The sequence below is a fragment of the Pseudoalteromonas peptidolytica genome, from assembly GCF_012641745.1.
GTDB classification, from domain to species: domain Bacteria; phylum Pseudomonadota; class Gammaproteobacteria; order Enterobacterales; family Alteromonadaceae; genus Pseudoalteromonas; species Pseudoalteromonas peptidolytica.
Map to the genome: position 1 here is coordinate 1 of NZ_WEHZ01000007.1, position 57,671 is coordinate 57,671.

46 protein-coding genes (1 of these 46 running past the window's edge) are annotated in these 57,671 nt (G+C 42.1%); 19 read left to right on the plus strand and 27 right to left on the minus strand.

Going from position 1 to position 57,671, the window contains the following annotated elements; genetic code table 11:
* The first annotated feature begins 112 nt into the window (after positions 1-112).
* Positions 113-547 carry a hypothetical protein gene (locus F9Y84_RS06085; protein ID WP_168756747.1) on the plus strand — a complete coding sequence of 145 codons (435 nt, stop codon included), beginning with the start codon at positions 113-115 and terminating at the stop codon, positions 545-547.
* A 377-nt stretch (positions 548-924) separates the two neighbouring features.
* On the opposite strand, the gene F9Y84_RS06090 is transcribed toward F9Y84_RS06085, so the two are convergent.
* A complete protein-coding gene (locus F9Y84_RS06090) occupies positions 925-2,442 on the minus strand; it encodes a winged helix-turn-helix domain-containing protein (RefSeq protein ID WP_147389969.1) in 1,518 nt (505 codons plus the stop codon).
* A gap of 138 nt (positions 2,443-2,580) precedes the next feature.
* Here F9Y84_RS06090 and F9Y84_RS06095 point away from each other — a divergent pair, with 138 nt between their 5' ends.
* Positions 2,581-4,023 carry a serine hydrolase domain-containing protein gene (locus F9Y84_RS06095; RefSeq protein ID WP_147389970.1) on the plus strand — a complete coding sequence of 481 codons (1,443 nt, stop codon included), beginning with the start codon at positions 2,581-2,583 and terminating at the stop codon, positions 4,021-4,023.
* Between the two features lie 38 nt (positions 4,024-4,061).
* Here F9Y84_RS06095 and F9Y84_RS06100 read toward each other — a convergent pair whose 3' ends face one another.
* Complete coding sequence (locus F9Y84_RS06100) at positions 4,062-5,690, minus strand: methyl-accepting chemotaxis protein (RefSeq protein WP_147389971.1); 1,629 nt, start codon at positions 5,688-5,690, stop codon at positions 4,062-4,064.
* A gap of 617 nt (positions 5,691-6,307) precedes the next feature.
* On the opposite strand from F9Y84_RS06100, the gene F9Y84_RS06105 reads away from it, so the two are divergent.
* The 3 genes from F9Y84_RS06105 to map all read left to right on the plus strand — a co-directional run bounded on the left by F9Y84_RS06105 (position 6,308) and on the right by map (position 7,810).
* The gene (locus F9Y84_RS06105) at positions 6,308-6,682 is read left to right on the plus strand and encodes a rhodanese-like domain-containing protein (protein ID WP_147389972.1); all 375 of its coding nucleotides are present in this window, start codon (positions 6,308-6,310) and stop codon (positions 6,680-6,682) included.
* Positions 6,683-6,837: 155 nt separating this feature from the next.
* The gene (locus F9Y84_RS06110) at positions 6,838-7,038 is read left to right on the plus strand and encodes a ParD-like family protein (protein WP_128732699.1); all 201 of its coding nucleotides are present in this window, start codon (positions 6,838-6,840) and stop codon (positions 7,036-7,038) included.
* Between the two features lies 1 nt (position 7,039).
* Positions 7,040-7,810 (plus strand): type I methionyl aminopeptidase, encoded by a 771-nt coding sequence (map, locus tag F9Y84_RS06115; protein WP_147389973.1) that lies wholly within the window; start codon positions 7,040-7,042, stop codon positions 7,808-7,810.
* Positions 7,811-7,973: 163 nt separating this feature from the next.
* On the opposite strand, the gene F9Y84_RS06120 is transcribed toward map, so the two are convergent.
* The 4 genes from F9Y84_RS06120 to F9Y84_RS06135 form a co-directional block, all read right to left on the minus strand.
* Complete coding sequence (locus tag F9Y84_RS06120) at positions 7,974-8,780, minus strand: methyltransferase domain-containing protein (protein ID WP_147389974.1); 807 nt, start codon at positions 8,778-8,780, stop codon at positions 7,974-7,976.
* A 20-nt stretch (positions 8,781-8,800) separates the two neighbouring features.
* A complete protein-coding gene (locus F9Y84_RS06125; protein WP_147389975.1) occupies positions 8,801-9,556 on the minus strand; it encodes a Nif3-like dinuclear metal center hexameric protein in 756 nt (251 codons plus the stop codon).
* A 127-nt stretch (positions 9,557-9,683) separates the two neighbouring features.
* The gene (locus tag F9Y84_RS06130) at positions 9,684-10,757 is read right to left on the minus strand and encodes an efflux RND transporter periplasmic adaptor subunit (RefSeq protein WP_147389976.1); all 1,074 of its coding nucleotides are present in this window, start codon (positions 10,755-10,757) and stop codon (positions 9,684-9,686) included.
* Positions 10,758-10,785: 28 nt separating this feature from the next.
* Complete coding sequence (locus F9Y84_RS06135) at positions 10,786-13,881, minus strand: efflux RND transporter permease subunit (protein ID WP_147389977.1); 3,096 nt, start codon at positions 13,879-13,881, stop codon at positions 10,786-10,788.
* A 291-nt stretch (positions 13,882-14,172) separates the two neighbouring features.
* On the opposite strand from F9Y84_RS06135, the gene F9Y84_RS06140 reads away from it, so the two are divergent.
* Positions 14,173-14,637 (plus strand): hypothetical protein, encoded by a 465-nt coding sequence (locus F9Y84_RS06140; protein ID WP_147389978.1) that lies wholly within the window; start codon positions 14,173-14,175, stop codon positions 14,635-14,637.
* A gap of 66 nt (positions 14,638-14,703) precedes the next feature.
* Here the strand turns inward: F9Y84_RS06140 and F9Y84_RS06145 are convergent, their stop codons facing one another.
* The 7 genes from F9Y84_RS06145 to dinG form a co-directional block, all read right to left on the minus strand.
* Complete coding sequence (locus F9Y84_RS06145) at positions 14,704-15,498, minus strand: NPP1 family protein (RefSeq protein ID WP_147389979.1); 795 nt, start codon at positions 15,496-15,498, stop codon at positions 14,704-14,706.
* A 100-nt stretch (positions 15,499-15,598) separates the two neighbouring features.
* Positions 15,599-15,760, minus strand: coding sequence for a pleiotropic regulatory protein RsmS (gene rsmS, locus F9Y84_RS06150; protein WP_128730799.1), 162 nt, complete (start codon positions 15,758-15,760; stop codon positions 15,599-15,601).
* A complete protein-coding gene (locus F9Y84_RS06155) occupies positions 15,757-16,029 on the minus strand; it encodes a late competence development ComFB family protein (RefSeq protein WP_125252383.1) in 273 nt (90 codons plus the stop codon). Before F9Y84_RS06155 ends, rsmS begins: the two co-directional genes overlap by 4 nt.
* Positions 16,030-16,057: 28 nt before the next feature.
* Positions 16,058-16,960, minus strand: a complete 903-nt coding sequence (locus F9Y84_RS06160) for a histone deacetylase family protein (RefSeq protein ID WP_147389980.1) — start codon at positions 16,958-16,960, stop codon at positions 16,058-16,060.
* Complete coding sequence (locus F9Y84_RS06165; protein WP_125252381.1) at positions 16,960-17,559, minus strand: primosomal replication protein; 600 nt, start codon at positions 17,557-17,559, stop codon at positions 16,960-16,962. The genes F9Y84_RS06160 and F9Y84_RS06165 overlap by 1 nt, the downstream gene beginning before the upstream one ends.
* Positions 17,556-18,335: a TSUP family transporter gene (locus F9Y84_RS06170; RefSeq protein ID WP_125252380.1), complete on the minus strand. Its 780-nt coding sequence runs from the start codon at positions 18,333-18,335 to the stop codon at positions 17,556-17,558. Before F9Y84_RS06170 ends, F9Y84_RS06165 begins: the two co-directional genes overlap by 4 nt.
* Before the next feature lie 2 nt (positions 18,336-18,337).
* Positions 18,338-20,407, minus strand: a complete 2,070-nt coding sequence (gene dinG, locus F9Y84_RS06175) for an ATP-dependent DNA helicase DinG (RefSeq protein ID WP_147389981.1) — start codon at positions 20,405-20,407, stop codon at positions 18,338-18,340.
* Between the two features lie 165 nt (positions 20,408-20,572).
* On the opposite strand from dinG, the gene F9Y84_RS06180 reads away from it, so the two are divergent.
* The 4 genes from F9Y84_RS06180 to F9Y84_RS06195 all read left to right on the plus strand — a co-directional run bounded on the left by F9Y84_RS06180 (position 20,573) and on the right by F9Y84_RS06195 (position 30,192).
* The gene (locus F9Y84_RS06180) at positions 20,573-22,909 is read left to right on the plus strand and encodes a DNA polymerase II (RefSeq protein ID WP_147389982.1); all 2,337 of its coding nucleotides are present in this window, start codon (positions 20,573-20,575) and stop codon (positions 22,907-22,909) included.
* Positions 22,910-23,408: 499 nt separating this feature from the next.
* On the plus strand, positions 23,409-26,174 hold the full coding sequence (locus F9Y84_RS06185) for a TonB-dependent receptor plug domain-containing protein (RefSeq protein ID WP_167508265.1): 2,766 nt from the start codon (positions 23,409-23,411) through the stop codon (positions 26,172-26,174).
* Between the two features lie 204 nt (positions 26,175-26,378).
* Positions 26,379-26,630 carry a hypothetical protein gene (locus F9Y84_RS06190; RefSeq protein ID WP_128730805.1) on the plus strand — a complete coding sequence of 84 codons (252 nt, stop codon included), beginning with the start codon at positions 26,379-26,381 and terminating at the stop codon, positions 26,628-26,630.
* 679 nt (positions 26,631-27,309) lie between these two features.
* Positions 27,310-30,192 carry a TonB-dependent receptor plug domain-containing protein gene (locus F9Y84_RS06195; RefSeq protein WP_147389984.1) on the plus strand — a complete coding sequence of 961 codons (2,883 nt, stop codon included), beginning with the start codon at positions 27,310-27,312 and terminating at the stop codon, positions 30,190-30,192.
* A 131-nt stretch (positions 30,193-30,323) separates the two neighbouring features.
* Here F9Y84_RS06195 and F9Y84_RS06200 read toward each other — a convergent pair whose 3' ends face one another.
* Positions 30,324-32,660: a DEAD/DEAH box helicase gene (locus F9Y84_RS06200; RefSeq protein WP_147389985.1), complete on the minus strand. Its 2,337-nt coding sequence runs from the start codon at positions 32,658-32,660 to the stop codon at positions 30,324-30,326.
* Between the two features lie 111 nt (positions 32,661-32,771).
* Here F9Y84_RS06200 and F9Y84_RS06205 point away from each other — a divergent pair, with 111 nt between their 5' ends.
* Positions 32,772-33,602 (plus strand): M90 family metallopeptidase, encoded by an 831-nt coding sequence (locus tag F9Y84_RS06205; RefSeq protein WP_147389986.1) that lies wholly within the window; start codon positions 32,772-32,774, stop codon positions 33,600-33,602.
* A 216-nt stretch (positions 33,603-33,818) separates the two neighbouring features.
* Here the strand turns inward: F9Y84_RS06205 and F9Y84_RS06210 are convergent, their stop codons facing one another.
* From F9Y84_RS06210 to olsF, 6 genes are all read right to left on the minus strand, one after another.
* Positions 33,819-35,633 (minus strand): DEAD/DEAH box helicase, encoded by a 1,815-nt coding sequence (locus F9Y84_RS06210; RefSeq protein WP_147389647.1) that lies wholly within the window; start codon positions 35,631-35,633, stop codon positions 33,819-33,821.
* Positions 35,634-35,763: 130 nt separating this feature from the next.
* Positions 35,764-36,027 (minus strand): GrxA family glutaredoxin, encoded by a 264-nt coding sequence (locus tag F9Y84_RS06215; RefSeq protein ID WP_010378880.1) that lies wholly within the window; start codon positions 36,025-36,027, stop codon positions 35,764-35,766.
* 92 nt (positions 36,028-36,119) lie between these two features.
* Complete coding sequence (locus F9Y84_RS06220) at positions 36,120-36,398, minus strand: peptidylprolyl isomerase (RefSeq protein WP_128730060.1); 279 nt, start codon at positions 36,396-36,398, stop codon at positions 36,120-36,122.
* 60 nt (positions 36,399-36,458) lie between these two features.
* Entirely contained in the window at positions 36,459-38,522 is a 2,064-nt protein-coding gene (locus F9Y84_RS06225) for a TonB-dependent receptor plug domain-containing protein (RefSeq protein ID WP_147389648.1), read from the minus strand.
* Between the two features lie 109 nt (positions 38,523-38,631).
* On the minus strand, positions 38,632-39,114 hold the full coding sequence (locus F9Y84_RS06230; RefSeq protein WP_147389649.1) for a TlpA family protein disulfide reductase: 483 nt from the start codon (positions 39,112-39,114) through the stop codon (positions 38,632-38,634).
* Between the two features lie 83 nt (positions 39,115-39,197).
* On the minus strand, positions 39,198-40,919 hold the full coding sequence (olsF, locus tag F9Y84_RS06235; protein ID WP_147389650.1) for a bifunctional ornithine lipid synthase OlsF: 1,722 nt from the start codon (positions 40,917-40,919) through the stop codon (positions 39,198-39,200).
* Positions 40,920-41,034: 115 nt separating this feature from the next.
* Here olsF and F9Y84_RS06240 point away from each other — a divergent pair, with 115 nt between their 5' ends.
* Together F9Y84_RS06240 and F9Y84_RS22390 are read left to right on the plus strand one after the other, a co-directional pair.
* Entirely contained in the window at positions 41,035-41,961 is a 927-nt protein-coding gene (locus F9Y84_RS06240) for a 2-hydroxyacid dehydrogenase (protein WP_128730067.1), read from the plus strand.
* A gap of 101 nt (positions 41,962-42,062) precedes the next feature.
* Entirely contained in the window at positions 42,063-42,194 is a 132-nt protein-coding gene (locus tag F9Y84_RS22390; RefSeq protein WP_263972618.1) for a hypothetical protein, read from the plus strand.
* A gap of 63 nt (positions 42,195-42,257) precedes the next feature.
* On the opposite strand, the gene smrA is transcribed toward F9Y84_RS22390, so the two are convergent.
* Together smrA and F9Y84_RS22095 are read right to left on the minus strand one after the other, a co-directional pair.
* Positions 42,258-42,839 carry a DNA endonuclease SmrA gene (gene smrA, locus F9Y84_RS06245; RefSeq protein ID WP_147389652.1) on the minus strand — a complete coding sequence of 194 codons (582 nt, stop codon included), beginning with the start codon at positions 42,837-42,839 and terminating at the stop codon, positions 42,258-42,260.
* A 105-nt stretch (positions 42,840-42,944) separates the two neighbouring features.
* A complete protein-coding gene (locus F9Y84_RS22095; RefSeq protein ID WP_088530084.1) occupies positions 42,945-43,184 on the minus strand; it encodes a hypothetical protein in 240 nt (79 codons plus the stop codon).
* A gap of 361 nt (positions 43,185-43,545) precedes the next feature.
* On the opposite strand from F9Y84_RS22095, the gene F9Y84_RS06255 reads away from it, so the two are divergent.
* Both F9Y84_RS06255 and F9Y84_RS06260 read left to right on the plus strand, forming a co-directional pair.
* Complete coding sequence (locus tag F9Y84_RS06255) at positions 43,546-45,153, plus strand: diacylglycerol kinase family protein (RefSeq protein WP_147389654.1); 1,608 nt, start codon at positions 43,546-43,548, stop codon at positions 45,151-45,153.
* A 268-nt stretch (positions 45,154-45,421) separates the two neighbouring features.
* Positions 45,422-47,047: a methyl-accepting chemotaxis protein gene (locus tag F9Y84_RS06260; RefSeq protein WP_147389656.1), complete on the plus strand. Its 1,626-nt coding sequence runs from the start codon at positions 45,422-45,424 to the stop codon at positions 47,045-47,047.
* Between the two features lie 137 nt (positions 47,048-47,184).
* Here F9Y84_RS06260 and F9Y84_RS06265 read toward each other — a convergent pair whose 3' ends face one another.
* The 4 genes from F9Y84_RS06265 to F9Y84_RS06280 form a co-directional block, all read right to left on the minus strand.
* Positions 47,185-47,553, minus strand: coding sequence for a hypothetical protein (locus F9Y84_RS06265; protein WP_125252348.1), 369 nt, complete (start codon positions 47,551-47,553; stop codon positions 47,185-47,187).
* Positions 47,554-47,698: 145 nt separating this feature from the next.
* Complete coding sequence (locus F9Y84_RS06270) at positions 47,699-48,463, minus strand: YdcF family protein (protein WP_147389658.1); 765 nt, start codon at positions 48,461-48,463, stop codon at positions 47,699-47,701.
* 181 nt (positions 48,464-48,644) lie between these two features.
* A complete protein-coding gene (locus F9Y84_RS06275; RefSeq protein WP_125252346.1) occupies positions 48,645-49,532 on the minus strand; it encodes a LysR substrate-binding domain-containing protein in 888 nt (295 codons plus the stop codon).
* Between the two features lie 284 nt (positions 49,533-49,816).
* Complete coding sequence (locus tag F9Y84_RS06280) at positions 49,817-52,195, minus strand: EAL domain-containing protein (protein ID WP_147389660.1); 2,379 nt, start codon at positions 52,193-52,195, stop codon at positions 49,817-49,819.
* A gap of 191 nt (positions 52,196-52,386) precedes the next feature.
* Here F9Y84_RS06280 and pyrC point away from each other — a divergent pair, with 191 nt between their 5' ends.
* The 3 genes from pyrC to radD all read left to right on the plus strand — a co-directional run bounded on the left by pyrC (position 52,387) and on the right by radD (position 55,745).
* Complete coding sequence (gene pyrC / locus F9Y84_RS06285; protein ID WP_147389662.1) at positions 52,387-53,424, plus strand: dihydroorotase; 1,038 nt, start codon at positions 52,387-52,389, stop codon at positions 53,422-53,424.
* 167 nt (positions 53,425-53,591) lie between these two features.
* Positions 53,592-53,900 (plus strand): H-NS histone family protein, encoded by a 309-nt coding sequence (locus tag F9Y84_RS06290; protein WP_125252343.1) that lies wholly within the window; start codon positions 53,592-53,594, stop codon positions 53,898-53,900.
* A gap of 78 nt (positions 53,901-53,978) precedes the next feature.
* The gene (radD, locus tag F9Y84_RS06295) at positions 53,979-55,745 is read left to right on the plus strand and encodes a DNA repair helicase RadD (protein ID WP_211091562.1); all 1,767 of its coding nucleotides are present in this window, start codon (positions 53,979-53,981) and stop codon (positions 55,743-55,745) included.
* Between the two features lie 156 nt (positions 55,746-55,901).
* Here radD and F9Y84_RS06300 read toward each other — a convergent pair whose 3' ends face one another.
* Entirely contained in the window at positions 55,902-56,231 is a 330-nt protein-coding gene (locus F9Y84_RS06300; RefSeq protein ID WP_125252342.1) for a ribonuclease E inhibitor RraB, read from the minus strand.
* A 239-nt stretch (positions 56,232-56,470) separates the two neighbouring features.
* Between F9Y84_RS06300 and F9Y84_RS06305 the strand changes: the two genes are divergently transcribed.
* A protein-coding gene (locus F9Y84_RS06305; RefSeq protein ID WP_147389664.1) for an autotransporter assembly complex protein TamA crosses the window boundary here: on the plus strand, positions 56,471-57,671 show its 5' portion. Its footprint extends 536 nt past the window's final position; the window shows 1,201 of its 1,737 coding nt (coding positions 1-1,201); its start codon is at positions 56,471-56,473; its stop codon lies off the right edge, out of view.

A 57,671-nucleotide genomic window follows, 5' to 3' on the forward strand; every position in this document is an offset into this window, starting at 1 on the left:
TGCTCAAGCAGTGTGAATGCGGCTTACCGAGTCAACGCAGCAAATTGAAAACCGCTGGCTGGAACGACAAATTTAGGGCACAGGTATTCTTTGGTTTATAAGTAATCAAAGTATGCTCCGCCCCTGGCATGTTGTAAAAGCCTCCCAGTCAGATATTAATAATTATTTTGAAAAACAAGTGTTAAAACCTCAGAGCGGGCACGTGGAACATAGTCAATATGGAAAAATCGCTGTAACTGAAGAGCCTTATAAAACAGAATACAATGAATGTTTAAAACAATCGTTTTCGGGTGAGTCTTTTATGTTTGGTGAATTGGAAGTGTCAGACCCTGAAAGATTAAAGCAATATTCTAGCGACTATTTAATGCATCGTCTTGCTTTTATCGTGCTTAAAAATAGTAGAAGAGACGTGTCTATTAAACCAATATTCGACGACCAATCATTCAAGCCAATACTTAATGGTATTCAAAATTTAACAAGTAGAACGTTGGATTGTGTAAAAAGTAAAGGCTGGGTTTATTTACCCAATAAGAAAAGTGAAAAATAAATATAACAAGAAAATCAACGAATGGACTTAACAAGCTTGGCTGCTCTCGTACCTCGCTTTTTTAGCCAAACTTTTATCAGTTCCTTATTGGGGCACTAGCCCATAGAAACTGTTATACGAAATTCATCTAATACAGCTGACGACCTAGCTCGTTTTTGTCCAAATACGAGTTGAGTGAGTGTCTAATATCGCAATTAGATTTCAGATATTAACTTGCTGTTGAGCGGCTGAGTTTGGCACGATGCAACAGTAAGATATACTCCTTAAAATTGAGTAAGTATTAATACGATTGGTATAAACTCGTTCGTTTTTTGCCAGCCTTAAGCAGGGTTATCTTTATCATTCGTCCCCACTTATCGTTAGATCATGTATCGTGGCTACTTTGGCGTGCGCTTAACCCTTCTCTTTAAGTTTGAGACATTGAGTTGCTGGATAATGATATCTATAAAGTGAGTTTGCTCTGCTGTGAGGTTGAAGGGTAATGCTTTAAACCTAAATTCATCACTAAACCCCAGTAATATAGCCTGTTTGAAATAGCGCTTGGCCTTAACATTGTGTTGATGGTAAAGGCTAATAAGACCAAGGCTAAATACTAACTCAGGATCTTGGTTACCAGCTTCAATGAGAGTGAGGATGTCATTTTGGTATCTGTTTATCAATTTAGGCTGAGCGGTGAGTAATGATAAATATAATCGGCTAAATAAAGCATATTTCCCTTGTTTTTCAACAGTCAGCGATAAAGTGTCAACGGCTTGTTTATGATGGTATTCACTAAGATAAGAAAGGGCGGTGAACCAATTTAGCGCTTGAGAATGTGAAGCGGTGCTGGCTAATACATTAAGTTGTTGAGTCGCTGTTTTATGTTTTCCTTGTTGCTGCAAAAGCTTTATGTATTCCAGTTGCACCCAAGGAGATGCTTTTACTGTGGGACTTGCATTGTTATAAACGTTTTCAAACCACTGAGTCATATACATTTTGCGTAGGCAGTTAAGATAGGTAGCAACGATCTTTGGTTCGCTAGAGGAGCTTTCGTAGGCTTGGCGTGCTAACGGGTAGGCATTAATGGTATTGCCTTGTGACAAGTAGGACTCGGCTAAGTTTGCTTTAAGTAAAGGCCAGTCAGGCGTATCAGCGACCATTTCTGTGAGTTGCTGTTGTGCCAGACTATAGCGACCTTGTAGCGCATGGGCTTGAGCTTGAAGTCGCTGCGCTGATGGGCTGGTAGGGGTTAAATCAAGCGCTTTTTTTGCATTTATTAAACTTTGTTCGAGGGCATCTTCAGTTTGATTATATAATTTATGTTCATCTAGTAATGCTTGGCTTAAGCCTTTATAACTTTCATTTACAGCTGGCGAGGTATTAATGCTTTGCTGATACAGCGTGATGGCACGTAAATTATCTTCTGCGGTTTCCTGCGCAACATGTTGCTGCGCCACACTCAGCACCGTAACAGTGTTTTCTGCATGCTTTAATGTTGTGAGGAAGTATTGATAAATTCCTAACGCGAAGAGTAGAGCAAAACTAATTGCTGACACCGTGATAATCGAAAACCGTTTTGTGGTCGGCACCAGTGGCTGGTGATTCACTTTCTCTACAGTTGCACTAAGGCGGTATCCAAAGCTGCGTTCAGACACAATATACTCTGGCTGGATGGCATCATCATTAAGCTGTTTTCTTAATCTCGCTATTTGTTTTTTTATTGCATCATGGGTCACTATTCGCCCAAGCCATACCTGCTGTTCTAGTTGCTGATAAGTCACAAGGTCGGGTGCATGTTCAATTAGGGTGAGCAATAATCTATGGCTCAGAGGTGTCAGTGTGTGACAGGTTTCATTATGGCTGATGGTGCGTGAACTGACATCAAAATGCCATTTTTGATTCAATTGATACTGCAATTTATAAATCCTATTTTTATTATTTTATTGATTTAAAAGCTTTTAATTTTTATGTCACTTAAAGTCACTCAAGCACACTAGCAAGCCAACAACAGATCCGTAGAGTAAGGTGTGTCATCATAATAAACAAGGATTTACATGAAAGTACTCGTTAATTTACTGTTGTTTTTGTATTTATTTTCCCTGTCTGCTGATGCAGCAGAGCCGTTACAACAGAAGCTAGATAGTTATATCGCGCAGTATCATCAGATTAAAGAGTTCGATGGTGCGGTTTTGATTGCGCAAGGGTCAGACATTTTATTACAGCAGGGTTATGGATTTGCCAATATTGAGTGGCAAATAGCAAACCAGCCCAGTACTAAATTTAAGCTTGCATCGGTGACAAAACAGTTTACGGCTGTTTTGGTTTTACAACAGGTGGAGCAAGGTCGTATTAACCTCGATGCCAATATTGTTAGCTATCTGCCGGAATATAGAAACGATACAGGAAGGCAAATTACCATACGGCAATTACTTAATCATACGTCGGGTCTTCCTGATGTATTTAGACATCCAGAATTTCGTCGTGTACAAAGCCATAACCCTTACCACAGAGATGAATTTATCAAGATATTCTGCTCAGGTGACTTACGGTTTAAGCCAGGCTCGGCATTTCGTTACAGCAATGCCGGTTACACCATACTTGGGCGGATCCTTGAACGTGTGACAGGAAAAAGTTACTGGCAACTACTTGAAACGCACATATTGTTGCCACTTGATATGAAAGATACAGGATTTGCCGACCATAAGAAATTGATTAAAGGCCTAGCTAGTGGTTACGATACGACGCTAGCGGGCGTAAAACACGCGGACTTTATAGATATGAGCGTGCCTTTTTCAGCAGGTGCAATGTACTCAACAGTACAAGATATGTATAAATGGGATCGTGCGCTTTATCACGACAAGTTATTATCTCCGGAGTTAAAGTCATTGTTGTTTATCCCCTCCAAGCATAGAAATTATGGCTTTGGTTGGGAAATAAACAAACAAAAAGTCGCGAACCAAACGAAAACACTGGTTCATCACAGTGGCGGAATTCCCGGGTTTGGCGCAAAGATCACAAGAGTGCTGGAAGACCAAACCGTAATCATTTTGTTGGACAATACAGGTGGTGCACCGCTTACAGATATGGTGAACGGCTTACTTGATATACTCGCGGGTAAAGCAGTGCAAGTTCCAAGGTTAAGTGCAGAGCGAACGCTGTTTGCAACCATTACTGCACAAGACGTTGCTGCAGCAATAAAAAGTTATCAGCAACAAGTGCATGAAGGGCAGGGGTTTAGCGAGCGCCGACTAAACCGTTTCGGCTATCAATTACTTGAAGTTGGTGCTTACCATGCGGCTATCGAGTTTTTTAAGGTAAATGTTGCTGCACATCCAAAAAGTGTGAACACCTATGACAGCCTTGCAGAAGCGCATCTCAAGCAGGGAGATAAGAAAAGCGCACAAGCTATTTATCAACAATTATTGCAATTAGACAGCCAACATGAAACGGCGAGGGCATTTGTGGAATCCAATCGTCGCGCTCAGCAATTACCTTAGCTAATAAGCGCGACGATGGTTTGAGCAGATGAGTGACCTTAGAGCGTGAATCTATCTACTTGTGCTTTAAGGTCATGAGCCAGTTTACTCATTTCATTACATGCAGTGGCCGTTTGGTTTGCACCTTCGGTCATTTCAACCGCTGAATAGTTGATTGTCTCAATATTTTTGTTCAGCTCTTCTGAAACAACGGATTGTTGATGGCAGGCAGAAGCGATTTGTGTGCTCATGGCAGCAATACTGTCTATTTGGCTTTCAATTTGTTGGATCATGTTACCTGCGACTTCTGACTGCTCTACACAAAGTGCTATTCCTTGTTCACAGCTTTTGGTCGCGATACCCGTTTCTTTTGACTTGGTTTGTAGATCATTAACAATCTCTACAATTTGTGTGGTGGAATCCTGTGTTCTTTGTGCAAGAGAACGCACCTCATCGGCGACAACGGCAAAGCCTCGACCTTGCGCCCCAGCACGGGCGGCCTCAATTGCAGCATTTAAAGCCAATAAATTGGTTTGCTCTGCAATTTCTCGGATCACATCAACGACTACATTGATATTGTGAGAGTTCTTTTCAAGGTTATTGGCAAGCTCACCAGCTGAGGAAACGGTTTCTGCAACGTCTGAAATATGACTAATATTGGATTTAAGGGCACTGCTACCTTCTTTGGCTTTATCACTCGCTTGAGTTGCTGACTCAGCCCCCATTTCTGTACTTTTAGCCACTTCACTGATCGCAGCTTGCATTTGAGTCATTGCTGAGGCGACCGATTGTAATTCATTTTGCTGCGTATTCATGCCTTGTGCGTTTTGATAGGAAATAGCATTTACTTCTTCGACCGCAGCGGTTAGTTGAATTGCAGAGTCATTAATCATGGTGATTAAGGCATGTAGTTGCGCACGCATTTTTTCCAAAGACTGAGTCAGCAAGCCCAGTTCGTTGTTACCGAGATCTTCAAGTACAATCGCGTGGTTTAGCTCGCCTCGAGCAATCTTACTTGCAAGTGAAACTGATACCGCTAACGGTGTTTTAATAGCCTTACTCAGCGCTAAACAAATCAGAACAATAGTTATTGCGATTAATAGGCCTGAGATAGCGAGTGTAAATAAAGAACTTTTTACAGCGGCAATAGCCTTGCGCTCAGACTGCTCTACGCTCTTATTATTCAGTGCTTCAAGCTCGGTTAGCTCTGACATGGCTTTAGCAAAAAGTGGGTAGCTATCTAAAATTATACGGTTTGCTTCGGTAGCGTTCCCACTTAAAATTAAACTTTCATAATGATATGTAGCGTCAGCATATCGTTGCCAAGCATAGATAAACTCATTAAAGAGTGCTTTTTCTTCCGCACTAACAGGCAATGATTTATATAAATTAACCTTATCATTTAATGACCTTTTAAGGTCTCTTAGGATCTCTAGCCATTCACTAACCAATTCATTTTCTGGGTTTAAAGCCGTACTAAACTCATCCTTTCTTATTGTAGACAAATCAATCTTTATATTCTTGACTGTCTCTACAGAAGGAATACTCGTTCTGACAATGTAGTTCAGGTTAGCGTTTATTTCATTCATGCCCTTGTAGCTCAAAAGGCCCACGGTAACGAAAATGATAAAGACAGAGGTGAAACTTAAAACTATTTGATTTGCGATAGAGAGTTTTTTTACATTCATTAGTACAGCTCAATAAACCCATTTGCTTATGTTGAAATTTGATTTTGGATTATATTTTAATCTTTATAAAAATATGAAATTAAATCTTTTTTGCGAATGTTTTAAGTTTGTTCCTTTTGTTGATAAAAGCCTAAATTAAGCGTGGGTTTTTATGCGCAGTTTTGAACTAATTCTTCGAGTAATAAAAAGTAAACTGCTTTTATTTTGAGGTTTTTCTACATTTTTTATTGTTTTACTTTAATGCTAAGCAATCTTTTAAGTGAAAAATTGAATGAAAATTCATGAGGTGATAAATGTTAAAAAACATATGTAAAGGCTAAATTGGTAAACAAAAAAGTGTCAACTTAGTTGGATTCTGAGCTGACCGCTGATTTAACTCATCTGGATGTTAGTGAGGAGGCAAGTTAACGCATTGATTTTTTTATTTATCTTAAATTACATTTTTGATCTTTGGTATTTCAGTGAGTTAACGGCTGATCTTGAGCTAAAATTCTCAAGTATTGATAATGTGTTTTACAGCATTACCTGAAAATCTTTAGAAACATTAGTAAATTTTGTGACATTACATTTTGTTACGGTATGTCATGGTAGAAATGATAGCGATAAAGAGGGTTGCGATGAAAAAATTGATTATTGGCCTACTCATTTTTGTAAGTAGTGCATGTTTGGCTCAGTCAACAGACAAAATCACACAGCATCAGCTGTTAGTGAATCAGATGTCTGTTTCACCATTTACCATTATTGATGTGAGAAGCGCAGCCGAGTTTAGCGACGGACATATCAAAGGTGCGATTAATATACCGTTTGATGAAATAGACCAACACCAAGAGGCTCTCTCAAAGCTGCGTGGTGACACTTTGGTGGTGTATTGTCGCTCAGGACGCCGTGCAGGTATTTTTATCAAGGAGCTGCTGCCAAAAGGGTATAAATTGAAGCATTTAGAGGGAGATATGCAAAAATGGCAGGCATCGTCTATGCCGATTGTGAACTAACACCTTTTCAGCGCTAGGGCTTATCTCAACTGCAATAATTATGAAGGCCAATCCTTATGGCTCCCTGTGGTAGCCATAAAACAAGGTTGCGTTTGGTACAGCTGTTAGTTTAAAGTACCATACGATTTATATATGGTTCATAGTTGGTTTATATTGTGGGTATAGTCAAAATCTCAGATGAATTACATGATGAAGTACGTGAGGCAAGCACGGTTATGTCTCGTTCAATCAATGCACAAGCAGAGTTTTGGATAAAAGTAGGGCGTCTGGCTGAGGAAAACCCCACCATGACATTTATTGAAATCATTGCAGCAGAAAGGCAACGCGTTAAGGCGCGAGAATACCAAGGGAAGTAGTGTGCAGCAGGTAACAATCAAAACAGCCGATGAAATTGAGCTGATGCGTGAAAGTAGCAGTTTACTTACGCGAGTGTTTGACTATATCGATAGCTGGATTGAGCCCAGTATTTCTACGCTGGAGATTAATGACAGAGTACACAACTTTATTGTGGATAAGCTAAATGCACGTCCGGCAAGTTTAGGTCAATATGGTTATCAATTTGTGCTCAATAGTTCAGTGAACGAGGTTGTGTGCCATGGCGTACCGAGTAAATCGCAACTGCTGAAATCATCAGATATCGTGAACATCGATATTACTTTAGAGAAAAATGGCTTTATCAGTGACTCCAGCAAAATGTATGTGATGCCTGAAGCGCTGTTACCGGCTAGAAGACTCGTTGAAACAACCTACCAAGCAATGTGGGCTGGGATCCGCATAGTAAAACCTGGCGCTAAGCTTGGCGATATTGGCTCGGCGATCCAGCGCGTTGCAGAGCAAGCAGGGTATAGTGTGGTGCGAGAATACTGCGGCCACGGCATTGGTAAAGAAATGCACGAAGGCCCCAATGTTTTACACTACGGTAAGCCAAATACAGGCATGGTGCTAAAACCGGGGATGACCTTTACCATAGAGCCGATGATCAACCAAGGCAATGCTAAAATTAAAACCAAGAAAGACGGTTGGACGGTAGTGACACGAGATAAAAAACTCTCAGCACAATGGGAGCATACCGTATTGGTAACCGAGCAAGGCTATGAAGTATTGACACTTAGAGCAGAGGAAGTGTAAGCCTCGGGCGTGCTTACACTTGTATCAATTAATCTTAATACTTGCTCAATTTGAAGTAACAAAGCTGACGCTAACATTTTGCCATGCCTATCGCGTAGATATCTTGGCGATAGTGGGGGGCGGCAGCAGTGTTATCGACAAGGTTTTCTCGTCTCAAAATAGATTACTTAATTGGTATTAACATCAGGTGAGTATACCGGCCAATAGAGGCGTATGGCTCTTGGCGGTTGTATTTAAGCTCTAACTCAAGCAAAGCATCAAAATCATCATCAGCCTTGTTAAGCTCTCTTAAGTAGTCATGAAAACAGCGTACACCGGTTTTTTGCGCGATAGTTAGCTTAGCTGCTTCTAGCCAAGCCGCCATGTCAGCTTGTTTGATTGGATTATTTGGGCTAAGTCCTACCTTTTGTTTAACCTTGAGCCCCTTTTGCACATAATCAAAGTTACCGTAGACCATGTTTGCCATTAAATGTGCCTCGTGATTGAAATACATCAAAGAAAGGGCGCCACTTGGTGACACTTGCGCTTTGAGTAAATCAATCGCACTTCGTTGGTCCACTAGCCATTCTAGTACTGCGTGACACATGACCAAGTCGAATTGCCCTAAGCTCAGTTGTGCTATTTCTTGTAATGGCGCACGGATAAAGCGCATCCGCTCACACAGTCCCGCTTCATTTGCCCGAGTTCTGGCAAGTTCAAGCATCTCGTCAGAGATATCGATAACGGTAACATGGTGCCCAAGCGCGGCTAAGTAAAGTGCTAACTGTCCTTGACCTCCTCCCACATCGAGCACCCGTTTATCAGTTGCGTGACCAAGCCAGTCAAGTTGCGCATGCAGGTCTCGCTGTAACACCGCCTCTCTGATCTTCCCTTTGTTGGTTCCATAGATGTTATTTTTAAACTTATGTGTAAGTTCACCAAAATTTCTATCTGATGGAGCAGGCTTGCCTTGATGTTTTCTTTTCGCCATATTGCAATATTTACTTGTACTTAAACCGGATTGTCGATATCGATGAACTCAACATCGAGGTTGTATTGCGCTGCTAAGTATTCGCCGAGCGCTTTGGCACCGTAGCGTTCGGTGGCATGATGTCCGGCGGCGATAAAGTGTATCTGCTGCTCGTTCGAAGAATGGATCGTTTGTTCTGACGCCTCGCCCGTGAGGTAGGCATCTATACCTTGACTTGCTGCAAGGTCAATAAAGCTTTGTCCACCACCAGTACACCAAGCAATGGTGTGAATAAGATGCTCGCCAGCGATGTTTAACAGTGGTTTACGGCCAAGTTTTTCTTCAACAAGTGCTGCAAAATCCGTTGCAGTCATTGGTGTTGTTAGTTTGCCTTTAACAGCGACGCTATTTTTATTCCATGGCTCAAGCGGCCTTTCAATTTCAAGCCCTAACAATTTACCAAGCTGAGCATTATTGCCAAGTTCCGGATGAACATCCAAAGGAAGGTGGTATGCAAGCAGGTTAATATCATTGGCAAGCAACGTTTGTAGCCTACGCTTTTTCATGCCGGTTACACATTGGTCTTCGCCTTTCCAGAAATAACCATGGTGAACCAAAATAGCATCAGCGCCGCGTGCAACTGCTGCGTCAATTAAGGCTTGGCTTGCGGTTACACCTGTAACTACTTTTTGGATTTCCGCTTTCCCTTCTACTTGTAGCCCATTTGGACAATAGTCATTTATTTGAAAAGGTTTTAGCAGTTCTGTTAATTGGTTCACTAATTTGGTTCGTTTCATAACACCCCCTAACGGTTAGATGGTGCTAGTTTACCTGTTTTGTGATGAGATCAAAATTGAAGGGAAGTAAAAGAAAAATGAGCCGCTCATCCTTGAGTGGGCTCATTGGGCTAGTAAACCGGCTTAGTTACGGGTTGGTAACTTCAACATCTTGACCTGTTTGAAGTCGCTCAGCACCACGAATAGCAACCTTATCGCCAGCGCGTAGGCTTTGCGCTTGACGAGGAATAACTTCGACCCATTGGCCTTTTCCATTGCCAATGGTAACGGGAATTTGCTCGGCTTTATTTTGAGCATCGATTTTAACCACATGAGAGCCTTGTTTTCGCAGTATGAGGGCATCGCGATCTACCAAGAGCGTCGGCTGTTTACTGCTGAGCGGCACAGTAACATCAACAAGTTGACCGATTGCCCAGCTATGACTTTGCTCAGCGGTAATGGACGCGCGCACCTCAACAGTTTGTGAGCGTGGATCGGTTGATGGGATCACCGAAGTAATGGTGGCAGTAGTATGTTCAGGGTGTGATAAGTCGCCAGCCTGAATGGGCAATTCGATGCCTTGGTGTAAAAACTTAAGGTACTTTACCGGCACATAAAGGCGAGCTTCAAGGTGGTGAATATCTAAAATTGTTACCAGCTCGTCTGCACGATTAATTTCTCTACCAGCACGTTTGAAACGCTCACTGATCACCCCATTGAATGGGGCGCGAATAGTGGCTCTTGAAAGCTTGTCTTCTATGACGCGAAGTTCAACTTCTGCCAGTGCAATATCAGACAAGGCCAAATCATGTTTATTCTGTACTTCATCAACCTGGCTTTCTGCGGCGCTACTGGTTTTAGCTAGCTTTTTTAACCGTGAGAGTTCTTGTTGATATAAGCGTAAATTAATTTTTGCACGCTTGAGTAGCTCGGTCTGCCTTGCCTTGTCAAGCTCTAACGGCAAGGTGTCCATTCTGACCAGTACTTCGTCTTTGGTTACGGTTGTGCCTGGCTCGACCACATAGAGTAATCTGCCGCTGACGCCAGAAGTGAGGGTCACATCGTTTTTGCCATATAACGTACCACTTACTTCAATTTCATGGGTTAGTGGCGCTTCGGTCACTGCTTTAGTGCTTACGGGGACAACCGCATAAATTTGTGGCGCAATAATACAAGTACAAAGTGCCAATGTTTTAACGGTCTGTTTTATTAGGTTCTTCATGTTATTCTCACTATTTACTGAGCCGCGACTAAGCTAAGGGGGCTTTGGTTACTTGCTGATTGCCTTGGCAAGGCGGGGTTTTTCGCCCAAGCTGTAACAAGCTTGGCATGAGCACTAAAGTAAATAGCGCGCTGATTGCCATCCCACCTACGATAACAGTGGCAAGACCACGGTAAATTTCTGAGCCTACACCAGGCATAAGCATTAGTGGCAGCATACCGAACAAACTCGTTAACGTACTTAAATATACTGGCCGCGCTCTTAGCAGTACCGCTTGCCTTACTGCGGTTTCTCGGTTCATGCCTGAAGCCATGGCAACCCGAGTTTGGTCGACCAATAGAATGGCATTATTGACAACCAGCCCAAGCAGAATAATAAAGCCAATCATGGTCAGTAAGTCTAACGATTGGAAGGTAAATAGGTTCAATATATATAGTGCCAGTACACCACCGGCAATCGCTAGGGGCATAACTAGTAACACCAGTACGCTATCTTTTGCAGATTTAAATAGAGCTGTCATTAATAGGAATAAAATAAACAGTGCCAACACAAAGTTGAGCGCCATTTCGGCCATTGCAGAGTTCATCTTCTGGGCGTTTCCGGCCAAAATCACACCGGCGCTATCAGGCATGCTTGCTCTAACTTTAGGCATAACTTGCTCAGTCAAAATAGTCTGAACTTGTTGCAAGCTCATGTCAGCTGGTGGAGTGACAACGATGCTTACTGTTCGGCGACCATTTACTCGCCGTAACTGAGTTGGACCAACAGTACGCTCAATGTTGGCAAGTTCACCAAGCGTTTGAATACCAGAATGTGGAGTTACTATGGGTAATGCCTTCAGCTCTTCTGGGTTCTTCCATGGAATACCGCGTAAGATGACATTCATACGTTCGTTACCATCAAAGTACTCATTGATAAATAAACCTCCAGTGTAAGCTTGAACGGCCTGCGATACATCGCGACGTGTTAACCCCGCTTGCGTGATACGGCGATCGTTTGGTGTAAGCCTTAGCTCTGGCTCAGCCATGTCTAAGCGCGGCTGAGGCCTAGCTGTTGCTTGTGGCAATGCCTCTTTTACGGCTCCTAACGCAACTTCAGCGCCTGTAATTAAGTCATCCATATTTGGGCCGGTGATATCAATATTAATGTCGCGGCCGTCACCACCATTGGCTACCTGGATCATTGAGCCTCGAAAGAAAAAGACTTGCGTATCGGGCAGGTCAACAAAAATTTCCTCTCGCGCTACTTTCATCAATTCTTCGACACGCTGCGGATCGGCAGAATAAATAAACCCCCCGGCGTTAGAGCCAAAAGCATAAAAGTTAAAATCTTTTATTCCGGGCTCCTTTGCGCCTTCGTAATATGGCATCAAACGCTTTTTTACTCTCAGTAATAACTCTTCTTCCATAAATTGGACATTACCACCAGGAGGCGTTACTAAACTGAAGAAGAAGCCATCTGTTGGTGCTCGGGGCATAAAGTCAGTTTTTGGTAGCATGGTCATTGTTGCAACCACCGAGCCACCAAGTAACACCCCAATCCAAGTGAGTTGCTTAGTTCGGCTATTGGTCAATTTCATGATGAAGTTCGTGAGTTTTTGCCAGTATTGGTGGTAAGGGTCTGTTTTTATTTCACTGTCAGGCCAAAGATGGTTGGCAAGCGGAATGAGTGTGATGGCGCAGAGCATGGACGCAATAACCGCAATAGAGAGTGTCAGTGCTAAATCCGAAAACAGCTGGCCTTCAATACCGGCCATAAAGAGAATAGGTAAAAAGATGGCTACACTTGTAGTCGTTGAAGCAAAGAGCGCGCCAGTCACTTGCGCCGCGCCCTTTAGTGCGGCCTTTTTACTATCAAACCCCTCGGTGCGAAGCCGTGCTATATTTTCCTGCACTATGATGGCAGCATCTAAAACCAACCCCACAGCAAATGCAAGTCCCGCAAGAGAGATCACATTAAGGCTACGGTCAAAAATATTAAGTGTGAGAAATGCCACCATCAGGGAAACAGGAATAGTTACCGCTATAACAACAGTCGCTTTAATCCCTCTGAAAAATAGCCACAGAATTAAACAAGAAAGCAGCACGCCAAGGCCTAAATTTCCTTTCACTAGTGACAGCGCGTTTCGGATATGCACTGAGGCGTCAAAGCTCAGTTCGATAGACAGACCATTTTCTGCTAAAGGACCTTGATTTAACTCATTAATAGCTTGGTTTATCTCATCTAACAATGCCACTGTATTGGCTTCATTTGCTCTTGAAATTCGGATGTAGTAGGCGGGTTTACCGTTGCGCCCACTCATACCTAGACGGTCTGAAAAGGTGCGCTCGACACTGGCAATATCCCCCAAATATATGGGTCTATCACCGGAGTAACCAACGCGCATTTGTGCCATACTTGAAAGGTCGTATTGGCCTGTAAATCTGACTGTATATTGGCGTCTTCCCACATTGGCAAGACCGCCTGAGGTATCCCTAGAACTGGCTAAAACATTACTAATTTGGTTTAGGCTAATGCCCAATGCTGCGGCCTTGTGAGGGTCAAAAGTAATGCGTAACTCTTTGGGGCGCTCGCTGGCAAGGTCGACTCTGGCAACCCCGGGAATACGGGCAAGTCTCGGCTCGATAAATTCATCTATTTGTTTTTGAAATTGCGCCATATCGAAGTCGAGACTATCTGAGTGATAGTCTTTGGGCGTGACGAGTAAAGTGGCCGCGGCTTCGCCATTGTTGCCGCCAGCAAAAACTACAGGGTCAATCGCATCTAAAGGTAATGGCGGAGCTTGATTCAAGCTAGTTAATACGTCCAACATGGCTTGCTGCATATTCGCACCAACAGCGAAGGTGAGCGTGATAGAACCATTCCCCCGATTAATATTGGTGTTTATCTCAAGTGCGCCTGGGGTATTTTTAACTGCATTTTCTAGCGGTTCAATTATCACTGACTCAATTTCTTCTGGAGCAGCTTGGCGCCATCCAGAAAAAATAGTGATTTGAGGTTGCTCTATATCTGGTGTTAACTGTATGGGGAGCTTAAAAATACTTAACATTCCAAACAGCATTATAAGTACCAGAATAACAATTACACTCGCTGGATTCTTAAGCGAACTACGTGTTATGTTCATTGCTATACTTCCAATCTTGCTTTTTTTGCATTGTAGTGTGATGTAAAAAAAGTGCCAGTAAAGTAAATCTTACGTTTTTCGAAGTTAGCGTCCAATCGGCGAAAATAAGCGATAAAGTGCATTCTCGTAATACCTTGTAACGCTTTTTTATAGATTGAAAAACTTTTTGATCTGGAATAAACCCGATAGAACTTTGACTAGCACAGAGCTATTAAGTCGTTAAACTAGGGCCAGCGCGATCAGCTCTTTGCAATAGTGTTGATTAGTTAATGAAGTATAAAAGGAGAGTTTATGTTTGTAGCGTTAAAATGGGATCATATTATTGGTGCACATTTTGTTCAGTGGATAGTAGTGGAATGTGGTGGGATAACGGATAAGTTTGGCCTGCCACAGGCATTACCACCTAGACGTGATGTCGCTTATTTCACTGATCCACTTTGCGCAGAACAAGATGCGAAGCATTTTGCTGACTATAAAAATGCTCAGCTGGCTAAGCCGATGAGTAAAGCATATTCGCCAAATTTGAGCGATCATCATGGTTTTTGTCATTATGCGTGGGATCATACCTATTTAGGTGAACTGATAAAACACGCGGTACTATACTGGGAAGACGGCAATCATCTCTCACCACAGCCACATCGAAGTGATATTGCGTATTTCACTGATCCTAATAGCAGTGAGGTAGACAGTATCTTTTTTGCGCAGTATAAATTGACGCAAGCTCGTCAGAATACACCTTCGGAAATGATGTCGTAACTGGTATGAGAAGCCTCAGGCTAAGTGCTTTTGAAGCACATAGCCTGTGAGATAGTTCAGTGTAATCTATCTAGAGGCATTAATATCGCTTTGCGTATAGGTAGGGTAACCCTCAGGTTTAAAACGATTTAAATTATTAAGAAAGCGACTATCTTTTACCGGTAAAGTCGCAGAGCCGTAGTCATATTGATTCAGCTTATCACGTAAGTCTATATTTGAGATGTTGTCGCCAGTCATGTGATACCAACTTATTATCGGAGGGGTTACAAAGCGGTGATAACCATTTTCAGCAATCTCATTATGCTTGGCAAAACGAAGTGCATGCGTCAGTATGCCATCCTTATGATAGACAATCTTTAAATGACCATTTTCAAATGGCAGCTCTTGAGCCGGTTTCGTAAATAGATCGCCATGAGCGCTATAGCTTCCGTGTGTGACTAACCCATCAAGCGTCCACACCGCTGCATATTCCCAGTCGTGCCGGTGGCCTCCGCCAAAATAGTCAAATACCTGATCTTTCTTAAAATAAAGTGCATAAAAGTGGCCACAATAATCACCGCTTTCGGTCGTTTTGCAGGCGTAGCGATGTACAGTATTTGAGGTATTTAAAAATTGATTGTCGCGGCAATCGCCAGTGATACGTCCAGAAGTTTTTAACCCCGAGTTTTGTTCGCCGGTTCGGCTTATCCCAGCACTTGGGAGGCAACCGTCACCATCAAAATCAAATACCGGCTCTGTACCGTTAATGATGTAAGGGGCGGGGAGTGCTTCATCTAAGGCTATGAAATCATGAGCCTGCGCTATTTGCACGCCAGCAAGCACAATCGCAAGAGATAAAAGAGGTTTATATGGTGTTGTCATATCGCTTTCCTTAATGGGTATAATTGGCGTTAGCAGCCGCTAACGCCGAGATTAGGATCCAAGATTATCGCGGAAGTATGACTTGATTGTATATAATGTGTTAAGTTTTTTGTTCTGGATTTAATTTATTTTTGAAATCAGACTGAACAATCTCAAGTGCAGCGAGCACTTCTTCAGCAGGGATCTCATGCTGTTCAAGCAACATGATGAGATCAATGGCGAGCTTTACATGGGTTGGAGCTTGTTCTAACGGAGTACTCATTCTTGAAACTGCTTCTTTTTGGCGATTTGGGCAACAGCAAATTCGATGGCGACGTCAACTGCCTTTTCCATTTTTTCTCTTTCTGGTTGCGGGAGGTAAAACTCCATATCTACATCATAGCGAATGTAACGTGAAGGCAGCTGATTTAATACAGTGCAGCAAAAATCAGCCATAACATCTTCATCATAGACTTTATCTAGTTTACGACGAACAATATGCTCAACAACCAGCTTTTCGTAATAATTATGTATATCGTCATGTAATTTCATACCGCCTCCTGCACATTCCTTTTTTAGTTTATATCATAATAGCGGGGTTACCTAACAAAGCCAAAAAGGTTTGTTGATGTACATCTATAAGTTGGTCGATGTTTCTTTGATAGCCACCACCGAGCGCGATAGCTAAGGGGATATTTTGTGTAACGGCACAGTCAATTACAATTGAATCACGGGTGTATACGCCCTCGAGCGAGATATTGAAGTGGCCTAATTCATCGCCTTGGTAAATATCTGCACCAGCATTATATAAAATAATATCTGGCTGATGTATACGTGTAGCTAGCGTTATCGCTTCTTGAACAGTTTCAAGGTATTGTTTGTCTTCTGTTCCCACCGGTAATGCAAAGTCTAAATCTGAATTGGGTTTGATCCTTGGGAAGTTGCTTTCACAGTGAATAGAGCAGGTGACAATATCATCACGCCCTTTGGCTAGGGCTGCGGTGCCGTCACCTTGGTGGACATCACAGTCAAAGATCAGCACTTTCTCAGCTTGTTGTTGTGCAATTAAGGTCGCGGCAACAACCCAGTCATTAAAAATGCAAAAACCACTGCCAAACTCACGATGTGCATGATGATAGCCGCCACTTAGGTTGGCTGCAATGCCATGCGTTAGTGCATACTCAGCTGCTGCTAAACTGCCACCCAAAGAAATCAAGGTACGCTCCACAAGTTGTCGGCTCCAAGGAAAGCCCATTCTCTTAATAGCTTTGTCGCTTAGGGTACCTGCTAAAAAGGCATCGACATAACCGCTGTCATGGCAAAGAAGGAGTGCATCGCGGGTAATTTTTTGCTCAGGCTGCTTGATATGCTCGGCAAACTTGTTGTTATTTAATCGTTGATATAATTTTTGATATTTGCTGATTGGGAAGCGGTGATGCTTTGGTAAAGCTAGGGCGCTGTAAATTGGGTGGTAGTAAAGCATTATCGATTTTGACTTTTTTCTACTTCTTGAATTTTTTGCTCGGTGGCCGTAATGGCTTTTCTGCAACGACCAAGGCGAGCATGGAGGGCTAAAATTTCGGCGTTAAGCTTAGCAGCTTCATTGCCGTTCGCCTTGTCCATTTGTAGCCTTCTCAGGTCTATCATTTCTTGTAATCTACGTTCAAACTCATGATTTTGCGAGAGCTCTTGATATAACTCATGAGAGGATTGCATGATTTTTTGTACGGCTTTTTTATAAACTTTGGCCTTCTTTGGAGTGTTGAGTTTATTTTCTTTGGCCCATACAGGGGTTGATTTTAATACTTTTAACACCGCCTCCATCTGCGAACCTATCCGCTCTATTGCAAATGCAAAAGCGTGACGTTGCTCGCTAGGTGGCAGGTGAGTCATTGCTTCTGAGATCTCATCAACATAATCACTGAGCTTTAAGCTTTTGGTTCGAAACACTCGAGTATCGAATAAGCTCGGTTGCGCCTGCATATAGCGGTTCTTATCAAACCATTTGGCAGCATCAAATTGCACGGCTTGTTGCTTCAAGCGGCTAATTTGCTGTTCTAGTTTGATAAGCCCCACACTCATGAAAAATAAGCCTCAATAATAAGCTTGCCAGCAAGAATAATGACGACGGTATTAAATAACGGTTTGATCAACTTGTTACCAAATTTTATGGCTGAGTGTGCGCCAAGCCATGCGCCAAACATTAAAAATGCCCCCATGGTTACACCCAATAAAAAGTTTACGTGTCCCAAAGCGACAAAAGTGATCAATGAAATAAAGTTAGAAACAAAGTTCATTGAACGAGCAAGGCCGCAGTTCAACAGCAAGCTCATTTTATATAGCATGCTGTTTGAAGCCGTCCAAAAAGTACCAGTCCCTGGTCCTGCCATACCATCGAAGAACCCGAGAGACAGACCTTGAGCCCACTGTTTTATTTTTAGCGCTCGATTAGCTTCGGGCAATGTATGTGAATCGGTTGGGCTTAGTTTGCCGACCAAGCTGTATATTGCAACAACAATAATAATGATAGGTATCAACTTATTTAAAAACTCGATACTAAGAAAATCGACCAGTAGAGTGCCCAATACCGCGCCTATAGCAGTCGCAATAGTGGAACCTATCCAAAAGCTAGGCTTAAACAGCTGCTTTTTATAGTAAGTAAAACTGGCCGTAAGTGAGCCAAAACTGGCAGCAAGTTTATTGGTGCCCAACGTTAAATGTGGTGGAAGTCCGGCTGTCAACAACGCGGGCACAGTTAGTAGTCCACCGCCCCCAGCAATAGCGTCAATAAATCCAGCAGCCAGTGCGACTAAGCAAAGTAACCCCCATGTAGTGGGTTCTAACGCGAGTTCAAACATTATTAATCAATTTGCCTTTTGTAAGGTGGCAGAGTATCGAGCATGGCTTTACCATACCGCTTGGTAACCAAGCGTCTATCTAAGATGGTGATACGGCCGGAATCTGATTCTTTGCGCAGCAGTCTACCACAGCTTTGTACTAATTTCTTCGCAGCATCAGGCACTGTTATAGATAAAAATGGATTGCCGCCTTTACTTTGTATGAACTCGGCTTGCGCTTCCTCAATAGGTGAAGTGGGGACGGCAAAAGGGATCTTGGTTACAATAAGGTTTTCTAGGTACTTGCCGGGGAGATCTAAACCCTCGGATAAACTCTGCGTGCCAAATAAAATACTGCCACGACCCAAGTCGATATTGGCTTTATGGCGGGTGAGCAAAGCATCACGAGACAACTCTCCTTGTACTAAAATATTAAGCTTTTTCCTTCTTAGCTTTTCTACAACGTGATTCATTTGCCAATAAGATGCAAATAACACAAGGTTTGCTTTATTCGTATCTAGATAATTCGGTAGCGCTTCGCCAAGGTAATCGCTAAATGCTTTATCGGTTGGATCGGTTGGTGTTTTGGGCAAATGTAAGGTGGCTTGATTTGGATAATCAAATGGAGAATCTGCTTTGATATATTTGACCCCAGGTTCTTTTGCCAAGCCACTTTCATGAGCAAAGTGGTCAAAGTTGCCCAGTGCACTAAGTGTTGCTGAACACAACACGGCACCTGCACATTCTCGCCAAAGATTATCTTTTAGGTAATAGCCTACTTCAATAGGGCAGTCGCACAACAGGTGGTCATGATGATTTTTGTATTCTAAACGCTTAATCCATCTTGCATGGGGGACGTTTTCTCCCTTTTTCGCATAGCTGAACCACAATTTATTCAGCTGCTCTAAACGGTTTATATACTGGCCACTTTCAACAAGCAATGGATCTGCTAAAAATGCTTGTACATCACCATCAGAGACATCCCCAGATAAAGCATCGTGCATTTTTGTGAGGCAACGTAGTGCGTCTTGCGTAGCATCAGCAATATCTTTTGCTTTTACTGTTAGGCTTTCAGGCACCTCTCCATGGCTAAAACGATAGGTGTCATCATCATTGTAAGTAAAATCACTTTGATCGAGAATATCTCGTACTGCTTTTAGATATTTCGCGGCGTCATTGGCGGCATCATTTAACTTAAAGTTTTGTCCTATGGCCTTTTGTGAAACCACAGTGTTGGCCATTTTTCCACTAAACTTGAGGAGCTTTTCAAGCCACTCAATAGTCCCCTTAATTGTTGCTGCAGCAGAGGAAAAATCACGGGTGATATGGGGGAGGTGATGTGCTTCGTCTATCACATAAAAGGTGTCTTCAGGTTCAGGTAAAATAGTCCCGCCACCTAACTCAAGATCTGCAAGTAGTAACGCATGGTTAATTACCAACACATCCATTTGTGCGATTTTTTGTCTCGCTAAATGAAAAGGGCACAAGTGATGGGACTTTAGCTGACGTTGGCAAGCATGTTTATCGCAAGCAATGATGTTCCAGACTTTGTCAGGAATGGTATCTTCCCAACTATCTCGGTCTCCTTGCCAGCGTTTTTCTTGGTAAGCGAGGGCAAGCTCTCTTAAACAGCTTTGTTCGGCTTTTGATAATGGACTACTGGTTGTCGGCATCATGGACAACTGCATTTCATCATCACTTACCGCTGCCATAAGCTTTTGTACACAAATATAGCGCTGGCGACCTTTAACCAAGTCAAACTTAAAATCCAAACCCGAATGAGCCTGCAAAAAAGGCAGCTCTTTGTTGATCAGCTGTTCTTGTAAAGCCACCGTTGCAGTTGAAATTACAAGCTTTTTTTTGCTAGAAAGTGCAACCGGTAGCGCGCCTAACAAATACGCGAGAGATTTGCCGGTGCCGGTTCCAGCTTCGATTACACATATACGTTGAGTTCGATGATAATCGCCACTCAGCGTTTTGGCTATTTCGGCAACGAGATAGTTTTGGCTCGGACGCGGGCGAAAGCCATCTAAAGCAGACGCTATTTGCTGATGTGCTTGACGGATGGTTTTTTTTAATTTGTCTGAGAGCATAATGTATCTGGCCTAGTGTGCAAAGATGGAACAAGCCTACCACTTGAACTAAATTTGTGTTTAATCGTTATCCTAATTAGGTCGGTTTAGTTGTAAACGCCTTTATGTTCAATAAACAGGTGGATATAATTACAGTGATTGAGCTATTTTAGGGTGGTATTGGAGTTGGCACAAGCGATATATCAGGGCTTTGTATTATCAAGACAGCAAATACAAGTAAACGGTAAGCTGCGTTTGTGCTATTGGCTTAAGTCACACCAGCATTTGCTGAAGGTGTGGGTGGATGGTGAGCAGCCACTATTTTTTATAAAGCTCACGCAGCGCGCCAAAGTAACAGAGATCCTCAATCAGAGTCAGGTACGCTTTGACATTTTTTCCAGTCAACTAAAGCACTTTGATCAAAACCCCGTTTGTGTCGTGAAGTTTCGTAGTTTACCTCAGTTCTATGAAGCAAAGCAGCTGCTTGAAAACCAAGTTACATTATATGAAGAAGATATTCGCCATACTGACCGCTATTTAATGGAGCGATTTATTAAAGGAGCTGCTTGGGTCAAGGGGCATGCGACACACAAACAAGGTTACGTTGAAATTACCCAAGCACAATTTAAAGCCTCAGATGATTACCGGCCAAATCTTGACATGCTATCAATAGATATTGAATGCAACGGTGAAGGTGTGCTGTTTTCGATCGGACTTGTTACTAAGCTCGAGCAGTTTGTTATCATGATAGGTGAACCACAACCAGCCACCGTTGAGGTGATTTGGGTTCATGATGAAATCGCATTATTACAAGAGTTAGTGACGCAAATAAATCGACTGGATCCAGATGTCTTAATTGGCTGGAATGTGATTGAGTTCGATGCAAACATATTAGCTGAGCGTGCACAAGCCAACGGAGTGGCATTGTCTATTGGGCGAGACGGTGGTGCGATGTCTATATTTAAAGGGAATTACACCCGAGTGTTAATTCCGGGCAGAGTTATGCTAGATGGCATAGATATGATGAAAAATGCCACCTACCACTTTGAAACTTTCAAGCTCAGCTTTGTGGCGGAGAAAATACTTGGGCGCACAAAGCTTATTGCGCAAGATGACCGCCTCGAAGAGATCATCCGCCAATTCCATCATGATAAGCCTGCTTTGGCCGCATATAATATGCAGGATTGCCAGCTAGTTTTAGATATATTTCTCAAGCTAAACTTATTGGAGTTTGCGCTTGCGCGCACGCAACTGACAGGACTGGAGCTTGAGAAAATGGGTGGCTCTGTGGCCGCATTTACTAATCTATACTTACCACTATTACATCGAAGTGGTTATATCGCCCCTAATTTATCAGAGCATGGCATTAGCTTTGATAGCCCTGGCGGCTATGTGATGGACTCAAAACCCGGGCTTTACCAAAATATTTTGGTTTTGGATTTTAAAAGCCTTTATCCCTCTATTATTCGCACGTTCTGTATTGACCCTATGGGATTAATTGAGGGGTTACAAGCTCCCAACGACGCAATTGAAGGGTTTAACAAAGGTAAGTTCAGTCGCACTCAACATCATTTACCTGGCTTAGTTGCCTCACTTGCAAGCGCCCGTGAAAAAGCAAAATTGAACAGCGATATGATGTTGTCACAAGCTATTAAAATTATTATGAATAGCTTGTACGGCGTACTAGGATCAAAGGGCTGTCGATTTTACGATCCTCGTCTTGCTAGTTCAATAACGATGCGCGGACATCAAATTATGCAGCAAACTAGAACCTGGATTGAACAGTTAGGATATGAGGTTATCTATGGCGATACGGACTCCACTTTCGTTTGCTTACCTGAGTGTTTAGCGAGTCACGAGTGCCAAGCTGTTGGAAAACAGCTAATGCATACCATCAATGATAAGTGGCGTAATCAATTAGTGGAGCGCTTTGGTCTTGATAGTTATCTAGAAATAGAATTTGAAACGCACTATAGCCCGTTTTTTATGCCGACAATCCGTGGCCAAGAAATTGGCTCAAAAAAGCGTTATGTTGGTCAAGTTGTTGAAGCGGGTGAAAAGAAACTAGTATTTAAGGGGATGGAAACCGTTCGCAGTGACTGGACTGAAATCGCAAAAGAATACCAACAAGCTGTTATTCGAGCGTTGTTTGATGGAGAAGACGCTGTTGTGATTACACACCAATATATTAGTCGCATCTTTGCTGGTGAAGTCGATGAAAAGCTTGTATATCGGAAAAAACTGGGCAAATCAGTGGAGTTATATACCAAAAATATACCACCTCAAGTAAGAGCTGCAAAACAAGCGATTGAAGAAGGGCTTTTAACAAGCGCTAGAAAAGGTACGCAAATACCATATTACTTAAGTACCAACGGGCCTAGGTTCGCTGTGCCAGATAAGTTAAAAGATATTGATTACTATCAGTATATTGAAAAACAAATTTTGCCTATCTATGAAATGTTGCCGAACGCTGCACAGCTAAGCATACGCCCCGACGGCCAGCAAAGTCTTAGCTTACTTTAGAACAGTTAAATTCCAATTATAGCAATAGCTTTGCTTCTATATGTTAATTTTGTTGCTGTTTTTGGCTCGGCTTTTTTCGCTGTTTACCATTAACATTCACTTCGTTCGCCACACTCCCATAGTCTATACAGAGTAGAATTCAAGCTTTTGAGTACGCAAATCGATCAAAAAAGAAAAAAAGTCCGTCATTTTGTTAAGTTACTGTACCTAGTTTGGGGCGTTGACTGGGGGTTTTTAAAAAAAATATATTTTTTTTGAACTTTTTTGATGTTTAATAAGTTGCTGTATTTACTAATTATTTTTTTAATTTTTTATGTTAATGCTGGTTCTTCTTTGGTTTAAATTATGAAAATGAATGTTGACCCTATGTTGTTACATAAAGTAGTATAGCTGCGTCATGCAGTGACTTGTCCCTAAGTTAGTTATGTTCGAGAGTCCTAACTATATGTTATCTAGGGATATATTTTCATGGCACATAAAAATAATCAGGGAGCAATCAATGTTAAATAATAAAGTAAGCAAGGCTGTACGCCTTGGATTAGCGTTTGGAGCAGCGTCAACAGCTGTATTTAGCGCAACCGCAGCTGCAGAAGAAGCATCAGTTGAAAGCGTAGAGCGAATTCAAGTAACCGGTTCTCGTATCAAGCGTACTGACCTAGAAACTGCAATGCCAGTGAGTTCTTTCTCAATGGAAGATATCAAGGCTTCAGGTGTACCTACTCTTGAGCAGTTTGTTCAGCAGCTACCAGTAATCAGCGGTGGTAGTTATGGTTCAAACGTAAATAACGGCGGTAATGGTACAGTTAGTATGAACCTTCGTGGTCTTGGTTCTGACCGTACTTTGGTACTACTAAACGGCCGTCGTTTCAGTGGTGACATTAGTACTATTCCTATGGCTGCAATCGCACGAGTTGATGTACTTCGTGATGGTGCCTCAACTATCTATGGCTCAGATGCGATAGCTGGTGTTGTAAACTTTATCACTGCTAAAAACTACACTGGTACTGAACTAGAGTTCCGTTACCAAGAAACTTCTGAAGGTGATGGCGAGTCAGACTCAATTAGCTTTGTAACCGGTATTGAAGGTGACAAAGGCAGCCTAATCATCTCAGCAGGTTATGACAAGCGTGAAGCTATTTATGGTAAAGACCGTGACTTTTCAAGCTGTCCTCGCCAAGAAGAAGATGGTAAAATCGTATGTGGTGGTTCAACAACCTCTTCACCAGGTACATTCAAGCTAAAAGGCAACACGACTGACAGATTTGTAATGGACGAAAATGGTAATCCAAGACCGTTTGTTACGTCTGATAGCTACAACTATTCTTCTACAAGTATTCTTTATCAACCGCGCGAAACTTATAACCTTTTCGCAGCAGGTCGTTATGAGTTAGCTGAAACAGATTTCTCTTCTATCGAGTTTTTCTCTGAGTCGATGTTCACTCACCGTAGTAACACGACAAATCTAGCGCCAGTAGGTACGTTCTGGGGCATGACGGTTCCTGAAAGTCACCCTAATAATAATACGGGCGATGAGGTTTATGTAAACCGTCGTCTTACTGAGTCAGGAAACCGCCGTACAGACTTTGATGTATATGAGTACCTGATCACAACCGGTTTTGAAGGTGAGTTCTCAAATGGCTGGTATTGGGACTTTAGCTACGGCTTTAACCATCGCCGTGTTAATGAGTTCATCGATGGCCGTGTACACCAAGAGCGCATGAATATGTTGGTAAATCCAGCGCTTTGTAATGCAGATAACAGCTCAGATGATTCAAAAGCATGTGCTGCTGCTGTTGCTGGTACGCCAGATGGCATTTGGAACCCGTTTGTTGATGGTAGCCTAACTCAGGATATGCTTGATTGGGTGATTGTTCCTCTTACAGACACTAAGATTTCTGAAGACACTCAGCTACAAATAAACATTACGGGTGATTCAGGTGACTTTGAATTACCAGCAGGTGTAATTTCTTGGGCAGCAGGTTACGAGCACCTTACGACTTCTTATGAAGCGATTGTTGACGGTGCATCTGGCCTAGGCGCTATCTATGGTACTGCACCAGGCGGTTCAGTTGGTAAATACAACACCAAAGCTTACTATGTTGAAGCCAATATCCCACTATTAGCTGATGTTGCTTTTGCTGAGCGCTTAGACTTAACCGTTGCTGCTCGACGTACCAAGGTAAATCTAATTGAAGATGCTGAGACGACTAAGAAAATAGCGCTTGAATGGCGTCCTAACTCAGAGTTAATGGTTCGTGCTAACTACTCTGAAGGGTTCCGTACACCGTCGATTACTGACTTATTCCGTCCATTTACACAATCAGCTGATTCATACAGTGATCCGTGTAAAAACTACGGCTCAAACAATGACCTTTCAGCGACATTTAAAGCCAACTGTGCAGCAGACGGCCTTCCTGGTAACTGGGGACAGCCAAACGCTCAATCAGGTTCATGGTGGGGCGGTAACCCTGATCTAGGTCCAGAGACCTCTGAAAGTAAGACCTTTGGTTTTGTATGGTCGCCAGACTTTATCGAAGGCTTTAGTGCTACCGTTGACTACTATGACATTGAGATCAGCAATGTAATCTCTAGCTTAACGCTAGAAACAATTGCTCAGACATGCTACGAGAGTGAAAACTTCTCTTCGCCAGTTTGTAACCTTATCAAAGGCCCTGAGGCATACGGAACTAAAGGTATCAGTCCTCGTCGTAACCTAGATGGTAACCTTGTTGGTGTTGACTTATCAACACAAAACTTAGGTTTCTTCAACTCAAAAGGTATCGACTTTGACTTTAACTACGCAATGGAAGCTCTAGGTGGCAACCTTCGCTTCAAACTTGCAGGTACGCACCTACTAGAACAAACTTCGCTTGAAGCTGAAGGCCTAGAGGTTAAAGACTTAGATGGCTACTACGGTGCTGATATAGCGAATGGTGGACGTGGTGCATTTAATGACTGGCGTGCTAACTTACGTGTGTCTTATGACCGTGATAATTGGGGTCTGGCACACACTATGCAGTACCAAAGTGCTGTTGATGATGTAGCACCAGCAAAAAATCAGCTATCTAGCAGTGTAGGCTCTGTTATTTATAACGACCTATCTGGTTACTATCATGCAACAGATACGTTGACGTTGTCTTTGGGTGTCAACAACCTATTTGACAAGCAGCCACCTTATGTATCGCAAGGTGATAACGGACTGCTTATCCGTGTTCATCGCTTAACTGGCCGTGAATACTATGCAAAAGCAACATTTAAGTTTTAATTTATAAACTTAATAGAAGCGGGGAAGTTTCCCCGCTTTTTTTGTTTATGGACGACCAAAACTGCACAATATAATTTAAGTGTTTTTTTATAATTAATATATTGAAATTAATACAAATTATCGTTAACTTTATTTTGGTAGGATTGAATTACTTACCACTTCCCAAAATTCCAGTTAATTACAATAAATAAAGAAGGACTTGTGATGAAAAAAATAATAATTTTGTTTACTACTGCATTTCTATTTGCGTGTAGCTCAACATCTGGAACTAAAAATGATGCAACAACAGCGAGCAAAAAAAGTCAATTAGAGTGCGAGGTCAGCTCTATGACTGGTAGCAAATTAAAGCGCAAGCGCTGTATTGATAAAAAACAAGCCGAATATGAAAAAGAAAATGCTCGGCGCTTAACACGAGAAGCATTAAACAATAGCTCCTCTATAGCGACTGACGGCTAAGTAACCTGAGGGTTAGATAAGGAATGCGTTAACTCCTGGTTTTTAAAATCACATTGTGTTGTTTCCTTATCTAGCCAGAGAGTTTTGGTGATAACACCGCTCCCGCATTCTGCTCTTGCTAAGATTAAGTCGTAATACCAAGTGGGAGCATTTAAGGCTGTAGTCTGGTTGCTCTTACAGACTTCTACTAAGTACCTCTAACAGATTATAAGACTTTTCCCACCGCTTCCTGTTTCCGCTTCAGAAGATATGCTTGGTCAGCTTTTGGCCTGACTCTGTATGCTATAAGTACTAGTTAAGTTAGCACGACAAGTTTATTGTGGTGTTGCTTATGTGTCATTTAGATCTCCTTTATATTGCGAGCGTTCCGATTTTTGGGATTATTTGTTTCTATTAAATTAAATTTTATTATAAGTCGTGTAAAAGTATGATTTCATTTGATTTTAGTGTGCCATCTTAGATTTTTGGTTGCCAGTTGTGCTGAAATCTGTGAAATGCTTGTTGACCCTATGTTAGTGATAAAAGTATTATAAAGGATATTGAACAAAAGTTGCGAAAATGGGTACTTTCTTGTTGCTAAAATTGGAACTCTAATGTTTGCTTACAAGAATGGGTTAGTTCTTATTTAACACTTTGTTTAATAAAAATTTATTTATAAAAATAAAAGCAGGGATCAATCATGTTCAACAATAAAGTAAGCAAAGCGGTTCGCTTAGCAATTGCTTTTGGTGCTGCATCTACAGCAGCATTGGCAAGCACAGCTGTATCAGCTGAAGAAAATACAGAAACAGAAGAAGTCGAACGCATTCAAGTTACTGGTTCGAAAATTAAGCGTATTGCTGCAACAGCACCAACACCAGTTGTTGTTATCGGGAGAGTCGAGCTTGAAGACGCAGGTGTCAGCAACGTTAACGACTTTCTATCAGAAATGCCAGCTGCAGAAGTTGGCTTGAGTCCAGAAAACTCAAATAACTATATCTACGCAAATGGTCTGAATACTACGGATCTTCGTGGTCTAGGTTCTAGTCGCACACTTGTGCTTGTGAATGGTCGTCGTTTTATCGGTGGTTCAGCGGGTGATAACGCCGTTGACTTAAACAACATTGCAACATCGATGATCGAGCGTATCGAAATTTCTACCGGTGGTGCTTCTGCTGTTTATGGTGCAGATGCCGTAGCTGGTGTTGTAAACATCATCACTCGTACTTCTTTCGATGGTCTTGAAATTGATGCTGCGACCACACGCCCATTTGAAGGCGGTGGTGAGCAAACATTTGCATCACTGGTATTCGGTAAAGAGTTTGATGGTGGCGGCTTCATTTTCAACTACGACTTTGCCGACCAAAAACAAATGGCTAAGCGTGACAAGTCATGGTGGTATGACAATCCAGTTTCATCAGTACCAAACCCGAATAACACAGGTGGTGACGATGGTATCCCAGCTCGCATCCCTTATGAAGGCAAAAAACATTACGCACTTTATGATGAGTCAAGTGAATTCTTCTTAGGTGGCGATCACTGGACATTCGATGAAAACCGTAACCTGCGTCCATTTGACAATGGTGATGGTTATATCCCAAGCGATCCAACGTCTTCACTTTACCGTTATTACGCAGGTGAATATAAAGATGGTATCGAAGAAGGTGCTGACGAATTCTTCCGTACACCACTGACGCGTCATACGTTTAACATCGCCGGTAACTACGAGATAAACGAAAACCATACGCTAAGCTTTGATACAGTTTACTCACTCAGTGAAGCATTTGGTCAGAGTACTCCAGTGTTCTGGCGTAGTTTGAACATACGTAAAGACAATGCTTTTGTAAAAGATGACCTTCGCCAATTGATGGAAGAGAACGAAGTAGAATCAATTACAATGCGTCGCTTAGCAAATGACTTTGGTCCGCGTAAGTATAATCAAGAGCGTTCGACTTTCCGTACTTCAGTGGGTCTAGACGGTTTCATTAACGATAACTGGTCTTATTCAACGTATTTCCAGCATGGTCGTTTACAGCAAGACACCTCATGGTTTGGTGAAGTAATCACAGAAAACTTTGAGAATGCACTTGATGCTGTAATGCTAAATGGCAACATTGTTTGTGCAAATCGTAATGATGAAGGTGAAGTAGTTGGTGCTATTTCAGGTTGTACACCAATTAATGTAATGGGTGCACCTGGTCAACATTCACAAGATACGATTGACTACATTACAACTGTAGCAACCGCACAGCATGGTGGTACGCAAACTAGCTTTGGCGCAACAGTAACGGGTGACTTATTTGAGCTGCCAGCAGGTCCTGTAGGTAGTGCATTTAGTTTTGAATGGCGCAGAGACTCAGCATACGAAGAACCAGGAACAGGTATCCGTAAGGGCCTTATCTTTGGTAACTCTGGTCTTGCGTATTCTGGCTCGCTAAATGTAAAAGAATACTCAACAGAGATTATTTTACCACTAGTTGTTGATCACGAATGGGCGCAAGAGCTTAACTTAGAGCTTGCGTATCGTTACATGGATTACTCATCAACAGGTGGTGATTCAGCGTATAAAGTAGGTCTAACTTACCAGCTGAACGATGACATTCGTTTCCGTGCAACAATGGCTGAATCTGTTCGAGCTCCTAACATCGAAGAGCTATACTCTGCGGCAGGCACACAGTTCTACGGGACTCGCTTTGACCAATGTGCAGCTGATACAATCCAGAACACTGATGAAAAATATCGCGCAAATGTAATCAAGAACTGTGCAGCGGCGGGTATTCCAGAGGGGTGGAGACCATCTCAAGAATGGACTGATGGTGGTAGTATCGAAGGTAAGCTTGGTGGTAACAACACACTACAAAACGAAGTATCAAGCGATGTTGTGTTTGGTTTTGTGTACACGCCAACAGCAATCGAAGGCTTTGATATCACAGTTGATTACTGGAGCTTCGAGATTGAAAATGCTATCGAAAACTATAACTATCGTGAGCTAGCTGAAAACTGTTACCGTGCTGATAGTTTAGATAATCCATTCTGTGGCTTTATCACTCGTGGTGACAACTTTGAAGTTGTAGACTTCTTCCAAACTTCACTAAACGCAGCTGAAGAGAAGAAGAGTGGTGTCGATATCGAGTCTGTTTATGATTTTGAAACTAGCATCGGTGAATTTGGCGTTAAGCTAACTGCAACGTATGTTGAAAACTACGAAATCAATCAAACTGGAAACCCTATCGATCTACTTGTGAATACTGGTGAGCAAGATCACATGAGATGGCGTGCTCGCTTGAATACAAGCTACGAATACGGTGATTTCAGAGCGGTATTAGTCACTAACTACCGTCACAGTGCAGTAAATGACCGTAATGGTTGGAACATCGAACAGCACGATTACAACGATATTCCATCGTACACAACATTCGATCTTTCAATGAACTACCGTGTGCTTGAGAATGTAGACTTACGTTTTGGTATCCAGAACATGTTCGACAGAACACCACCTAGACACCCATTAGCGTTTGAAGACACTAGCTGGTACGATCCAATTGGTCGTCGCGCAACATTTGGTGTAAACATCAAGCTATAATTACGTGTTATAGTATTAAAAAGCCGCTTTAACAGCGGCTTTTTTTATGCCTCAAGAAGCATATTACTTTGAGAAAACCGGAATAAGCGCTAAGTAATCCTATTCCTTGTCTAAGTATTTAGTTGGAAAAGCTAAATAACATCAACGACCTTGCTGGCTCTTCTATAACGGATTTTAAAGCCACTCCAAGCTGGCAATTCCCACTTTTTAGGTGCATCTTTTCTTGCGCCACGGATATATGTTAACTCTATCCTTTTTCCTTTAAAGTTATAGTTGACCGACATGCTCAGTTCTGGAATGGACCAGAATAACGGAAATCTGTCTATAAATGGGTCTAACTCCCACGACTCAACCTCATCGAACTGTAAATCTTGCTCGTCAATGAGAGCAATATCTTCATAACTTTCGATACCCAGTATATTTAACTTTTGGTGCAGAAACCCTTCAACGGTGGGAAGTGATATATCGCGGCTATGGTATTGATAAAATAATTGGGTGTAGCTGATTTTCAATTCTATTTGATTGGCTAATCCTATAAAAAGTGTGTTATTTAGGATAAGCATCACCAATGCCGAAATCGTGTCCTGAGGTGTATTCAAAGGCTTTGTTGTCTGACTTAAGGCTTCTTCGCCGTAAAAGGTAATAAATTCGCCCCAAAGTACATTGTCATCTACATAGGCTGCGTGCAGAACTTCGTTGCCAATACCTATTTTAAGGAGCTGCTTTTTCGTCAACGCAGCATTATACATTGCAAGCGTTTTTGCTTGTTTAGTGCCTTTTCCTGCCAATGAGAATGTGTTTAGCACCAGTACTGCTTCTGCATTTTCACAGATACGAGTATGGTTTGAGAGAACAACCTCACTTTGTCCATTATTAAAACCATGGCGGCGATTATTTTTATTAATATATACCCAGTTAGGTATTAAGCTCGCCAACTCAAGAAGCAAGTTATCATGGTTGAAACTTGCAGCCTTATCTAATGATGGCAAGGAAAAGTGGTCGCGCAAGTGAGCACTAAATTGTTGGGCTTCTTGAAGCGCATCAGGTGTAATATCGACTAAATCCTCAGCTCCGCCTCTTACAACAGAGATAGCGACTTCTATGTCAGAGCCATAAGGAAAAAGGGTATTTAATCTTGTTTGGCGCTCGGCATCATTTGGGAGTTGATAAACACGAGCCGGAACCGATAATACCGAGAATAAGTCTATTGCGGCTTGGCGCAGTGCATTGCTGTTTAACTTGCTAATGACATAGCCAAATTCAAAGTCGATGGGTAGAGGGTAGAGCTGCTTGCCAAGCTCCGTTGCAATACCACGCGCGTCTATCGCTTCGAGTTTTCTGAGCTGCTGTGTTGCAACTTCAACTGAACGTTCAGGTAAAGGGTCGATAAAGTGTAAAGATGAGACACCCTCAGTAGCGCAGCCTGAGGCCAATACCAGCTCTGTCAAAGATCCCCGTTGGATTTCTGGGGGAGTCGCATCAATAAGTGGTGCGTGTTGGCCATATAGCCTAATACATATACCAGCTTGTGTACGTCCAGCGCGGCCGAGACGCTGCTTAGCTGAATCTTTGCCAATGGCATCTAAGCCTAATACTGTTTTGCCTAAGCGTAAATGTGTGCGGCGCTCTAGACCTGAATCAATTACGCAAGTGACATTAGGAATAGTAAGGGAGGTCTCAGCGACATTGGTTGCCAAGATAATACGGCGCTCCTTATGCGCTGCCAACGCTAGTTGCTGCGCCTTAGGACTGCAGCCGCTATATAACCCTATCGCAATAGCGGGTAATGATTTCACTTTTGATAAACATGCTTGGATCTCGGCTTTGCCCGGTAAAAAGACTAAAATATCGCCGTCGCAGTTTATCAGTGCCTCTTGGCATGCGCTAAAAACGCGCTGCTCCAGCTGCTCTTTATGAGGCATCGCCCGAGGCTCTGGCGCATGAAAATACTCGGCGACAGGGTAAAGCACTCCGCCTGATTCAATAACCTGTGCGTCTAAATAGGTAGCAAGCTTTTGGCTATTTAACGTGGCAGACGTCACAATTAATTTATGAGATTGTGCTTGCTTTAACAAGGCCAGTAGTAAGTCCATATCCCAGCGTCTTTCATGGAATTCATCCAGCATGACGACAGTAAAATCAGCAAGTTTATTATCAAAAAACCACCTTAATGCGACGCCTGGAGTTGCGTAGATGACCTGTGAATCTTCTGAAAACTTACCTTCAAAGCGAATAGCAAAACCAACCTTTTCACCAAGCTTAGACTCACTTTGAGTCGAGACATATTCAGCTAGAGAAGTGCAGGCGATCCGCCTTGGCTCAATAACTAAAACCTTACCGTGCTCTGTCGCCCACAATGGCAGTTGAGTTGACTTGCCAGAGCCTGTTGTGGCGCAGACAACAACAGTATTTTGTTCCCTTAAGGTTTTAGTAAATTGAGGTTGAACGGACTCGATGGGTAAGGACATAACTACTTATTGGCTATTTACATTTTTCGGTATAGTAACAAAATTTGCTTGAAAAATCGGGTGATGGAACCAATTTATCTTTGAAGACTTATTCAAAAATGGCCAAAAACCATGATAGAAATAGCGCTTATTACTGGCCTTATTCTATTTGTTTTCTTGTATTGGAACTGGGATAAAGTTCAGCAATTCAGGTGGCAAAAAAAATATCAAAACCAAGCATTGAGTGGATCTGACAAGCAGGTGTTACTAAAGTACATGCCTATCTATCGCAATATGACAGATGCCGACCGTGAGCAGTTAGAAAAGCATATTGTCTGGTTTCTGGGAGAAAAGCGCGTACTTGGTAGAGATGGGTTAGTGGTATCACGGCTGATGTGTTTAATTATCGCGGCAGATGCGTGCTTACTCGTGCTCAAGCAAGCTTGGCCACTGTATCCCAACGTCAAAGAAGTTTTACTATATCCAAGTAGCTATTATGCCCCGCAAACCTCAAGAGATGGTGCCGGCTTGGTCAGCTTTCATCAAACGGTTCGTCAAGGAGAGTCTTGGCCTGGAGGTACTTTAGTGTTGAGTTGGCACGATGTACTTGAGGGAAATAGATTACCTGAAGATGGTCATAACTTAGTCTTTCATGAATTTGCCCATCAATTGGATCAGCAGACCGGTGTAACCAATGGAACACCCATATTGCCAGCAAAGGTAAGCTATCAGGATTGGGGCAGGGTATTATCGAAGGCGTACCAGCACTTAAAAATGCAGCTGTCCTACAATATGCCCCACGCTATTCATTCATACGGTGCAACAAATGAAGCGGAGTTTTTCGCCGTGGTAACGGAAACATTTATTGAAAAACCCTATGAACTCAAACAGGAAAACCCAGAGCTATACAATTTGTTAAAAGACTACTATCAGTTTGAGCCAAGGGACTGGCAACGATATTAAAGCACTTATACCAATTTGACTTAATACTTGCTCAATTTGAAGGAGTAAATCTGACGCTAACGGCGTTAAAAATTTCTTATTTAGAACGACTAAATAGCAAAATTTTTGTCTTGTTATCGACAAGATTTTCTCGCCTCAAAATAGACCACTTAATTAAGAAAATTGGTATTAAATAAAAAAACCGCTCAACTGAGCGGTTTTTCTTAAGAGCGTCGATTAAGAAAAGCTAATTTCTTTTCTTTCGCGTCGGTCTCTTCTTTGACCTTCTGAGCGACGTTTATCACCGCCGCCACTACGAGGGTCTTTGAAGCTGCGCTTACGATCTCTTGACTCTTCACCTCTGCCCTGACCTTGATCGGCTGGGTGGGTGCTCTTGGTCATGTTCATAGGGCGTTGGCAAATATGAACGCTCTTGAAGTGGCTAAGTACGTCAGCTGGCATGTTTTGTGGTAATTGTACCGTACTGTGTTCGTTGAACAGACGGATTTCACCAATGAACTTGCTAGAGATATCTGCTTCGTTCGCAATAGCACCAACAATGTTCTTAACTTGAACACCATGCTCACGACCCACTTCGATACGGTAAGTGTCCATAGGGCCTGCTGCGCGATCACGGCTACGAGATTTGCGTTCACCACGCTCGCCACGGTTACCGTCTCTATCTCGGCGGTCGCCGCGACGATCATCGCGCTCTCTACGCTCACGTTGTTGAATTTGAATATCTTCAACTTTTAGTGGTGTCTGTTGCTGTGCAAGACACAATAGCGCTGCTGCTAAGTCTTCTTGGCTCAGCTCTAGCTTTTGAGCAAGGCCTGAAGCCACTTTTGAAAAGAACTCAATGTCTTTGTGCTCAAGCGCTGCAGAAATCTTTGTCTCTAATGCACCAATACGCTTTTCTTCAACTACTTTTGCACTTGGTAATTCAACCTGTGCGATATCTGAGCGCGTATGACGCATGATGTTCTTAAGTAAATAGCGCTCGTTGTTCTTAACGAACAAGATTGCCTTACCTTGGCGACCAGCACGGCCTGTACGACCAATACGGTGAACATAAGCTTCACAGTCTTGTGGGATATCGTAGTTAACAACAAGGCTTAGACGCTCTACGTCAAGGCCACGTGCTGCAACGTCAGTTGCGATAACGATATCTAGTAGGCCATTCTTAAGACGGTCTACTGTGCGCTCACGTGCTTGTTGGTTCATGTCACCATTAAGCGGTGCTGCTGAGAAACCTTCACGCTCTAGTAACTCTGCAAGCTGAACAGTATCATTACGTGTACGTACGAACACGATAGCACCATCGTAATCTTCCGCTTCTAAGAAACGTACGATTGCTTTATTCTTGTGTGCTGTTGCACGCCAGTAAACTTGCTCGATCGTAGATACTGTAGAGTTACGCGGAGTGATCTTAACTTGTTCGGCGTTGTCTAAATACTTATTACAGATTGATTGGATCTGCTTAGGCATAGTCGCAGAGAACAAACAAGTTTGCTTCTCTTCTGGTGTTTTTTCCATGATGCTTTCAACATCATCGATAAAGCCCATGCGTAGCATTTCATCTGCTTCATCAAGTACAAGCGCATTAAGACCTGAAAGGTCAATGGTCTTGCGGTTGATGTGGTCAATCAAACGGCCTGGTGTAGCCACAATAATTTGGGCACCACGACGTAGAGCACTTAGCTGAATGCCATAGCTTTGACCACCATAAAGCGCGAGTACTTCAACGCTTTTAGTATATTTAGCATATTGCTGAAATGCTTCAGCAACTTGAATAGCCAGCTCACGCGTCGGCGTAAGCACAAGAATTTGCGGTTGTTTAACGGATGCGTCTATTTGGTTTAACAATGGCAGTGCAAATGCTGCCGTTTTACCTGTACCCGTCTGCGCTAGTCCCAGTACGTCTTTTCTTTCTAGCAATAACGGTATACATTGAGCTTGGATCTCAGAAGGTGTTTTATATCCTTGCTCTTCGACTGCTTTTAAGATTGCAGGAGAAAGGTCTAAAGATTCAAACGTAACTGGTTCTGACATTAATGCGCCTCAACTATTTTAAAGAGGCGCGCATTGTACAGGAAAGCCACAGCAAATGCTTGCATAAAATCACACTATTTTATATGTGACTGATATTGGTTAAAATTTAACCTAATCAAGTTTGCAAAGTTTATTGATAAAGGCCTAAATTGGCTTTTGCGTATGCTTCAAACTCGGTAAAGCCACCGATATGATCTTGATCGATAAATATTTGAGGTACAGTGGGGCAAGGTTTACCAGCTGACTTCTCTAAGTCGGCTTTGCTCACGCCTTCTTTAATAATGTCGACATAACGGAAGTTAAAATCATCGCGTTCTTGTGTCAATCGCTCTGCAACTTCTTTAGCTCGAACGCAAAAAGGGCAACCTTCACGACCAAAAATAACAGTAAACATATTCTTTCTCCTCTAATTGAATGACTACAGTATAGAGGAAGCATCCTGAAGGTAAATTGTATTAAAGTGATAGTGCTAATCTAAAAAATCGATTAGCTTCTATAAACCGTTTTAATGAGGTGAAAACCAAATTTAGTTTTTACCGGACCATGTACTTCAAATAACGGCTTTTTGAAGACCACATCGTCAAAGGCCTTTACCATATCTCCTTTATTGAACTCGCCTAGGTCACCACCACGCTTTTTTGAAGGGCAGAGGGAATGTTGTTTAGCCAACTTGCCAAAGTCAGCACCTTTGGCAAGTTTGGCTTTAATCGCTAAACACTCTTTTTCGGTTTTGACTAGGATGTGATAGGCGCACGCTTTAGGCATGAAAAGACTCTCATTGTAAAAATAAAAGCGATCATGCAGGGCTTGTGCGCCTGTGGCAAGTTAAAATGTTACACTAAAGCCGATAGAGGGGCGCATTTCAAAGTCATCATTTTCCTCTTCGATTACTAAGTCGTTGACTGAGTTAACTTTGTCATAATCAAGGTCGACATAGGCGGTGTTGTCTTGTCCGTATGCGTTCATTAGCTCTAAGATGAGTTTGCCATCAAGGCCAAATAATGTCGTTTTACGCTCAAAGCGAATATCGAGGCGGTGATAAGTGTCAAAGCGCTCTGAAAATGGGTCGCCATACACGGGCAAATAGCGGTTCGCAAATTCAGGGTTCTCTTTTACTCCCACAATCGGGGTGTAGGCTTGACCGCTGCGTGCGGTAAAGTTAAAGCCTCCAGACCACTTTTCGCCAAAGTCATAGTGAAGCACGGCATTCAGAATAAAAGGGGTATCGGCATAGTAGTCACGCTTAATGCCGGTTAACTCATCCTCACGTTCACTTTTTGCGAGACTGACAGCAACCCAACCATACCAGTCATCGGTTTTGTTTTTGTTAACAATAAAATCAACACCGTAGGCTGTACCGGAAGTCCCATTGATGTAGTTTACTTGAGATAAAGGAGCACTTTTAGGCAGGTCGTCCATGGTCTTATAATAGGTCTCAATAGAGTATGACCATTCATCTTTAAGTTCCTGCTTGAAGCCTAAGGTATAGTGCGTTGAACGTTGGGCTTCGAGGTCTGGGTTACCAACTACAGGCAAAATATATTCAAGGTCTTGAATGCGGCTGTAGGTGCCTGCCTTGGCTGAGATCACTGTGTCATCGTTATAGAAGTAATTGAGCGCAAGACGTGGATGGACAATGGTCTCATCACTGTAGTCATAATATTCGCCTACTATTCCTAATTCACTTTGCCATTTTGGGGAAAACTGCCAAACGTGATTAAGCCCTATAAAGGCAGAATCTGTTCCAGCACTCGATGTGCCCTTAATTCTTTCACCTTTATTTAGGTCGCAGTCGGGGTCAAACTCGGTGCAAACATAATTAAAAGCGTCGTAGCGGTAAGTGGACTTTTTGTCGTAATAGCCAGCATCTGCTATTAGGCGATGCTCTTTATTAAGCTTATAATTCGCGCGAATTTTATAGCTGAGCTGCTCTTCTTCAAAATTTTCAAAGTAGCCATCAGATAGCGTCGCACGCTGCCCATATCGCATTATGGCTTTATGATTCAGATACCCCACCCCAGCACGAATGTGTAGATCTTTAGCGTAATGATCCCACAGTATGTTCTGGCTGTTGAATTTGCGAGTGTAGCGAGCGTCACCTTGGTACTCTGGGGTTTTAAGAGCAAGGTGTGATGCACCTGAAAACCCAGCGGCTACTGAGTCCTCTGCACCATTGATATTTATCGTGACCGAATTATTTGCGTTAATATCCCACAGCCACTTCGCTTGATAATCGTGGTCATCAGGTGGATCGTTAATGATTACTCCCGTCGGTTTGCCATCATCGTCCTCCAGCTCTTCGCCATCATTGAAAAAAAGCGGTAGGGTACTTTTTCTGGCTGAGACATAGAATGCAGAATTTTCCGTTGCTTTACCCTCAACGAAGATACCAGCGTTAAACATGGTTAAATCTAGTGTGGTGGCAATATCTTGGTATTTTGGGTTACGAAGCGTGACGTCAAATACTGCCCCTGTGGCATTACTGTAACTGGTACCAAAGCCAGCTGAATTTAATTGAAAGTCTTGGATAGTATTGCGGTTGAAAATGGAGCTGCCAAAATCATGGAAAATATACCCGGCAGGCATAAAGTCCACTTCAAAGATATTATCATCAGGTGAAGAGCCCCGCACCGCAGGTGCGCCCATAGAGCCACCAGCAGCGACCACACCAGGTAAGGCAAATGCTGCCCTGAGAGGGTCGCCCATGGCTCCTGGCATATCTACAAGTTTTTGTGCATCTTCGGTAATTTCTGAAATAACGGAGCTGCGTTTGTAGATAACTTCAATGTGTTCAATTTTATTTTCCTGTGCAACTGCGCTATTTGCGAGGGTAGTGCAGAGCACCAGGAGTGAAATTTTGCTGAGCGTAAAGTGTGGCGCATGGCGCATGGTAGGCTTCCTATTCATCCTTTGTTAAGATGTGCATTAGCCTAAATGAAATAAATGTTGATTAGCTTCAGAGAGTTGTAATTAACTGTAAGAGGTTTGCCGCAGTTTCTTACAATCTCGCTCGGATCCCTATCTCAGAAGAGTAGCCAACAGAGCGCTCGGTGATCATAAAATTTTCATCAAGTACATAATACGTAGGGTAAGCCTGTACTTTATAGTCTGTTGCTGTGGCCTGATCACCGAGTAACACGGGCATCTCTAATTGTAGGTCGCTGACAAACTTTGTTACTTCTTCAGTCGAGCGATAATCCAGTGCAATCGCCACCGCTTTGACTTTGCCTTGCTGATGTAATTTGTCAATATTCGGCATGCTCACCCGACATACGCCACACCAAGGTGCAAAAAAATACACGACGCTTTGTTGCCCTTTGAGTTGAATAGAGGAGTAAGTTTGCTTGGACTGCAACATGGGAAGATGAAATGGCGGTGCCATTTGCGCTCCTGAGTCGGGCAGCATGTTTCTTTCTTGGTAGGTGGAAACGGCGAAAAACACCAGTACAATGACGAAAGCTTGGCCAAGTAGTTTGAGCATATACATGATCCCATGATAACAATATACGACAATAAAGACCGCAGTGTAGCGACCTTTATTGCATAGGACCAACGTTTTTGGGGTTAACCGTAAGGGTTATCGCCCAGATAGCGTTTCGCTTTTTGCTCTTTCAATTTAGCTAAATCAACCAGTACTAAACCATCGATACAGTTATTAAAGTCGGGATCTATACTAAAGCTCAGAAAGTTGACCCCTTGCGCTTCGCACAGCTCAGTATACTGTTTAAATAAGGTCGGTACTTGCGCGCCCATATTCGCGAGAATATGTTTGAGCTCAGCAAAGTCCTCTTTAATATCACTGCCACAAAATATTTGCTGATAGCGTGTAAGTTGATCGCTAGTTAGTTTCATCTCATTGTTAGGCGTGGCGATGCCCTCTAAATTGCAGAAGTAATGTTGGTAGTGATATACCAGCATCGCTTTGGCTTCATCAGGTAACGCATTTGATAAGCTTACCGCACCGAACATGTAGCGGTGCTCAGGGTAACGTTTAACAAATGCACCAATGCCATACCAAAGATAATCTAAGCTCTTTCGTCCCCAATATTTTGGCTGTACAAAACTGCGACCAAGCTCTAGCCCTTTTTCAAAATAAGGAGTCATGGCTTCGCTGTATGAGAATAGACTGTCTGTATAAAGTCCTGCTTGACCATGTTCTTCTATAACGTGTTTAGCGCTGGCAAGGCGATAAGCACCAACGAGTTCGAGTTGTTTTGTATCCCATAACAACAAGTGGTGGTAGTGCATATCGTATTTATCGATATCACGACGATTTCCACTCCCTTCTCCTACTGCTCTGAACGCGATTTCTCTTAAGCGCCCAAGTTCCCTAAATACCACTGAGCTACCAGTATAGCGATAGACATATATTTGCATCCCGTCGGGGGTTTCTCCTATACATTCACAGGCTTCCACCGCCTTTTTAAGCTCTTTACGATTTTCTGGCATTGCAATCGGCGTTTGAGTTTTGAGTGGAAGGGGCTTTTTACTCGCAAGCCGATAAAGCTGCTTACGGATCAGTGCGACAATTTCTTTGTCTTTGAGATTGTCAATTAGGTAAGACTCTGGGGGGATACTTGCACCTATTTCAAATTCTAATGACTTTTGCCTTTGTTTAAACATCTCTTTTACCAGTAGTAAGCTGGCTAAAGGCTTATAAATCATGCTTGTGCCGTAAAACAGCGGGCTGTTTTTAGCTTTAATAAAAATAGGTAAAATGGGACAATTGGCTTTTTTAGCCATGCGCAGAAAGCCTGAGTTCCACTTACAGTCTTTAATGCCTGTTGGGCTCAAACGAGAAACTTCCCCTGCCGGGAAAATAAGTAGTGCTCCTTCAGACTTTAGGTGATTTTGGATATTTGCAAGCTCTTGCTTTTTACTGGCACCAGAGAGGTTATCCACGGGCAATAGCAAAGGATGCATTGGTGTAACCGACATCAGCATGCGATTTGCAACTACTTTAAGATCTGGCCGTATCTGGGCAAGTACTTTTATTAGGGCAAGGGCATCCAAAGAGCCAATCGGATGATTTGCAACTATTACGACAGCGTCTTCGCTGGGAATGTGCTCAATTTGTTTTGGTTTAAAGCGAGCATCGAAATCTAATTCATCGAGGACTTGTTCAACGAACTCGAGACCCTCAAGGTGAGGGTATGTGTCGGCAAAAGCGACAAATTCTTGCTCATGTAATAAGTAACCAAGTCCTTTTTTTACTAAACCTTTTACCTTAGGGGAGTTTTCAAGTTGCGGAAGATTTGCTTCAATGACTTTATCTACACTGATCATTTTTCATCACCTGTTGGCGCTTTTTTGCAAGAGTAAAAACTATTAATGACAAGCATGTTGCATTGGTATGTCATTTACTTTGCAGTGATAGTGTGTAATAACAAAAAGGAATCATATGGCTTTACTTATCTGTGTTACTGGACGCAACAATGACAAATTAATCGCTAAACTGAGCGAGCTTTTGCCAAAACAAACGATACTCCAATGGCCTGTTGATGATGCAAGCTTACTAGCGAAGGTTGAGTTTGTGTTGGCATGGAATGCGCCTGAGGCATTATGGTCGCAGCTGCCTAATCTAAAAGTGGTGCATTCCTATGGTGCAGGCATTGATAGTATTCCGGTACAACTATTACCACCGCACGTAGAGGTTGCACGTATTGTTGATCCAAACCTAGCTGATGATATGGCCGAATATGTGCTTGGTCACATTTTGAGTCACAAACTCGGTATCAATATGTATCTTAAGCAACAGGCTCAACAAGCGTGGAAGCCCCGTAGAGCCAAGTCAGGCAGAACGGTAGGTATTATGGGAATGGGTCAGCTTGGCTTAGCTGTGGCTGATAAACTGAATGCTAATCGATTTACCGTAAAGGGGTGGTCGAACTCGGTGAAAAGCCTTGAAGGGATAATACACTTTTGCGGTGACGCTGAGCTTGGCGCATTTTTACAGGACTTAGATTATCTCGTCTGTTTATTGCCACTTACGGAACAAACAAAAGGTATCCTCAATGCCAAAGTTTTTGCTGCCTCTCCTGCTCATTGCGTACTAATTAACGTTGCTCGAGGTCTGCACTTAAATGAGGCGGATTTACTTACAGCTATCACTCAAGAGACTTTTGGTGGAGCTGTTTTAGACGTATTTGAAACAGAGCCTTTGCCAACAGGGCATGCTTTTTGGTCACATCCTAACATTACCGTGACTCCTCACGTTGCTGCATTAACAAGTTTATCTACAGCTGCACTGCAAATTGCAAATAACTATCTTGCGATGACAGAGGGTAGGGAGTTAATGCACATAGTGCAAAAGAAAAAGGGCTACTAGAGAGCTTGAAGGCACGGATAATACTGTATAAAAAAACATCTTGAGAGTTTATGAATGATGCATTAATTTAACAAAAAAACAATAATAAAAAGGTCTAGTCCATGAAGCAAAGTCAAGGTGGCGCGAAACTATCAATAGTCGTCGTTTCGGTTATTTTGTTAGGGGTATCTGCGTGGTTTAATCAAGCAGGTGCCAGTGAGCTTCAAAGAGAGACTGTTACCTTGGGAAAATGACAGAGATGAGGAACAGCATCTGTCTCAGAGGCAAATAGCCGAAGCACTTCGGCTATTTGGGCTTTAGCGCTTGGCGTGACGCTCTCTGTTTTCTTGTTTCTTTTCGTCGCTCTTTCTGAGTAGTACATAAGTAGAACCACTGCCGCCGTGACATTTTAAAGCAGAATGAAAGGCCAGCACTTGTGGAATTTCTTGCAGCCATTTGCTGGTGTAGCTCTTTAACACGGCTGGAAATGGCTTGCTGTTTAAACCGATCCCGTGTCTTATCAATAACACTCGAATGCTTTTCGTATGACAGTCAGTAACGAAATTAAATAAAGCTTGGCGAGCCTCATGAAATGGCTTGCCATGTAGATCTAAAGTCGCATCAATTTGGTACTTACCTAATCTAAGATTTTTATAAACCCCATCCTGCACCCCACTTTTTTTGAATGCGAGCAGGTCATGAGGGTCGAGAAGATCAACATATTCTGTAGAGAGGTAGTTGGGATCGAACTCAAGTTCTTGCTCTGCTGCCTTTCGTTTTGCGAGTTGTGAAATGGTAGGTTCGTTTTTGATACGGCGCAGTTGTGCTTTTTTATCTTGGGCGAGCGGAGTTACGTCGCCCATGGATGCCAAAAATAGCTCTTCATCAGTCATGGCCATACTGCTTCTCCATTAACAAGCAATGATAGCCATGATTTTAGCGCACCAAATTAAATTATGGAACTAGTCGCTGGGAACTAGTCGCTGGGAACTAGTCGCTAGGAACTAGTGAACTTCTAGTTGACCGAAAGTATAGACTTTAAAAAGATAAAATGTATTTATCAGAATCAGGCTAAGGTTAGAAATCACACTAGTGTTCATCAGATCAAGGCTAAACGAGATAAAAAGTACGCCACATGCGCACACAGCAGCTACTCTTAGTAGCGTTTTATGGTTAATAAAAAAGGCGCCAAAACCTAAAGTCAGTAATACTAAGTTAAGTAGCCAGTCGAGCTCGTTTGCCATTGTCTGTTTGGTTCTCCAAATATGTCTAAAGGATCGCCATTATGGTGATCAATAATGCTTCATTCAACTGATAAATTTTATAATTATCGCATTAGAAATTTTTATGGGTTAATGTCTGCTGAATAGTTATGTACACAATTTTGCATAAGTCGTGCTGAAAGTATTATTAGGTGTAAGTGGTTGAGCAAGGATAACGTGTGGATTTGCTTTTATGGCTATGATTGTAATGGAAAAAACTTTTTATCAGCGTGGATTAATATATGAATATATATACTAAGGTTTAATTACGAGAGTGTATTACAGAACCCTGAAGCGTGATCAGAACAAGCTGAGCGCTATAAAAAATAATTAAGGAAAGGCAATGAAAATGCTCAAGTACTATTTGTTAGCTAGCTGCGTACTGGCTGCGCTGACAATATACAGTTTGGGATCATGGCTAATGCTACCATTAGCTTGGTTTACTGTGTCAGTGTCGTTAGTCACTTTTGCTTATGCGACGAACTATCCACATATATTTAGAAAGCATGGAACAGGAACTATTCCATGGTATGTCACTTGGCTTTTCTGGCCTTATCTTGGTTTTGTGCACTTGTATAATGCAATAGAGCGCGGCAGGGATGTTGTAGATACATTTCAACCGCTAACAGAAGATCTTTTTGTTGCTTGTCGACTTTTCCCAAGTGATGTGGATATGCTCAAAGCGGAGGGTATAGAAGCAATTTTAGATGTAACAGCCGAATTCGACGGCTTAAACTGGTCGGCAGAGCAACAAGGGTTACACTACTTAAATATTCCTGTGCTCGATCATCAAGTACCAACACCAGAGCAATTAGCTCACGCAATGGCATGGATAGAGGCGCAACATAAACTCAATCGTAAAGTTGTGGTGCATTGTGCGCTTGGTCGTGGCCGCTCAGTGTTTTTTTGTACGGCATATTTGTTGTTGACCAACCCACAATATAGTGTTCGTGAAGCTTTAGAAAAAATTCAAAACCAACGGGAAACTGCGCGATTAAACAAGCAGCAACTAAGGGGGCTGACAAAGCTCCATCAAAACAAAAACTTCTCTCATGAGTTAAGTGCAGTGTTAATTGTTAACCCTGTATCGGGCTCAGGAAAATGGTCTGAATACGAAAATGAGATAGTTGGCATGCTGACTGAAAAATATCGCCTGTCGATTAGTCTTACAGAAAAAGACACTGATGTTTCAGTGCTTGCCCAACATTTGGTGTCACAGGTTCAACCCCACATTGTTATTGCAGGCGGCGGAGATGGAACATTAGCTAGTGTCGCTCATGGTATATATCAACAAGATACCTTGTTTGGCATTCTACCACTTGGCACCGCAAATTCTTTGGCAACCGTGTTACTTGGTCCGATGTCAAAGCTTGACCCTGTTAATCAATCGTGTGAAGCCATTTTAGCGGGCAAAACCAAAGCGATTGATATCATGCACTGTAATGGCAGAGCCGCCCTATTAGTTGCTGCAGTTGGTTTTGGTCAGGAAATGATCGAAAGAGCAAGCCGCGAGGAAAAGAATCACTCGGGTCAACTGGCGTACATTCGTGGTTTGTGGCAAGCCGTCAGCGAAAATAAACCCTTTGAATGTCAAGTGAGTTTTGATGGTGGTGAGCACTTTGCGATGAAGTGTGTTAGCTTAGTCATTGCTAATGCCGCGCCAAAAACGACAATACTCGCTCAGGGTCATGGCGAGCCTATTTACGATGATGGTCTGTTAGATGTTACTATTTTACCTGCTGAGCCCTCAGGCGCTCAGAATTTAACTGTTGCTGAGCTTATTCTTCCAAAATTAGATGACGCATCATCTAATATACGCACAGCTCAGTGTGAAAAAATAAATATTGCATTTGCGACGGATCAGCATTATGCACTCGATGGCGAAATATTAAGTGCAAAAGACATTGAGATTAAGATCCAGAAGCATGCGCTAGACGTGGCAGTGCCTTAGGCAGCTAGAAACGTGAATTTTTGTTAAAAGGGACTCAACCAGCCCGTGGATATATGAAATATTACACTCTAGAAAGGCTGCATTTAGCTAGTAATGCTCAGTCATCAATAGAATATAAAAACTCTTTCAGAAAAGTGTTCATTAGAATTGATCAAAACACTGTGTAATGACCTTAATCAATTCTACATTGTTTAAATTACATTCTTTCTTGAAATAATAAAGTATTGGGTAATACTAAAACTTAGTATTGCCCAATAAGAAAATGTCGATGTTAAATAGGTTTTCAGTTAAAAGCAGGTTGTTGTCGCTTTCAGGCGTTCCCGCTATATTTTTTATATTTGCCACCATTTTTACAATCGCTACCCTTTCAAACCTAACCAGTTACATTGACCGCATATATGACGATAGAGTTGTGCCATTAAAGCAGATAAAAGTGGTTTCTGATAATTACGCGGTCGTGATTGTGGATACCTTTCATAAGTTAAGGGGCCAACAACTGTCTGACCGCGCCGCGCTTGAACAAATAGAAGCAGCTAAAAATACGGCGCAGGGTGAATGGAAAAACTACCTTCAAACAGGATTAACAAAGCAGGAGCGAGATTTAGTTAGTGCGTCTGAAAAGGCAGAGCAAGTGGTTGAGAGATTACTCGACGATTACATCGCCAGGGTTAGAGCAAACACCTTTAACTCAATCCCCTATGATGTATTTATCCATGACTTGTACGCAGCTTTTGATCCATTAAGTGAAAGCTATAATGCGTTAATTGAACTACAGCTCACAGAAGCAAATAGTTTACGTAGTATGGGACGTGCTGAAGCGGATGCCACAAAGGCCGCTATGCTCATCTCCTCCGTTGCCATTATTGTCATGATGTTAACGATAGGAATGCTGATTTTTAAATCCATTAATAAGCCACTTACGCGGCTACGGATGCGCATAGGCAACATTGCCAGGGATGCTGACTTGACTCAGAGGGTCATTATTGAAGGAAACGATGAATTGAGTGAAATTGGGCGCGACTTTAACAGTATGATTTCCTGCTTACATGACTTAGTTAAAAGTTTAGTCACTATGGTAAATAGTTTGTCCAAGACGGCTTGTGAACTGAATACAATCAGTCAATCTATGGTAGGGACATCGCAGCAGCAGGAACAACAAACGGTAATGATTGCAACCGCGACCACTCAAATGAGCAGTGCTATTCAAGAGGTTGCACACAGTGCAATGAACACGGCGAATAAAGCTGAAGTCTCAGGAGAGTTGGCAAAACAAGGTGTTGGGGTTATATCACAAAATATTCAAACAATCGAAAAGCTTGCTGGTGAAGTTGGAGACAATGCACAACTAATAAAGGCACTGAATGATCAATCAAACGAAATCAATCAAGTGGTATTAATGATCCAAGGCGTCGCAGAACAAACCAATTTACTGGCATTAAATGCAGCGATTGAAGCGGCTAGGGCAGGTGAATCAGGCCGTGGATTTGCTGTGGTGGCTGATGAAGTGAGGCAGCTTGCACATAACACTCAAAAAGCGACTGAATCTATAAGAGAGATGATCTCAAAGCTGCAAGGTACAGCGCAACACGCAGTATCTTCAATGGAAGGAGCACAAAGTAGTGCAGCATCAGGAGTCAATCGAGCCAATGAGTCAGCAAAACTCATGGCAGAGATTAATCAAGCGGTAGATGAAATTGTTGGTATGAATATTCAGGTTTCGACTGCTACAGAAGAGCAGACCACGGTGGTTGCCGAAATTAGTGAGAATATTAACGATTTCAGCAGTAGCATCTCTGAAATTACCAACAGTGCAAAAAGTAATGCTGATGTCAGCAACCATCTTCAGGCTTTATCGGAGCGCCTTAATAAGCAAGTTTCCGTTTTTAAGGTGTAATTCCGATTAGTCTTAATACTTATACCAATTAGACTTAATATTTGCTCAATTTGAAAGAGTAAATCTATATTACTGTTACAGACATAAAAAAACCTCGACAGACCGAGGTTTTTTTATTCATGATATGTGCAAACCAGTTACACAACACCACGAGGTAGGCGGCAGTCATGGTCTTTTGCAGCAAGCTCTGCAATCCACTGTTCTTCCGCTTTAAAGCCTTCTTCGTTTTCTTTAACGACAGCAAAGCTTACTGATTTTACAGCTGCTTTAGGGGCCTTTTTAGTCGTTTTCGCTTTTTTAGCAGGCGCCTGCGTCGTCTCACTTGCTACAGCTGACCCTGAAGTTAGCTCTTCGGTTAATGCCGCTACCTCTGCAAGGCGCATGTTTTTGCCGCCATCGATGCTATACCAACCTGGTTTCGCAGTGATTTCAGGCTTTTTGCCATGTGCAGCTTCGTACGCAGCTTCGAAAGCGCTTAGTACTTCAGTTTTATCTAGTTTACTCATCGTAGATCCTAGTCGTGTTGTACGCGGATACGCGGGTTAAGATTAAACTCTATTTATACCCATATTTGCGTAAATTTTCAATTTTTTACGTTTTTCAGCGCCAATTTATCGGGATTTAGCCTTGTTTTGTTGCCTTTTTCGTCATTTAGAGTGCTTCTGGGTCAATCGTGCGTCGAATAGCTATCCATACTTTGCCAACCTGTTCATGCCAAACTCTAGTTACGACTTCGAGTGCGGTATGGTTGGCGATAAACTGTCGACTCCATGGATGCTGAGCAAAATTATAAAATTCTGTCGGTGCAGGGATGGTCTCAACCCCTTGAGCGTTGAAAAGATCCATCGCTCGTTGCATATGTGTAGCTGAGGTGACAAGTGCTACATTGTAATCAATTAACATAGGTGCGAGCATTTTGGCTTCGTCGGCGGTGTCTTTTGGATTTGGGTTCTGTTTTATCCTCGAAGTTTCAATACCTAGGCTTTGAGCTGTCTTGGCCATTAACCCTGCGCTAGTGGCATGACCATAGCCATACCCTGAAACAAATAGGTGTGCACTAGGGTAGAGATTCGCTAAACGCACACCTTCAACTAAGCGAGCAAGGCTACAACCGCCAAGTTGTGCATTACTAGGTAATGATTGATTTGGATATAAATCGCAACCCAGCACGACAATTTTGTCGATACTTTGATGTTTTCTTGGGTCAAGCGCGGTGAGCATTTGAGCATCTGTCTCGATAATTTTCTGTGCTACATAAGGAGTAGATAAACTCCAAATAGACAGTAAGCTCAGCCAACAAAAAATGTATGGTGCTTTTCGAGTTTTTGCGACAAACAGCAATAAGCCCATCAACAGAATTAAAGACAAAGGTAATGGCATGAGTAGTTGACCGAGAACCTTTTTCACTTCAAACATGGAAAATCCTTGTGCTAGCATGTGTAACTTAAGGGTATGCTAGCATGAGAAGAGGGTTCTAGAAATCAATCACATCATATTTACAGCCGTCGCTTCTGCGCCTATTTAAAAACGCCCAGCTACGGCTACGAGACTTTCGACCGCTATGACAGAGCAAAAAAGCAAACGAGCGCGCAACTATTTATCGTGCGGTTGTTTTTCTGCATGTGTTCAAAAAGTGCCGATATACAGGATTGTCTTTCATGCTTTTTTTCATGGCCAAATACATTGGGCGGCTCAGTCCAAGCGCACCAAGTGGAATTGACTTAATTAGCCCCTGACTTTCGTATGGCGTTACCAACCAATCAGGTAACGCGGCAACTCCCATTCCAGCACTGACAAGCTGAAAAATAAGTAGTCCTTGATCTACGTTTTTGAGTGTACCGTCAAAGCGAGCGTTTTGAATAAAGTGCTTAAAAATGTCTTGCCTTTCACGAGGTATGGGATAAGAGATGATAGTTTCATCTTTTAAATCTAGCGCGGTCACATAGGCTTTTTTGGCAAGCTCATGATCTGGTGCGACAATTAACTTTAACTTAAAGTCGAATAAATGCGCATACTCTAGTTTTTCTGGTTCACGAATATCAGAGGTAAGTACCAAATCAAGTTCATCATCCATGAGATCTGGAATTGCGTCGTAGCTAAATCCACGCTCGTAATCCACTTTAATATCAGGCCAAAACGTATTGAACTCTTTTATCGTGGGCAATAGCCAGTGAAAACAAGCATGGCATTCGACGCTGAGCCTTAGCTGTGAAATCGGTTGATTCAGGCTTTCTTTTAGACGGCATTTAGTAGCTTCAACTTTTGGCAATACCTCATTTGCAAGTTCTAGCAACAACATACCTTGAGGTGTAAATCGCACCGGTTGGGTCTTTCGCTCGAATAGTTGACAGTCAAGTTTGCTCTCGAGATCTTTGATCTGATGAGATAAAGCAGATTGAGTCAGGAAAAGCTCTCGTGCTGTATTCACAAGAGAACCAGTTTCTTTCAAGGTGGAGATAGTTTTTAGGTGCTTTATATCAATCATTATCAACAGTTCTCATATTTGAAGTGAGTAAATCTCAGCTTTACTCAATATTACGATTCTATTTATTTATTATCAATGTCTAGACGTCTAAATACCTATGGTGAATTGTTCAAAAATTCACAAATCCACTATAACACTAAAAATGACAGCGTTGTCACCAATTCTGTAAAAAAATTGCAAAAAATTATAGTTTAGTTTTATTCATATAATGAAAGTCAAATTTTCTCCAAACCTTTGGTACGTTAATCAAAGGTTTGGCTTAAAGATGAACGAGCTGGTTGTTTTTAAATTTTGCCTATGTTTTCAGAGTAGCTAAAAACAAAAGCCATCGCTTGATCTGCTGGCAGCGGTTGAGAAACAATAAACCCTTGGCCAAACTGACAGCCTTTTTGTTTCAATAACTGCCATTGTGTCTGCTGCTCTATGCCCTCAGCAACCACAGTTAAATTGAGTGATTGAGCAAGCTTTAAAATTGCATCTACGAGTGGGTTTTCTTTTTCAGTGAGCTGATCAATAAAGCTTTTATCTATTTTTAGCACGTGAATAGGTAATTGATGTAAATAACCAAGTGCTGAATATCCGGTACCAAAGTCATCTAGATAAAGCTTGACGCCAAGGGAAGCCAGTCCATGGATTATTTTTGTCGCTAGCGCTAAATTAGCGATAAGCCCTGACTCTGTGATCTCCAAACATAGTGAGCCAGAATGCAGCTCATAACGTTGATAAAGCTCTCTGATTGTATCTACAAACTCTAGGCTGGCAAAATGCCGAGAAGAGACATTGACGGTAACTCGTATCGGCGGTTGACCTTGATCTTTCCAGCGCTTTAATTGTGCTGCAGCTAGGGTTAGAAGGTGCAAGTCCAGCTCGATGATTTGCCCGGTTTGCTCTGCTATTTGAATAAAGGTATCAGGAGAAACAAGGCCATTTTTTGGGTGAAACCATCGGACTAATGCCTCGAAACCAACAATCGCTCCGGTGTTGAGTGAAAATATCGGTTGGTAGTACAAAGCAAATTCGTTATTTTTAATGCCATGCTGGAGATCATTTTCTATATCTGCTTGTTGTTTCAGGCGTTTACGCATCGCGTTATTAAAATAACACACTTGTCCTCGTCCTGAGGACTTAGCCTCATACATAGCTGCATCAGCTTGCTGCAATAGGTTGATTGCGCTATCAGAGTCTTTGTCGGTAAAGGCAACACCTATACTTGCTGATGCCTGTAGCACATGACCGTCGATATGTAGGGGCTTGGTAATTGCTTTGGTGATCCTATCAAGGAGGACACTCACTTGCTTTTTATCCGACACATTTTCTAAAAAAATTGCAAATTCATCGCCACCAAGGCGAGCAAATGTATCTGTTTTACGAATACAAGTACCAACTTTTTCCACAATCGCAATTAAGAAGTGATCACCAACATCATGCCCAAGCGAATCATTGATACTTTTAAACCTATCTAAATCTAGATAAATAAGGCAGTGCATGTGAGAAGATGAGCCTCGAGCGAGTCGTAAAATAGCATGTTTTATCCGCTCTAATAGCAGGTATCGATTCGCCAGACTTGTTAAGTCGTCATGTAGCGCGCGGTGTTCAAGTGCTTGCCTTGATAATTGCCGGTCAATTGCCATGCTGACTTGACGGCTTATATAAGTCAAAATAGAAAGGTCGTGGTTGACGAAGGCGTGGTCATTGTCATAACTCTGTAGGACGATTACACCTTGATACTGGCTATTAACAATAAATGGCACACCCAGCCAAGAGCGGGGCGAGCGGCCAATCATCTTAAAATATCCCCGTTTTATGTGCGTGTTAAACTGGAGATGGTCGCATAAAAGTGGTCGCTGATTTTTTAATATAAAATAAGATGCGCTATGTTTTATTTGATCTTTTGACACTCGCTGGTGCGCATTGCATTTTTCTGCACCTTCAACCAAGTAAACGATTTCTAGCACGTCCTCTTGGGTATCGTATAAACCAATAAAAAAGTTTTCCGCACTTAGTTGGGATGCAATGATCATATATAGATCATCATAAAAAGCTTCTAAATTCTCGAAGCGATAAGTGATGTTAGCGATTTTCAACAAAGACTTTTCTAAATTCTGAGCCTGATGTAATTGAGCAATGGTGGATTGTAGATTTTCCAGTGTTCTAAGTTGATGTATTTTTGCACTTAATAAATGCGCGACGGTTGATAAAATCTGTAAGTGTGCAGCAGTAAAATAATCCGCTTCAGGGTGCTCGCAATCAATTACACCAATCAAGTGGTCTTCATATTCCAACGGTACACATAATTCTGACAGAGCAGGGCGAAGATCTGCGATGTACATAGGGTGAGAAGCGACATCTCCAGAAATAAAGGGCGTTCTTGTCATTGCCACTTGGCCGGTAATACCTGAGCCTATTTTTATCCTAGTTTGTGCCACTCGATAGTCGCTATTATTTTCCGACACGCCCATGCTTGCAGCTACTTCAAGGTATTCTTGATAAGGGTCTGCAAGATAAATCACACAATCAACAAAGCCAAGTTTACTAACGACTTGTGTTGTAACGTATTCAAATAATTCATCGAGCTTGGTCAGGTGCAGCAATGACGAGGAAAACTGGTTGATGATGCTAAGCTGCTCTGTTTTTGATTCTAGTTTTTGGTTTTCAGATAGCATACATATTTCTCATAAATGACTATGATTACGTTAACGTAATTTGCACTTATTTACCAATACTGAGGTGTTTGTTTTATTGCGCTACAGGGAGCCATACCTCTGAGTTGAAATAAACTAAGCTTCGTCTTAAAAACTTTACTAACACCAAATCGCGGCCTATGATCGGGCAAATTCAGTAGTGGAAGAGAGCAATGAGCAGCAAACAAACGCTAACAATCACAAGACCGGATGATTGGCATGTTCACCTGCGAGATGGTGACGTATTGGTTGATACCGTAAGAGACATTAGTCGCTACATGGGGCGAGCGATTATTATGCCTAACTTAGTGCCCCCAGCAACATGTACCGACAGTGCTTTGGCATATCGCGAGCGGATCATGGGTGCTAATCCGCAAGGTAATTTTGAACCTTTAATGGTGCTTTATCTTACAGACAATACGACGCCAGAGGAAATCAAAAAAGCAAAGGCAACTGGTCACATTGTTGCGGCTAAATTGTATCCAGCCGGTGCGACGACTAATTCAGATTCGGGTGTCACGGATATTGAAAATGTATATCCTGCACTTGAAGCTATGCAAGAAGTTGGTATGTTGCTGCTAGTGCATGGGGAAGTGACAGACTCTTCAATCGATATTTTCGACCGAGAAAAAGTGTTTCTTGAAACTAAGCTCTCTAAGGTAGTAGACAACTTCCCGTCTTTAAAGATTGTGTTGGAGCATATCACCACAAAAGATGCTGTTGATTTTGTTACCAATGCACCGGACAATGTTGCCGCTACAATTACAGCCCATCATTTACTATATAATCGTAATCACATGCTAGCTGGTGGTATTCGCCCTCACTACTATTGTCTGCCAATCTTAAAACGTAATACTCACCAGCAGGCTTTGATTACAGCTGCAACGAGTGGCAGTAAAAAGTTTTTCCTAGGCACTGACTCCGCGCCTCATGCAAAAGACAAAAAAGAAGCCGCATGTGGTTGTGCTGGTGCATATACGGCGCATGCCGCTATTGAACTTTACGCTGAAGCATTTGAAGAAGCGGGAGCACTTGACAAGCTTGAAGGCTTTGCAAGTCACTTTGGCCCTGACTTTTATAATTTGCCACGAAATCAAGATACGATTACGTTAACAAAATCACCATGGGTGGTGCCTGACTCTTACACACTCGGCACAGGCTCAGTAGTTCCTATTAAAGCAGGTGGGACAATTGACTGGAAAGTAGATTGAGTTTTAAACAAAATGTAATTAAAATTTCTTAAATCACATACAAAAGCGCTATTATGGCGCTTTTTTTTGTTAAAATCTTTAGGTATATAGAATAGAATTTGTTTTTTTAAAATTTTAATATAGTATTCAATATTAATATTAAAACTAGCTTAAATGAGAGAGTGTCAATGCGTGAGATCAAGTCTTTTGTAAAAACTGCAAGTCCGAGTGATTTAGAAAAAGCATTGGAGTATATTCAAAAAGCGCTGGATGAGCAAAAGGAACAACAACAAGCCAAAGCTGAAGTAATGGCAATGTTGAAAGAAAAAGGACTTACGCTTGATGATTTAGTAGGTGAAGGCGCAGCTGATCGTCGCTCAAAAGTAAAACCTAAATACCGTATAATCATTGACGGTGAGGTAACAGAGTGGACGGGTCGCGGTAAAACACCTAAGGTATTCCAAGGTGTTAACTTAGATGATTATCTAATCGAATAAATAGCCGATTATTGGTGTAGTTAGATATTGCACTGATAAAGCCTACATGAAAGGCGTATCTCAATAGATACGCCTTTTTTGGATCAATTAGTTATATTTGAGGCGCTTATTTACGTATTAAGACCTTATCAGAAAGAAGCCGTAACAAATACCTTGGTTCACTTTCGTAAAAGTAATGATTCTGCTGTCATAGTATTACCGACAGGAGCTGGAAAAAGTTTAGTTATTGCAGAATTAGCAAAGCTTGCTAAACATAAAATACTGGTATTAACTCATGTTAAAGAGTTAGTTGAACAAAATGCACAAAAATATAAAAGTTATGGTTTACAGGCGAGTATTTTTTCCGCTGGCTTAAAAGAAAAGTCGTTACAGCATCAAGTCACGTTTGCCAGTGTGCAATCTTTATCGAGAAATGTCTCTCAGCTCGATCAATTCTATTCCCTCGTTATTATTGATGAATGTCATCGAGTAAGCGGCGAGGATAACAGCCAGTATCAGCAAATCCTGCAGCAAGTACGGACACGAAATCCAAACTTAAAAATACTAGGCCTCACTGCAACGCCTTATCGGTTGGGCATGGGGTGGATATACCAAAAACATTATCATGGTTTCGTTAGAGGTGAAGCTGATTCACCATTTAAGCATTGTATTTATGAGTTGCCGCTTAGGTATATGATCAAAAACAACTACCTAACCCCGCCAAATCAAATAGATCCTGCGGTAGAAAACTATGACTTTTCCAGTTTAAGTACAGATTCATTTGGGCGCTATTCAGCATCAGACATGAATACATTATTAAATGCTCAGACTCGTGCGACAAAAAGTATTATTGAGCACTTGATAGATTTGAGTACACAGCGACAAGGGGTGATGATTTTCGCAGCCACCGTCATGCACGCAAAGGAAGTGTTAGGTTACTTACCGGAGCAGTGTAGTGCGCTAATTACCGGTGAAACCAAATCTACAGAGCGTGATCTCTTAATCAAGAAATTTAAAAATAAAGAAATTAAATACCTAGTTAATGTGTCGGTATTGACTACTGGATTTGATGCTCCCCACGTAGACGTTATCGCAATTTTACGCCCGACAGAATCAGTAAGCCTGTATCAGCAAATTGTAGGCAGAGGACTTAGGCTGGATGACAATAAAGTAGATTGTCTGGTTCTAGATTATGCGGGAAATGATTTCGACTTATTTTCGCCAGAGGTTGGCAGCAAAAAGCCGAATAATGACAATGAACCGGTACAGGTACTTTGCCCAGGCTGTGGCTTTGCAAACATATTTTGGGGGAAAGTGGATGAGCAGGGCAAAGTGATAGAGCATTTTGGGCGACGCTGCCAGGGGCTGTTGGAGGATATTGATGGGGATTCACAACAATGTGACTTTCGCTTCAAATTCAAAGAATGTGACGCATGTGGTGCTGAAAACGATATTGCGGCAAGGCAATGTCATCAGTGTGGCGGGGTAATGGCTGACCCAGATGATAAGCTCCGTGCTGCCCTAAATTTAAAACATGCGATGGTGTTAAGGTGTAGCGGCTTAAGTGGGGAAGTGTTTAGCGAAAATAAGTTAAAAGTTACTTACTTTGATGAAGATGGTGCCAGCTGTAGTGAGGTGTATGATTTTTCTAATCAAAAAAGTGTATTTGTGTTCCACCAGCTTTTTGCAAAACGAAGAAAGTCAACACCTGTGCCTGCAAAGTGGCTATCTGCTGCACAGGTAACGACGACAGATCTCATCGCGCCAGATTTTGTTATCGCCAAATTACATAAAAAGTTTGGTTGGCAGGTTTCCGAAAAGTTATTTGATTACCAAGGAAGTTTTAGAAAAGCAGATAAAAGTTAGTCGTCTAGGTATCAGCACACCTATTAAATGTTGTTAAAACCTAAAGGTGTGCTTGGTTACTCAGGCTATATCGATGTAGGTACCTTGGCGGTAGCAGGGTGCGGTATCGTAGTTATCGACAAGATATTTACTTAAGATAATTGGGATAACAGCCTGCTATTCGTCAGCCATCAACCCCCAACCGTCGCCATAGCCTTCATGCTCATTTGCGATGCTCTCTAGGTACTGCTCTGTTTGGCTAAGCAGTTCATGTAGCGGCACCATGGTTACTGTTGTGACCACTTCCCACACACCGGTATCTGGGCATTTTTGTAGTTGGGTTTTAGGCGCTAGTTCATCTTTTTCAATAGTGTCGATGAAGCGTTTTGCATCATCTGCTTTTTCGAAGAGAATATAAAAGTCAATATTCTGCATCTGCGTTAAGTCAACGCCAGCAGCGGCAATCTCGGCAAGAAGCTCGCCATTATCATCATTTGGGAATTGCATAATTTTACTCTGCAGGTTCAATTATCGCTATTGTCCGTCATCTGTAACAAAATAAAAAGCATGATTGTAAATAAATGTGTGATAGCAACGATGGCAATATTACAAAATAAACCCGATGTTCAGGTTAAGGGCGGCAAAATAACACTTTATTTTAAAAGTCGTTTTACAGTCTCCAATTTCACAAGCACAATGACACTACCAGTGTTGTTGAGTCGCTATATTTAGGTCGTATTATTTTAATGAAGCCGTTTCTTCTTTGTCTGAAAATTGTATTGTTAACATGTTGCTTCTCTGCTTTTGCGGTAGAAACCGAGTCTCGTCCAGAAGCAGAACATATCACTAGTATTGTGGTTAACCTAGATAACAGCACGGTAAAAGATAATGTATTAGGTTTTTTGAAAGGGTATGAAGGTAAAACAAAAACACCGCGAGTCCTCAAGTCCATGCGAGTGGATATACGCCGTTCGTTAAATGCCTTGGGTTACTATCATTTTGAGATACAGTTTAGTGAAGATAGCCAAGCCGTTGCTGTTACTATAAAGCTCGAAGCGCCATTAAAATGGAAAACGGTGAATATTGATCTCATCGGTGAAGGCAAAGCAAACGCTGAGTTGTTAGCTTTGATAGAAGATGTGCCTGTACGTATCGGTAAACAGGTGGATCATAGCGATTACCAAGCAACGAAAAGTCGTTTAGAAAGTGAACTGCTGGAGCTAGGATATTTTGACTATCAATGGCAAGAATCTAAGCTGATCATACATCAAGGCAATCGATACGCTGGAGTTCGACTTTTATTGGACACAGGAATACGCTATCAGTTTGGTGGTTTGACGATTGAACGAAGCACCAAAGCTGCTGATTATATCCGTTCTTTGAGTCCTTTTTCCAAAGGGCAGCCGTTTGAGGCAGGTTTACTATCTGATTTTAATCTAGCATTAAATGAAACCCCCTATTTTAGCGCTATCAAGGTATACCCATTATTAAAAGCGCGTGCCCGTGGGCAAATTCCAGTGAGTGTTCACGTTAAAGACAAGCCTGCAAATAGCTTTGAGTTAGGCGCAGGATATAGCGATGATGTTGGCGCCAAAACACGTTTTAAATGGGTTAAACCGTGGATCACAAAGTCGGGTCACTCTTTTGAATCAAACCTTAGGATCTCTCAGAAGCAACAGGATATTACAGCTAGCTACACTATTCCCGTGGAAAACCCAAACGATGATTTATGGCGGGTGTTAGGAGGGTATCAATTACAAGATGATGTTACTGAGGGTATTGATAGCCGGATCTGGAATGTACAGGTACAGCGGCAGTGGCTAACCGATGATGATTGGATAAGAACAGCATTTATCAAGCGTGAACATGAATCTACAGAGCAAAAAAATGAAACGCAAAAAACCGAAATGCTGATACCAGGAGTCAGCTATTTAAAAAAGGAGAGTA

What these genes read in the sequence shown, in the direction of transcription:
- F9Y84_RS06085 (WP_168756747.1), top strand. Translation starts at nt 113, where the DNA reads ATGCTCCGCCCCTGGCATGTTGTAAAAGCCTCCCAGTCAGATATTAAT.
- F9Y84_RS06095 (WP_147389970.1), top strand. Translation starts at nt 2,581, where the DNA reads ATGAAAGTACTCGTTAATTTACTGTTGTTTTTGTATTTATTTTCCCTG.
- F9Y84_RS06100 (WP_147389971.1), bottom strand. Translation starts at nt 5,690, where the DNA reads ATGAATGTAAAAAAACTCTCTATCGCAAATCAAATAGTTTTAAGTTTC.
- F9Y84_RS06105 (WP_147389972.1), top strand. Translation starts at nt 6,308, where the DNA reads ATGAAAAAATTGATTATTGGCCTACTCATTTTTGTAAGTAGTGCATGT.
- F9Y84_RS06120 (WP_147389974.1), bottom strand. Translation starts at nt 8,780, where the DNA reads ATGGCGAAAAGAAAACATCAAGGCAAGCCTGCTCCATCAGATAGAAAT.
- F9Y84_RS06125 (WP_147389975.1), bottom strand. Translation starts at nt 9,556, where the DNA reads ATGAAACGAACCAAATTAGTGAACCAATTAACAGAACTGCTAAAACCT.
- F9Y84_RS06130 (WP_147389976.1), bottom strand. Translation starts at nt 10,757, where the DNA reads ATGAAGAACCTAATAAAACAGACCGTTAAAACATTGGCACTTTGTACT.
- F9Y84_RS06135 (WP_147389977.1), bottom strand. Translation starts at nt 13,881, where the DNA reads ATGAACATAACACGTAGTTCGCTTAAGAATCCAGCGAGTGTAATTGTT.
- F9Y84_RS06140 (WP_147389978.1), top strand. Translation starts at nt 14,173, where the DNA reads ATGTTTGTAGCGTTAAAATGGGATCATATTATTGGTGCACATTTTGTT.
- F9Y84_RS06145 (WP_147389979.1), bottom strand. Translation starts at nt 15,498, where the DNA reads ATGACAACACCATATAAACCTCTTTTATCTCTTGCGATTGTGCTTGCT.
- rsmS (WP_128730799.1), bottom strand. Translation starts at nt 15,760, where the DNA reads ATGAGTACTCCGTTAGAACAAGCTCCAACCCATGTAAAGCTCGCCATT.
- F9Y84_RS06155 (WP_125252383.1), bottom strand. Translation starts at nt 16,029, where the DNA reads ATGAAATTACATGACGATATACATAATTATTACGAAAAGCTGGTTGTT.
- F9Y84_RS06160 (WP_147389980.1), bottom strand. Translation starts at nt 16,960, where the DNA reads ATGCTTTACTACCACCCAATTTACAGCGCCCTAGCTTTACCAAAGCAT.
- F9Y84_RS06165 (WP_125252381.1), bottom strand. Translation starts at nt 17,559, where the DNA reads ATGAGTGTGGGGCTTATCAAACTAGAACAGCAAATTAGCCGCTTGAAG.
- F9Y84_RS06170 (WP_125252380.1), bottom strand. Translation starts at nt 18,335, where the DNA reads ATGTTTGAACTCGCGTTAGAACCCACTACATGGGGGTTACTTTGCTTA.
- dinG (WP_147389981.1), bottom strand. Translation starts at nt 20,407, where the DNA reads ATGCTCTCAGACAAATTAAAAAAAACCATCCGTCAAGCACATCAGCAA.
- F9Y84_RS06185 (WP_167508265.1), top strand. Translation starts at nt 23,409, where the DNA reads ATGTTAAATAATAAAGTAAGCAAGGCTGTACGCCTTGGATTAGCGTTT.
- F9Y84_RS06190 (WP_128730805.1), top strand. Translation starts at nt 26,379, where the DNA reads ATGAAAAAAATAATAATTTTGTTTACTACTGCATTTCTATTTGCGTGT.
- F9Y84_RS06195 (WP_147389984.1), top strand. Translation starts at nt 27,310, where the DNA reads ATGTTCAACAATAAAGTAAGCAAAGCGGTTCGCTTAGCAATTGCTTTT.
- F9Y84_RS06200 (WP_147389985.1), bottom strand. Translation starts at nt 32,660, where the DNA reads ATGTCCTTACCCATCGAGTCCGTTCAACCTCAATTTACTAAAACCTTA.
- F9Y84_RS06205 (WP_147389986.1), top strand. Translation starts at nt 32,772, where the DNA reads ATGATAGAAATAGCGCTTATTACTGGCCTTATTCTATTTGTTTTCTTG.
- F9Y84_RS06210 (WP_147389647.1), bottom strand. Translation starts at nt 35,633, where the DNA reads ATGTCAGAACCAGTTACGTTTGAATCTTTAGACCTTTCTCCTGCAATC.
- F9Y84_RS06215 (WP_010378880.1), bottom strand. Translation starts at nt 36,027, where the DNA reads ATGTTTACTGTTATTTTTGGTCGTGAAGGTTGCCCTTTTTGCGTTCGA.
- F9Y84_RS06220 (WP_128730060.1), bottom strand. Translation starts at nt 36,398, where the DNA reads ATGCCTAAAGCGTGCGCCTATCACATCCTAGTCAAAACCGAAAAAGAG.
- F9Y84_RS06225 (WP_147389648.1), bottom strand. Translation starts at nt 38,522, where the DNA reads ATGCGCCATGCGCCACACTTTACGCTCAGCAAAATTTCACTCCTGGTG.
- F9Y84_RS06230 (WP_147389649.1), bottom strand. Translation starts at nt 39,114, where the DNA reads ATGCTCAAACTACTTGGCCAAGCTTTCGTCATTGTACTGGTGTTTTTC.
- olsF (WP_147389650.1), bottom strand. Translation starts at nt 40,919, where the DNA reads ATGATCAGTGTAGATAAAGTCATTGAAGCAAATCTTCCGCAACTTGAA.
- F9Y84_RS06240 (WP_128730067.1), top strand. Translation starts at nt 41,035, where the DNA reads ATGGCTTTACTTATCTGTGTTACTGGACGCAACAATGACAAATTAATC.
- F9Y84_RS22390 (WP_263972618.1), top strand. Translation starts at nt 42,063, where the DNA reads ATGAAGCAAAGTCAAGGTGGCGCGAAACTATCAATAGTCGTCGTTTCG.
- smrA (WP_147389652.1), bottom strand. Translation starts at nt 42,839, where the DNA reads ATGGCCATGACTGATGAAGAGCTATTTTTGGCATCCATGGGCGACGTA.
- F9Y84_RS22095 (WP_088530084.1), bottom strand. Translation starts at nt 43,184, where the DNA reads ATGGCAAACGAGCTCGACTGGCTACTTAACTTAGTATTACTGACTTTA.
- F9Y84_RS06255 (WP_147389654.1), top strand. Translation starts at nt 43,546, where the DNA reads ATGAAAATGCTCAAGTACTATTTGTTAGCTAGCTGCGTACTGGCTGCG.
- F9Y84_RS06260 (WP_147389656.1), top strand. Translation starts at nt 45,422, where the DNA reads ATGTTAAATAGGTTTTCAGTTAAAAGCAGGTTGTTGTCGCTTTCAGGC.
- F9Y84_RS06265 (WP_125252348.1), bottom strand. Translation starts at nt 47,553, where the DNA reads ATGAGTAAACTAGATAAAACTGAAGTACTAAGCGCTTTCGAAGCTGCG.
- F9Y84_RS06270 (WP_147389658.1), bottom strand. Translation starts at nt 48,463, where the DNA reads ATGTTTGAAGTGAAAAAGGTTCTCGGTCAACTACTCATGCCATTACCT.
- F9Y84_RS06275 (WP_125252346.1), bottom strand. Translation starts at nt 49,532, where the DNA reads ATGATTGATATAAAGCACCTAAAAACTATCTCCACCTTGAAAGAAACT.
- F9Y84_RS06280 (WP_147389660.1), bottom strand. Translation starts at nt 52,195, where the DNA reads ATGCTATCTGAAAACCAAAAACTAGAATCAAAAACAGAGCAGCTTAGC.
- pyrC (WP_147389662.1), top strand. Translation starts at nt 52,387, where the DNA reads ATGAGCAGCAAACAAACGCTAACAATCACAAGACCGGATGATTGGCAT.
- F9Y84_RS06290 (WP_125252343.1), top strand. Translation starts at nt 53,592, where the DNA reads ATGCGTGAGATCAAGTCTTTTGTAAAAACTGCAAGTCCGAGTGATTTA.
- F9Y84_RS06300 (WP_125252342.1), bottom strand. Translation starts at nt 56,231, where the DNA reads ATGCAATTCCCAAATGATGATAATGGCGAGCTTCTTGCCGAGATTGCC.